Origin of the sequence: Mameliella sp. AT18, assembly GCF_028807275.1 — a bacterium.
GTDB lineage: Bacteria > Pseudomonadota > Alphaproteobacteria > Rhodobacterales > Rhodobacteraceae > Antarctobacter > Antarctobacter albus.
Genome location: NZ_JARAMO010000041.1, coordinates 1 through 41680 on the forward strand (window position 1 = coordinate 1; position 41680 = coordinate 41680).

General features: G+C 67.3%; 38 protein-coding genes and 1 tRNA gene. 26 read left to right on the forward strand and 13 right to left on the reverse strand.

Annotated elements, in window-relative coordinates:
* Positions 1-50: 50 nt before the first annotated feature.
* Positions 51-1103 carry a quinone-dependent dihydroorotate dehydrogenase gene (locus tag PVW46_RS05435; protein ID WP_274575091.1) on the reverse strand — a complete coding sequence of 351 codons (1053 nt, stop codon included), beginning with the start codon at positions 1101-1103 and terminating at the stop codon, positions 51-53.
* Positions 1103-1441, reverse strand: a complete 339-nt coding sequence (locus PVW46_RS05440) for a DUF952 domain-containing protein (RefSeq protein WP_043142010.1) — start codon at positions 1439-1441, stop codon at positions 1103-1105. Before PVW46_RS05440 ends, PVW46_RS05435 begins: the two co-directional genes overlap by 1 nt.
* A gap of 191 nt (positions 1442-1632) precedes the next feature.
* Between PVW46_RS05440 and PVW46_RS05445 the strand changes: the two genes are divergently transcribed.
* Positions 1633-3189 carry a bifunctional metallophosphatase/5'-nucleotidase gene (locus PVW46_RS05445; RefSeq protein WP_069208721.1) on the forward strand — a complete coding sequence of 519 codons (1557 nt, stop codon included), beginning with the start codon at positions 1633-1635 and terminating at the stop codon, positions 3187-3189.
* A gap of 54 nt (positions 3190-3243) precedes the next feature.
* Here the strand turns inward: PVW46_RS05445 and PVW46_RS05450 are convergent, their stop codons facing one another.
* Complete coding sequence (locus tag PVW46_RS05450) at positions 3244-3522, reverse strand: hypothetical protein (protein ID WP_139132270.1); 279 nt, start codon at positions 3520-3522, stop codon at positions 3244-3246.
* Between the two features lie 116 nt (positions 3523-3638).
* Between PVW46_RS05450 and PVW46_RS05455 the strand changes: the two genes are divergently transcribed.
* Positions 3639-4529, forward strand: coding sequence for a LysR substrate-binding domain-containing protein (locus PVW46_RS05455; protein ID WP_069208722.1), 891 nt, complete (start codon positions 3639-3641; stop codon positions 4527-4529).
* Positions 4530-4532: 3 nt separating this feature from the next.
* On the opposite strand, the gene PVW46_RS05460 is transcribed toward PVW46_RS05455, so the two are convergent.
* The 3 genes from PVW46_RS05460 to PVW46_RS05470 form a co-directional block, all read right to left on the reverse strand.
* The gene (locus tag PVW46_RS05460; RefSeq protein WP_274575134.1) at positions 4533-6332 is read right to left on the reverse strand and encodes an ABC transporter transmembrane domain-containing protein; all 1800 of its coding nucleotides are present in this window, start codon (positions 6330-6332) and stop codon (positions 4533-4535) included.
* A gap of 98 nt (positions 6333-6430) precedes the next feature.
* Positions 6431-6504: transfer RNA gene (locus tag PVW46_RS05465), tRNA-Gly, on the reverse strand.
* A gap of 75 nt (positions 6505-6579) precedes the next feature.
* Positions 6580-8352, reverse strand: coding sequence for a SulP family inorganic anion transporter (locus PVW46_RS05470; protein WP_083242221.1), 1773 nt, complete (start codon positions 8350-8352; stop codon positions 6580-6582).
* Between the two features lie 122 nt (positions 8353-8474).
* On the opposite strand from PVW46_RS05470, the gene PVW46_RS05475 reads away from it, so the two are divergent.
* From PVW46_RS05475 to PVW46_RS05505, 7 genes are all read left to right on the forward strand, one after another.
* Positions 8475-9395, forward strand: coding sequence for a LysR family transcriptional regulator (locus PVW46_RS05475; RefSeq protein ID WP_069208724.1), 921 nt, complete (start codon positions 8475-8477; stop codon positions 9393-9395).
* 96 nt (positions 9396-9491) lie between these two features.
* Positions 9492-11165 carry a sulfatase-like hydrolase/transferase gene (locus tag PVW46_RS05480; protein WP_069208725.1) on the forward strand — a complete coding sequence of 558 codons (1674 nt, stop codon included), beginning with the start codon at positions 9492-9494 and terminating at the stop codon, positions 11163-11165.
* Complete coding sequence (locus PVW46_RS05485; RefSeq protein WP_052244495.1) at positions 11155-13269, forward strand: TRAP transporter permease; 2115 nt, start codon at positions 11155-11157, stop codon at positions 13267-13269. The genes PVW46_RS05480 and PVW46_RS05485 overlap by 11 nt, the downstream gene beginning before the upstream one ends.
* Before the next feature lie 35 nt (positions 13270-13304).
* The gene (locus PVW46_RS05490) at positions 13305-14282 is read left to right on the forward strand and encodes a TAXI family TRAP transporter solute-binding subunit (RefSeq protein ID WP_069208726.1); all 978 of its coding nucleotides are present in this window, start codon (positions 13305-13307) and stop codon (positions 14280-14282) included.
* 60 nt (positions 14283-14342) lie between these two features.
* Positions 14343-14630, forward strand: a complete 288-nt coding sequence (locus tag PVW46_RS05495; RefSeq protein WP_069208727.1) for a hypothetical protein — start codon at positions 14343-14345, stop codon at positions 14628-14630.
* Between the two features lie 108 nt (positions 14631-14738).
* A complete protein-coding gene (locus PVW46_RS05500) occupies positions 14739-15953 on the forward strand; it encodes an acyl-CoA dehydrogenase family protein (RefSeq protein ID WP_069208728.1) in 1215 nt (404 codons plus the stop codon).
* Positions 15950-16957 (forward strand): phosphotransferase family protein, encoded by a 1008-nt coding sequence (locus PVW46_RS05505; RefSeq protein WP_069208729.1) that lies wholly within the window; start codon positions 15950-15952, stop codon positions 16955-16957. The genes PVW46_RS05500 and PVW46_RS05505 overlap by 4 nt, the downstream gene beginning before the upstream one ends.
* An 8-nt stretch (positions 16958-16965) precedes the next feature.
* On the opposite strand, the gene PVW46_RS05510 is transcribed toward PVW46_RS05505, so the two are convergent.
* On the reverse strand, positions 16966-18147 hold the full coding sequence (locus tag PVW46_RS05510; RefSeq protein WP_069208730.1) for a GAK system CofD-like protein: 1182 nt from the start codon (positions 18145-18147) through the stop codon (positions 16966-16968).
* Positions 18148-18218: 71 nt separating this feature from the next.
* Between PVW46_RS05510 and PVW46_RS05515 the strand changes: the two genes are divergently transcribed.
* The 16 genes from PVW46_RS05515 to PVW46_RS05590 all read left to right on the forward strand — a co-directional run bounded on the left by PVW46_RS05515 (position 18219) and on the right by PVW46_RS05590 (position 34197).
* Complete coding sequence (locus PVW46_RS05515) at positions 18219-18674, forward strand: NUDIX domain-containing protein (RefSeq protein WP_274575106.1); 456 nt, start codon at positions 18219-18221, stop codon at positions 18672-18674.
* Positions 18661-20292, forward strand: a complete 1632-nt coding sequence (locus PVW46_RS05520) for a phosphotransferase (RefSeq protein ID WP_069208731.1) — start codon at positions 18661-18663, stop codon at positions 20290-20292. Before PVW46_RS05515 ends, PVW46_RS05520 begins: the two co-directional genes overlap by 14 nt.
* A complete protein-coding gene (locus PVW46_RS05525) occupies positions 20285-21166 on the forward strand; it encodes a GAK system ATP-grasp enzyme (protein WP_069208732.1) in 882 nt (293 codons plus the stop codon). Before PVW46_RS05520 ends, PVW46_RS05525 begins: the two co-directional genes overlap by 8 nt.
* A complete protein-coding gene (locus PVW46_RS05530; protein WP_069208733.1) occupies positions 21163-22236 on the forward strand; it encodes an HprK-related kinase B in 1074 nt (357 codons plus the stop codon). The genes PVW46_RS05525 and PVW46_RS05530 overlap by 4 nt, the downstream gene beginning before the upstream one ends.
* Positions 22229-22915 carry a histidine phosphatase family protein gene (locus PVW46_RS05535; protein ID WP_069208734.1) on the forward strand — a complete coding sequence of 229 codons (687 nt, stop codon included), beginning with the start codon at positions 22229-22231 and terminating at the stop codon, positions 22913-22915. Before PVW46_RS05530 ends, PVW46_RS05535 begins: the two co-directional genes overlap by 8 nt.
* 39 nt (positions 22916-22954) lie before the next feature.
* Complete coding sequence (locus tag PVW46_RS05540) at positions 22955-24259, forward strand: metallophosphoesterase (RefSeq protein ID WP_083242224.1); 1305 nt, start codon at positions 22955-22957, stop codon at positions 24257-24259.
* Positions 24260-24277: 18 nt separating this feature from the next.
* Positions 24278-24550, forward strand: a complete 273-nt coding sequence (locus PVW46_RS05545) for an amphi-Trp domain-containing protein (protein ID WP_069208735.1) — start codon at positions 24278-24280, stop codon at positions 24548-24550.
* A gap of 118 nt (positions 24551-24668) precedes the next feature.
* Positions 24669-25934 (forward strand): 3-oxo-tetronate kinase, encoded by a 1266-nt coding sequence (gene otnK / locus PVW46_RS05550; protein ID WP_069208736.1) that lies wholly within the window; start codon positions 24669-24671, stop codon positions 25932-25934.
* A complete protein-coding gene (gene otnC / locus PVW46_RS05555) occupies positions 25931-26581 on the forward strand; it encodes a 3-oxo-tetronate 4-phosphate decarboxylase (protein WP_069208737.1) in 651 nt (216 codons plus the stop codon). Before otnK ends, otnC begins: the two co-directional genes overlap by 4 nt.
* Entirely contained in the window at positions 26578-27342 is a 765-nt protein-coding gene (locus PVW46_RS05560; protein WP_069208738.1) for a hydroxypyruvate isomerase family protein, read from the forward strand. The genes otnC and PVW46_RS05560 overlap by 4 nt, the downstream gene beginning before the upstream one ends.
* Before the next feature lie 29 nt (positions 27343-27371).
* Entirely contained in the window at positions 27372-28304 is a 933-nt protein-coding gene (locus PVW46_RS05565) for a 3-hydroxyacyl-CoA dehydrogenase (RefSeq protein ID WP_069208739.1), read from the forward strand.
* A 15-nt stretch (positions 28305-28319) separates the two neighbouring features.
* Complete coding sequence (kce, locus tag PVW46_RS05570) at positions 28320-29249, forward strand: 3,5-dioxohexanoate:acetyl-CoA acetone transferase (protein WP_069208740.1); 930 nt, start codon at positions 28320-28322, stop codon at positions 29247-29249.
* Between the two features lie 75 nt (positions 29250-29324).
* The gene (locus PVW46_RS05575; protein ID WP_069208741.1) at positions 29325-30020 is read left to right on the forward strand and encodes an SDR family NAD(P)-dependent oxidoreductase; all 696 of its coding nucleotides are present in this window, start codon (positions 29325-29327) and stop codon (positions 30018-30020) included.
* A gap of 7 nt (positions 30021-30027) precedes the next feature.
* A complete protein-coding gene (locus PVW46_RS05580) occupies positions 30028-30828 on the forward strand; it encodes a bifunctional hydroxymethylpyrimidine kinase/phosphomethylpyrimidine kinase (protein ID WP_069208742.1) in 801 nt (266 codons plus the stop codon).
* 3 nt (positions 30829-30831) lie between these two features.
* Positions 30832-31920, forward strand: a complete 1089-nt coding sequence (locus PVW46_RS05585; protein WP_069208743.1) for a methylglyoxal synthase — start codon at positions 30832-30834, stop codon at positions 31918-31920.
* An 81-nt stretch (positions 31921-32001) separates the two neighbouring features.
* Positions 32002-34197, forward strand: coding sequence for a hypothetical protein (locus tag PVW46_RS05590; protein ID WP_069208744.1), 2196 nt, complete (start codon positions 32002-32004; stop codon positions 34195-34197).
* A 9-nt stretch (positions 34198-34206) separates the two neighbouring features.
* Here the strand turns inward: PVW46_RS05590 and PVW46_RS05595 are convergent, their stop codons facing one another.
* The 3 genes from PVW46_RS05595 to PVW46_RS05605 all read right to left on the reverse strand — a co-directional run bounded on the left by PVW46_RS05595 (position 34207) and on the right by PVW46_RS05605 (position 36456).
* Entirely contained in the window at positions 34207-34863 is a 657-nt protein-coding gene (locus tag PVW46_RS05595) for an SOS response-associated peptidase (RefSeq protein WP_069208745.1), read from the reverse strand.
* Between the two features lie 3 nt (positions 34864-34866).
* Positions 34867-36060 carry a class I SAM-dependent methyltransferase gene (locus tag PVW46_RS05600; RefSeq protein ID WP_069208746.1) on the reverse strand — a complete coding sequence of 398 codons (1194 nt, stop codon included), beginning with the start codon at positions 36058-36060 and terminating at the stop codon, positions 34867-34869.
* A 93-nt stretch (positions 36061-36153) separates the two neighbouring features.
* Entirely contained in the window at positions 36154-36456 is a 303-nt protein-coding gene (locus tag PVW46_RS05605; protein ID WP_043141844.1) for a DnaJ family domain-containing protein, read from the reverse strand.
* A 210-nt stretch (positions 36457-36666) separates the two neighbouring features.
* Between PVW46_RS05605 and PVW46_RS05610 the strand changes: the two genes are divergently transcribed.
* The gene (locus PVW46_RS05610) at positions 36667-38568 is read left to right on the forward strand and encodes an acyl-CoA synthetase (RefSeq protein WP_069208747.1); all 1902 of its coding nucleotides are present in this window, start codon (positions 36667-36669) and stop codon (positions 38566-38568) included.
* A gap of 3 nt (positions 38569-38571) precedes the next feature.
* Here PVW46_RS05610 and PVW46_RS05615 read toward each other — a convergent pair whose 3' ends face one another.
* Genes PVW46_RS05615 through PVW46_RS05625 form a run of 3 tightly spaced genes read right to left on the reverse strand, consistent with a single transcriptional unit; the run spans position 38572 to position 41617 of the window.
* Positions 38572-40002, reverse strand: coding sequence for an amidase (locus PVW46_RS05615; protein ID WP_069208748.1), 1431 nt, complete (start codon positions 40000-40002; stop codon positions 38572-38574).
* Positions 39989-40324: an ArsR/SmtB family transcription factor gene (locus PVW46_RS05620; RefSeq protein WP_043141849.1), complete on the reverse strand. Its 336-nt coding sequence runs from the start codon at positions 40322-40324 to the stop codon at positions 39989-39991. The genes PVW46_RS05615 and PVW46_RS05620 overlap by 14 nt, the downstream gene beginning before the upstream one ends.
* Before the next feature lie 57 nt (positions 40325-40381).
* Positions 40382-41617, reverse strand: coding sequence for a mandelate racemase/muconate lactonizing enzyme family protein (locus tag PVW46_RS05625; protein ID WP_069208749.1), 1236 nt, complete (start codon positions 41615-41617; stop codon positions 40382-40384).
* Between the last annotated feature and the right edge of the window lie 63 nt (positions 41618-41680).

A 41680-nucleotide genomic window follows, 5' to 3' on the forward strand; every position in this document is an offset into this window, starting at 1 on the left:
TCGATTCCAGCATTTTGTACAAAGCGGTAAGGCCGCGTTAACCGCGGGTTTCACAGCCAGGCCGCGCGCCCCGTTCCGACCGCCTCGGCCACGGAGGTGAAGCCGTCCCGTTGCAGCAATGCGTCCAGTCCCAAGGCGATCTCCTGCACCAGGCTGAGACCGCCGTAGACCAGCGCGGTGTAGAGCTGCACGGCACTGGCGCCGGCACGGATCTTTTCATAGGCCTGTCCGGCAGAGCCGATGCCGCCGACACCCACCAGTGGCAGCTTGCCCTCTGTCAGGTCCGAGAGGCGGGCCAGCACGCGGGTGGAGCGATCAAAGAGCGGCTGGCCGGAGAGGCCGCCGGTCTCTGACGCGTGGCGAGAGCGCAGCCCGGCGCGGGACAGGGTGGTGTTGGTGGCAATCACCCCTGCGACACCCGAGGAAAGCGCAACCTCGGCCACGTCGGCCAGTTCGGCGTCGTCCAGATCCGGCGCGATCTTGAGAAAGACCGGCACCGGGCGGGTCAGCTCGTCCCGGGCCTGCATCACGCCCGCCAGCAGGGCGGAAAGCGCCGCCTTGCCCTGCAGGTCACGCAGTTTCTCGGTGTTGGGAGAACTGACGTTGACGGTGGCGAAATCCACGTCGGCGCCGCAATGGGTCAGGACGCGGGCGAAATCGCCGGCGCGGTCCTCGCTGTCCTTGTTGGCGCCCAGGTTGAGGCCCAGCACCAGGTCGCGCGGGCGGGATTTCAGCCGGGCGCCGATCGCCTCCATCCCCTCGTTGTTGAAGCCGAAACGGTTGATCGCGGCGCGGTCCTCGGTCAGGCGAAAGAGGCGCGGGTTGCCGGGCTGGGGCCGGGGCGTGGCGGCGCCGACCTCGACAAAGCCGAAGCCCGCGCGGGAGAGCCCCCGCAGCGCAGTGGCGTTCTTGTCGAACCCGGCGGCCAGGCCGACCGGGTTGGGCAGGTCGAGCCCGGCCAGCGAACAGCGCAGCCGGTCGGAGGTGACCACGCCGGGCGCATGAGTCGCCCCGGCCTGCAGCGCCTTGAGCGCAAGCCCGTGGGCGGTTTCCGGGTCGATCCGGTGCAGGGCGGCCAGGCCGATCCATTCCAGCGGGGTCATCAGTGCATCTCCGCCGGAAAGACGTGGCCGTCGGCACCCAGGGGCAGCGGTTTGTGCCATTGCACGTCAGAGAGGCGCAGGGGCGCGTAGAGATGCGGGAACAGCGCGTCGCCGCGCGAGACCTCCCATTTCAGGGCCTCGCCCAGGGTGTCGGCCTCGAGCGCCAGCAGGACCAGCCCCTCTTCGCCCGCGAAATGCTTGGCCGCGGTGCCGCGGGCCTGGTCGGCGGTGGAGAAATGCACATAGCCGTCGGCCACGTCGATGGGCGCACCGGCGGTTTCGCCCTGTGCCCGCAGCGCCGCCCATTCGTCGGCCCGGAGGATCTTGTATATCAGCATGGGCGCAGTGATGCCGCGCCCCCCGGCAAGGGTCAAGCGGCCAGTCGGCAAGGGCCGCGCGGCAATTCAATGCAGGGGCGTCATGCCCCTGTCACCGGGCGCGGGCTACCCATACGTCAGGCTTTGACTCCGGCCTCGCGCCGGGGCAGGCTTTGGGCATTCAACAAAAAAACCTGACGGAGAGGTTTCCCATGACGCGTACACTGATGAGCGGTGCTGCCGCGCTTGCCCTGATGGCAAGTGCCGCGCAGGCCGACTATTCCCTGACCATCCTGCACACCAACGATTTCCACGCCCGGTTCGAGCCGATCAGCAAGTACGATTCGGGCTGTTCGTCCGAGGACAACGACGAGGGCAAGTGCTTTGGTGGCTCGGCCCGGCTGATCACCGCGATCAACGAGGCCAAGGCACGCACCAACAACCATATCCTGGTGGACGGTGGCGACCAGTTCCAGGGCACGCTGTTCTACACCTACTACAAGGGCAAGTTGGCCGCCGAGATGATGAACCTGATGGGCTACGACGCGATGACCGTGGGCAACCACGAATTCGACGACGGCCCCGAGGTACTGCGCGGCTTCATGGATGCGGTCGAGTTCCCGGTGCTGATGTCGAACGCCGATGTCTCGGGCGAGCCGCTGCTGGCGGACGCGCTGATGAAATCCACCGTGATCGAGCGCGGCGGTGAAAAGCTGGGCCTGATCGGGCTGACGCCGCAGGACACGGATGAGCTGGCCAGCCCCGGCGACAACATCATCTTCACCGATCCGTCGGACGCGGTGCAGGGCGAGGTCGACAAGCTGACCGAGATGGGCGTGAACAAGATCATCGTCCTGTCGCACTCGGGCTATGGCGTCGACCAGACGGTCGCCGCGAACACCACCGGCGTCGACGTGATCGTGGGCGGCCATTCCAACACCCTGCTGGGCGAGATGGACGGCGCGGCGGGCGCCTATCCGACCGTGGTGAACGGCGTTCAGATCGTGCAGGCCTATGCCTACGGCAAGTACCTGGGCGAGCTGAACGTGACCTTCAACGACGCGGGCGAGGTGATCTCTGCCTCGGGCGGGCCGCTGTTGATCGACGCCGCCGTGGCCGAGGATGGTGACGTCAAGGCGCGCATCGCCGAGGCGGCCGAGCCGCTGGACGAGATCCGCAACAAGGTGGTGGCCGAGGCTGCCGAGGCCATCGAGGGCAACCGAGACGTCTGCCGGGCGATGGAATGCTCGATGGGCAACCTGGTGGCGGATGCCATGCTGGACCGGGTCAAGGACCAGGGCATCGACGTGGCCATCGCCAACAGCGGCGGGTTGCGCGCCTCGATCGACGCGGGTGAGGTGACGATGGGCGAGGTGCTGACCGTGCTGCCGTTCCAGAACACGCTGTCGACCTTCCAGATCACCGGCGCGACGCTTGTCGAGGCGCTGGAAAACGGTGTCAGCCAGATCGAGGAAGGCGCGGGCCGCTTCCCTCAGGTGGCGGGCATGACCTTTACCGTCGATCCCTCGGCAGAGCCGGGCAGCCGGATTTCCGATGTCATGGTCGGCGGTGCGCCGGTCGAGATGGACAAGCTGTATGGCGCGGTGTCGAACAACTACGTCCGCAATGGCGGCGACGGTTACGCGATGTTCAAGGACGCGCAGAATGCCTATGACTTCGGCCCCGACCTGGCCGATGTGACCGCCGAGTACCTGGCCAAGGAAGGGCCGTACCAGCCCTATACCGATGGCCGCATCACCATGAAGTAAGCGGCGCCTCGCGCCACGTGCAGGGCCGTCCCCGTCCGGGGGCGGCCTTTTTCGTCACTTGGGCGCGTCCGTGGTGACGGTGACCTGCGGGGGCTGCCCCGGTGCCTGGCGGATCGTGATGTGCAGGCCGTCCCTGTGCCAGCTTTTGGGGGTCCTGCCGGGGGCAAATCCCGCGTCCGCCAGAAGGTGCGGGGCGGTTTCCGCGATGCGGGCAAGGTCGCGGCGCATCTGGCGATCCCGGTGCCACTGGGTCAGGAAACGTGCTGCTTTGCTGATCCAGTGGGAGTCCCCAGCGGGCAGGGAAGCGGGGCGGAGGCTGGTCGTGGTCTGCATGATGGAGCCTGCTTCGTGGCCTGTATACTTGATCCCAGTCTGGTGTTTTGCCTGCTTGTGCGCAAACCAGGCTTTCTCTTATCATGAGTCAGGAAAACTGGTCCTGCAGGTCCAAGATGCCAAAACTGCCCCCGCTCAACGCCCTGCGCGCCTTTGAGGCCGCCGCCCGTCACGAGGGGTTCATCGGCGCGGCGGAGGAACTGCATGTCACGCGGGGGGCCGTCAGCCGGCATGTCAAGCTGCTGGAGGATCATCTGGGCGTGCCGCTGTTCCGGCGCCATGCGCAGGGTGTCAGCCTGTCCGAGGCGGGGCGGAGGTTCTTGCCGGTGCTGACCGAGAGCTTTGCCCGTATCGCCGCCGAGGCAGAGCGGCTCGCCTCGGATGCCTCGGACCTGCATATCATCTGTCCGCCCGCCACCTCGATCCGCTGGCTGCTGCCGCGTCTGGACGGGTTCCGCCAGTGTCACCCCGAGATCCGGGTGCGGCTGACCACGGATTTTCACTGTGACATGAAGTTCGACGGGCTGGAGTATGACCTTGGGTTCTCGATCGAGAACCAGCCCACCCGGGCGCCGAACATCGCCGTCCAGAACCTGTTCGACGTGCGCATGTCCCCGGCCTGTTCACCTGCCTACCTGGCCAGCCATCCGCTGGAACGGCCCGAGGACCTTGCGCGGGCAGATCTTCTGCACGAGACACCGCGGCACGGGGACTGGACCGACTGGCTGGCAACCTATCCCGTGGCAGGGGTCGATCCGGCGCAGGGGCATGATTTTGCCAACCTCGACCTCGCCACCCGGGCAGCGGTGATGGGGGCCGGTGTGGTCATGGCGGACATGGTGCTGTGCCGCGACGAGCTGGAGGCCGGAACGCTGGTGCTGCCTTTTCCCGAGATGGTCAGCGGGTCGCCGCTGGGCGGGATCTGCCTGCTGGGCATGGCGGACAAGTGGGACCTGCCAAAGGTGCGGCTGTTCCGCGAGTGGGTGGCAGAGGAGGCGGCGGGGTGAGCCCTATTCCGCCGCCAGGCCGTCGGTGAATTGCAGCCGGGCGAGGCGCGCGTATAGCCCGCCTTCCGAGACCAGAGCATCATGGGTGCCGGTGGCAACGATGCGGCCCTGGTCCATGACGACGATGCGGTCGGCCTTTTTCACGGTGGCCAGACGGTGCGCGACGATGATCGTCGTGCGCCCCTCGGCCAGCAGGTCGACCGCCTGCTGCACCGCGCGTTCGCTTTCGGCATCCAGCGCGCTGGTCGCCTCGTCCAGCAGCAGCACCGGCGCGTCGCGCAGGATGGCGCGGGCGATGGCGACGCGCTGTTTCTGGCCGCCCGAAAGCATCACGCCGCGTTCGCCCAGCCAGGTATTGTAACCGTCCGGCAGGGCGGAGAGGAACTCATGCGCCGCCGCCGCCTTGGCTGCGGCGACGACCTCGGCATCGCTGGCATCGGGGCGGCCAAATCGGATGTTGTCCTTGGCCGAGGCGGCAAAGATCACCGGGTCCTGTGGCACCAGCGCCAGCTGGCGGCGGAAATCGTGGCGGGCCATGTCGGTCAGCGCCACGCCGTCCAGCAGGATGCGCCCCTCTGCCGGGTCGTAGAACCGCTGCAAGAGCTGAATGATGGTGGTCTTGCCCGCGCCCGAGGGGCCGACAAGCGCCACGGTTTCGCCCGGCGCGATGGTCAGGTCGACCGCGTCCAGCGCCGAGACGCCGGGGCGCGCGGGATAGGCGAAACTGACGTGATCGAAGGTGATCTCTCCGCGTGCGGGATCGGGCGCGGGCAGGGGGCTGGCGGGATCGCTGACCGTGTCCTCTGCCTGCAGAAGTTCGACAAGGCGTTCGGTGGCGCCCGCGGCGCGCTGGAGCTCTCCGAAGACCTCGGACAGGGCGCCGACGGCGCCGGCCACCATGACCGAGTAGATCACAAACTGGATCAGCGTGCCCGCGCTCATGCCCCCGGCGCGCACGTCCCAGGCGCCGATCCAGAGCACGCCGACGATGCCGGTGAAGACGAGGAAGATGACGATCATCGTCATCGCGGCGCGGGTGGTGATGCGCTTGCGCGCTGCGTCAAAGCTTTTCTCTGTCACGTCGGCAAAGGCGCCGCGCGACTGGACCTCGTGGGTATAGGCCTGCACTGTCTGCACCGCGCCCAGCGATTCCGAGGCATTGCCGGAGGAGGCGGCGATCCAGTCCTGGTTTTCGCGGCTCAGCTTGCGCACGCGACGGCCCAGCACCAGGATCGGCACCACGATCACCGGCACGATCAGCAGGACTAGCCCGGTCAGCTTGGCCGAGGTGAACAGCATCAGCACCAGCCCGCCCAGGAACAGCAGCGTGTTGCGCAGGGCGATGGAAATGGACGAGCCGATCACGGAAAGGATCAGCGTGGTATCGGTGGTGATCCGTGACAGGACCTCTCCGGTCATGATCTTTTCATAGAAGGTGGGCGAGAGGCCGATCACCTTGTCGAAGACCGCCTTGCGGATGTCGGCCACCACCCGTTCGCCCAACCGCGTGACCAGCGCGTAGCGCAGCGCCGTGCCGACGGCGAGGGCCGCGGCGATCCCCAGCGCGGCGCCGAAATACTTGTCCAGCAGGGCGCCGTCCTGGGTGTTGAAATTGTCCACCACGCGGCGCACGGCCAGCGGCAGGATCAGCGAGATGGTCGCGGTGGCGACCAGCGCCGCCAGCGCGGCCAGCATCAGCACCCGATAGGGCCGCATGAAGGGCCAGAGCGCGCGGAGAGACCCCAGCTTGCGAGACTTCTCGCGCTCCTGCTCGCCGGTGCCCGGCTTGGTCTTGGCCGCCATGAGGTCTCCTTCCGTGTCGCGCAGGGGGCGTTTTGCCATGCGGGGCGCGCGCGTCAAGCGCCGTCTTGACGCGGGGCGGGCTGCGAAAGGGGAAGAATTGGAGCGGGCGACGGGAATCGAACCCGTATCATCAGCTTGGAAGGCTGAGGTCTTACCATTACACAACGCCCGCTCGGCGGGGGCCTTGGTATGCGATCCCGCGCGGGCGGTCAAGATCGTGCCGGCATGGAAAACGCGTCTTGCGGGGCTATTCCGCCACGTCCGGCGCGCGCGGGCATTCGGCAAAGATCCGGACGGGGCAGGTGGCGCAGACCTGCGGGTCGAGCAGGGGAAAGACCTCGGCGATGGCATCGCGTTTCGACAGGTGGATGCGTTCGCGGGTCAGTGCCTTCATCACCTTGAACCGCGCCAGTTTCGAGATCGTGCGCGGGGTCTTGGTCTGCAGGTGGAACGAGCCGCCGTTGCGGTGGCGGCGGGCGGCCTCCTCGATCAGCAGGTCGGCGCCGGGCATGTCGATCTCTCCGATGCCCTTGACGATGAAGATCATGTGTTTCTGGCCCGGGCGGTCGATCTCGAACCGGCGAAAGGCGCGGCGGACATGTTCGACCGAGCCGAAGTAGAGCGGCCCGTCGAGCCGCGAGATCAGCAGTTGCGGGCATTCCGCAAGGTTGTTCTCGGCGGCGTTCTTGAACATGCGGGTGGGGGTGTCGGGATCGGGGGCGCCGACGCCGACAAAGGGCTGCGAGGTCTTTTTCAGGAACAGGGCCAGCGACAGCAGCACCCCGGCGTAGATGGCGAATTCGAGGTCGATGAGCAGCGCCGCCCCGAAGGTGACGGCGGCGATGGCGGTTTCCTCGGGCGAGGTGGTCAGGATGTGGCGGATCTCGGCCAGGTTCAACAGCCGGATGGCGACCAGCAGGATCACACCCGCCATCGCGGGGATGGGCACATAGGCGAACCACGGCGCCACCAGCAGCAGGATCAGGAACAGGAACAGCGCGGCGAAGATTGCCGACAAGGGCGTCTGCGCGCCGCTATCATAGTTCACGCCCGAGCGGGTGAAGGAGGCCGAGCCGGGGTAGCAGCGAAACAGGCTGCCGGCGATGTTGGACAGGCCCTGCGCCACGAACTCGCGGTTGCCGTCGATGGCCTGGCCGGATTTCAGCGCGATGGCGCGTGAAACGGACATCGCCTCCAACAAGCCGACAAGCGCGATGGCGAAGGCGGCGGAGCCGTGGTCGCGGAGGGTCTGCAAGGTGACGTCGGGCAGGGCGAAGCCGGGCAGGACACCCTCGATGGTGCCGATGGTGGCGAGGCCCGCCGCCTCTCCGCCCAGCAGGAGACCGAGGATCGTGGCGGCAAAGAGCGCGATCAGGTAGTTCGGCAGCGCCGGGTTCAGTTTCCGCACGCCCAGCCCGATGCCAAGTGCTGTGCCCGCGACCAGCAGCGCGCGCCAGTCGGTCTCGGGCAGGCGTTCGGCCAGGGCCAGGGTGAATTCCCCCAGCGCCTCGGGGCGGGGCAGGTCGATCCCCAGCGCCTTGTCGAGCTGGCTGAGCGCAATCAGGATCGCGGCCCCGGTGACAAAGCCGGTCATCACCGAATGCGAGACGAAATCGACCAGAACGCCCATCCGCGCCAGCCCCAGGGCCAGCTGGATCACGCCGACCATCAGCGCCAGCGCGATGGCGGCCGAGATGAACTGCGGCGATCCCGGCGCCAGGCTGCCCGCCAGCGCCCCGAAGACCAGCGCCGAGATGGCGGTGGTGGGGCCGGAGACCGCGTGCCAGCTGGACCCGGTCAGCGCGGCGACGACAGGGGTGATCATGGCGGTATAGAACCCGTATTCCGGCGGCAGGCCCGCAATGGCGGCAAAGGCCACCCCCTGCGGCAGTACCAGCGTCGCGCCGGTCAGCCCGGCAAAGGCATCGGCGCGCAGGCTGGCGGGGGTGATCCGTGCCGTCCAATCCGGGCGCAGCGCGGAGAATGCCGCCGAAATGGCCCGTTCCGTCGCCGCCCTCATGCCGTCCCCTCCTGTGCGTGATGCCCGGCGGCTACCGGGAAACCTGGCTTTGGGCTAGTTATCGAAAATTTCAGGGTATAAGTTTCGGGAATAGGGTGAGGCAGCCGGGGGGAGGGGGCCGCATGATCAAGATCCAGCATATCGAGATGCTGCTGGCGGTCGAACGTGCGGGCAGCATTCGCGCCGCGTCCAAGATGCTGGGCAAGACCCAGCCCGCGGTGACGAAGGCGCTGCGCCAGGCCGAGGCGGAACTGGGCGCCGCGATCTTCAAGCGGGCGCCCAGCGGGGTTGTGGTGACCGAGGACGGCAAGCCGATCCTGCGCCGGGCGCGGGTGATCCAGTCGGAATTGCGCAAGATGCAGGAAGAGGTGGATCAGCGGCGCGGGCTGGGCACCGGGCGGCTGAACGTGACCGTCTCGCCGCTGGCGGCGACGCGGCTGATCAGCGGGACGTTGAAACGGTTTCAGCGGCGGTTTCCGAACGTACATGTGCAGATCAGCGGCGGGCACGAACCGATCGCCTTCGGCCCGGTGCGCGACGGGCAGGTGGACATCGTGATCGGCCCCGAACCGCAAGCCGCGGACGTGGCGGGGCTGAGCACGAGTTTCCTGATCGAAACGCCGATCTCGGTGATCACCGGGCGCAATTCGCGCTGGGTGGGGGAGACACGGCTGTCGGAACTGGCCAAGGGCGACTGGCTGATGATCGGAACGCGTGCGCGGCTGCCCTATCTGCGGCGCCACTTCACCAAGCTGGGGCTGGAGCCTCCGGACCCCAAGGTGACGTCGGATTCGATCTTCAGTGTGCTGTCCCTGATCGAGGAAAGCGACTACCTCTGCACCTACCCCGGCCGCATCCTGGAACAGACCGCCGCGCGCTGGCGCATCGCGGCGCTGGAGGTGGACCCGCCGCTGGTCTCGGCCCGGATCGCCGTCATCACTTCTTCCGAGCGTCCGCCGACACCCGCGCTGCAATATTTCGTGGACTGCGTGCAGCAGGTCTCCAGCAACCTCTTCGGCCCAGGGGATGCCAAAAAGTTATAGCCATCAACATTCAGGGTCTCCCTGACTTGCCGTGGCGGCTGTACTCCGCTCTTGTCCGGGGTGTGCCTTTGTCCCCGGCAAGGGAGGAGGGGCACGATGAATATCCTTTTCATCATGTATGACCAGTTGCGGTTCGATTACCTGAGCTGCGCCGGGCATCCGCATCTGCATACGCCGAATTTCGACCGTGTCGCCGAACGCGGCGTGCGGTTCACCAATGCCTATGTGCAATCGCCGATCTGCGGCGCCTCCCGGATGAGTTTCTACACCGGGCGCTATGTCTCGTCCCACGGGGCGCAGTGGAACGGCTTTCCGCTGCGGGTGGGCGAGGTGACGCTGGGCGATCATCTGCGGGCGCTGGGCATGGACTGCTGGCTGCTGGGCAAGACCCACATGAAGGCGGATGCCAAGGGCATGGAACGGCTGGGTCTTGCGCCCGACAGCCTGATCGGCGCACGGCAGGCCGATTGCGGGTTCGACGCCTGGGCGCGGGATGACGGGCTTTGGGGATCGGGGCCGGACGGGGACTATGACCAGAAACGCTCTCCCTACAACGAGTACCTGAAGGCGCGGGGCTATGACGGGGACAACCCTTGGGCGGATTACGCGAACGCAGGGGTCAGCGACGGAGAGATCGCCAGCGGCTGGATGTTCATGAACGCCGACAAGCCGGCCAACATCCGCGAAGAGGACAGCGAGACGCCCTGGCTGACCTCGGAAACCATCCGCTTTGTCGACCAGGCCAAGGGGCCGTGGTGCGCGCATGTGAGCTTCATCAAGCCGCACTGGCCCTACATCGTGCCCGCGCCCTATCACGACATGTACGGTCACAACCAGATCCAGCCGCCCCTGCGCCACCCGGTCGAGCTGGACGATCCGCACCCGGTTCTGGGCGCCTATCATGACGCCCGCGTGGCGCAGGCGTTCCAGCGCGACGAGGTGCGAGACAAGGTGATCCCGGCCTACATGGGGCTGATCAAGCAATGCGACGACCAGTTGGGCCGGTTGCTGGACCACCTCGAGGCGACGGGTCAGTTGGATGACACGATGATCGTCCTGACCTCGGACCACGGCGATTACCTGGGCGATCACTGGCTGGGGGAAAAGGATTTCTTCCACGAGGCCTCGGTCAAGATCCCGATGATCATCTGCGATCCGCGCACCAGCGCCGATGCGACGCGCGGGACGACCTGCGATGCGCTGGTCGAGGGCATCGACCTGGCCGCCACCTTTGTCGAGGCGGCGGGCGGCGCGGTGCCGGATCACATCATCGAGGGGCGGTCGCTGATGCCCTGGCTGCGCGGCGAGGCGCCAAAGGACTGGCGCCAATTCGTCATCAGCGAGTATGATTATTCCGCTACGCCACGGGCCGAGGCCCTGGGCGTCCAGCCCCGCGATGCGCGCATGATGATGGTCTTTGACGGGCGCTGGAAGCTGATCCACTTCGAGGGCGGTTTCCGCCCGATGCTGTTCGACCTTGAAACCGATCCGCACGAGTTCGCCGACCTGGGCGATGATCCCGCGTATCAGGCACAGGTCGACCGGCTGTATGACTGCCTCGGGCAATGGGGGCGCCGCATGGCGCAGCGCGTGACCATGTCGGATGACGACGTGCGCGCGGCGCGCGGCCGGTCCATGCGGCGGGGCATCCTGCCCTTCCTGGCCGATGGCAGCGAGGTTCCGGAGGAGCTGACCGTGAAATACCGCGGTCCCGCCCGCCAGGTCCACGCAAAGACACCTATGGCGAAGGAGGAGAGCCATGACGTCTGAAGATACAGAAGCGCCCGCGCCCGATCGCGGCGGCGCCCTGTTCGACAAGCACCTAGCCGACGTGGTTGCGGTGGCCTTTGCCCTTGTCATCGTTCTCTACTCGGCCTCCGGTCCGATCAGCGAGTTTGTCCGCTGGTTCATCGAGACGACGACACCGGCCTTCGACGAGATGAGCCGCCGCGACCAGCGGGTGTTCCTGCGCGAACACTGGCTGGGGGCGGCCTATCGCAGCTTTGAACAGTCGTTCCTGCTGCCGACCGGGCTGATCATCGGTCTGCCCATCGTGATGAGCTTTGCCATCACCCTGCTGACGCTGCACCGCAAGCCGGGGCAGCGGGGGATCAACTGGGGGCTGACGGTGCTGGCGGTTGTCGCTTTCAGCAGCTGGATCATCGCCATCTTCGCTTCGGACGCGGGTGCCTTGCCGGTGGCGCGGCCCATCGACTTCGTCATGTTCCCGCTGGCCACGGCGATCACGCTTTACCTGACATGGCGGCTGTTCGGAGGGTTCATCGTCGCCTTCTGCCTGTTCTGGGTGATCTATTTCTTTGCCAAGGGCTGGCTGCCGGAATGGACCGGCATCCTGGCCGGGTCGGAATCGACGATGGCGCAGAACCTGCGCCAGATGGTGCTGCAGTTCTGGGCCCAGACGGGCGGCATGTTCGGTCAGCCGATCCAGGTGGTGACGGGCAACGTGCTGATCTTCATCGTCTTTGGCGCCGTGCTCATGGCCTCGGGCGCGGGGGACCTGCTGATGAAGATCGCCAACCGGCTGACCGGGGGCATGATCGGCGGGGCAGCCCATGCCTCTGTCGCCTCTTCGGCGCTGTTCGGCACGTTGAGCGGTGCGGCGATTTCCAACGTGGTATCCACGGGGGTGATGACGATCCCGGTGATCCGCCGGGCCGGGTTCAAACCCGCCTTTGCCGGCGCGGTCGAGGCCGCCGCCTCGACCGGGGGGCAGATCATGCCGCCGGTCATGGGCGTCGTCGCCTTCTTCGTCGCCGGACAGATCGGGCTGGAGTACCGCTATATCGTGGTCGCCGCGATCCTGCCGGCCGCCTTCTTCTACCTGGGCACCTTCCTTGCCGTCTATTTCGAGGCCCGCAAGCGGGGTGTCGGCGCTCTGCCCCCCGAGGCGCGGCCGAAACTGACACGCGGGGAATGGGTGCAATGCCTTGTCTTCGTGCTGCCGCTGGGGACGCTGTCCTACTTCCTTTTCGCGCAGCCCTCGGTGCCCAAGGCCGGGTTTTACGGGCTGGTCGTTGCGGTGGTGGCTGCGGCGGTGCTGTTCCGCGAGTTCCGGTCCGCCAGCCGCATCTGGCATGCCTTTGTCGACGCGGGTCGCATGGCCGGGTCGATCGTGGTGATCGTGACCGCCATCGGGCTGATCGTCGGGCTGATCCAGACCTCGGGATTTTCCGGGCGGCTGTCGCAGTTGCTGGCCGAAGCCGCAAGCGGGCCGCTGCCGCTGGTGCTGATCGTGGTGGCCTTTGGCGCCATCGTCCTGGGCATGGGGCTGCCGCCGGGGGCGACCTATTTCATCATCGTGATCGCGCTCAGCTCGGGCATCGACACGGTGGGTATCGCGCCGCTGACGCTGCACCTCTTCGTGGTCTTCTTCGCCATGATGTCGACGGTGACGCCACCTGTGGCCCTGGCCGCCTTTGCCGCCGCGCCCATTGCCGGGGCCGACCCGATCAAGACGGGGTTCGAGGCGGCCAAGATCGCCCTGGCCGGTTTCCTGATCCCCTTCGTCTTCGTCTATCACCCCGCGGTCCTGTATAAACTGCAGGTGGTGTTCGAATGGTTCGGCGAGGATCGGGTCGACTCGCGCGCGATGATCGACATTGCCACGGTCACATGGTTCGAGTTCTTCTGGATCATTGCCGCCTTCACCCTTGCGATGTGGCTGATCGCCTCGGCGTTGGCGGGCTATGACCGGACACGGATCGCACCCGTGGAACGCCTGCTGCGCGTTGCCTTGGGCGGCGCGGTCCTGCTGCCGCAGATGATCCTTGCCGGTCCGGCGGCGGTGCTGGGGCTTGCGCTTCTCTTCATCAGTCCGCGCCTGGCCGGTCGGCCCGGCGCGGCCACCACATGACTTTCGACATTCGCACCGAACAGGGAGGAAATCCGATGCGACACCTGACACTTGCAGCCGCTGCTGCCCTGACCGTCTCTGCCACCGCGGGCCTGGCGCAGGAGACACTGAAAATGGCCACGATCGAACCCAGCCTGGGCCAGGCGATCACGATGGCGACCTTTGCCAACGTGGTGAACGGCAAACTGTCCGACATCCAGATCGAGGTCGCCGGGGGCGGGGCCGCCACCCTGCACCAGATCGAGACCGCGCGCGGCAACCTGGACATGTACATGGTATCGCCGACGATCTACAACTTCATGTCGACCGGCAAGGCGATGTACGCCAACCAGCCCGACGCCGCCGAAGTGTCGGAAAACCTGGCGCTGCTGATGTGGTTCCCCTACGGCCAGTACCACTATGCCGTGCGCGGCGACAGCGACATCGAGTATCTCGACGACATCGAGGGCGCGACCGTCTTCCTTGGTCCTGCCGGGGGCGGCGCCTTCAACGCGGCCAAGGGCTGGATCGAGGCCACCACGGGGCTGGTCGCGGGTGAGGATTACGAGGCGATCACCGCCAACTGGGCGACCGGCTTTCAGTCCTTCCTGGACGGCAAGATCGACATGTATGTCAACGGCTGCATCGACCCCTGCCAGCAGTTCATCCAGTTCACCGAGACCGAGAGCCTGCGGTTCATCGGGCCGGAAGATCACACCGGCGAGGCCGTCGACAAGTTCCTTGGCAACTTCCGCTACCTGGCCGAGGTGCCCGCCGGCATCTACGGCAACCAGGTCAACGACGGCCCGGTGATGTCGAATGACACCGCCGTGGGCATCGGGCTGCGCGCGGACCTGGACGAGGAAACCGTCTACCAGGTGACCAAGGCCTTTTGGGACAACGTGGACAGCATCACCTCTGACGCGCCCTGGGCCAAGGCGCTGAGCATCGAGTTCGCGGTGCAATCTCTGGCCGGGATGCCGCTGCACCCGGGGGCAGAGCGGTACTACCGCGAGGTCGGCGCGCTGAAATGAGGATCGGGGCCGGGGCGCTGTGCCCCGGCCTTTCGTTCGCAAGCACTCTGGAGACCGGCCATGTTCATCCGCCGCACCACCTATCGCCTGACGCCCGGAACCGATCAGGCGGCGTTCGAGCGCGACATGCGCGACAGCATCCGCCCTCATGAGATCGAGGGGCTGATCAGCACCGCGCATGTGCCCAACGACGATGGCAGCTGGACCGTCGTCGCGCTGTGGGAAACCAAGGTCGAGGCGATGGCCGCCGCGCCGCGCCTCCGCGCCGAATGGGATCGCCGCGCCGGGCAGATGACCGCGCCGCCGGTGGTCGAGACCGCCGGGGTCAGCTTCTGGGAAGGCGCCTGAACGTCCCTTCGGACGACGGACACTTGCCTCTGGCCCGTGCTCCTGCATGACTGTGACCGTGCCGGCCCCATATGAGGGTGGCGGATACGTTTGCGGAGGAGCCTTGCCATGAATTTCAGCATCTCGCCGGAGCTGGAGGACCTGAGACGCCACGTCGCGCGGTTTGTCGAGGACAGGCTGCTGCCGCTGGAGGCGGACCGCGCCAATTACGACGATCATGAGAACATCACCCTGGAGGTGCTGGACCGCGAACGCGCCGCCGCGCGCGAGGCGGGTTTGTGGTGCCTGCAGATGCCGCGCGAGCTGGGGGGCGGCGGGCTGGGCAAGGCCGGGATGGCCGTTGTCTACGAGGAAATGAACCGCTCGATCTTTGGCCCGGTGGTGTTCAATTCCGCCGCGCCGGACGATGGAAACATGATGGTGCTGGGCGCGCTGGGGACCGAGGCGCAGCGCGAGCGCTGGCTGATGCCGATCATGTCGGGCGCGGTGCGGTCGGCCTTTGCCATGACGGAACCGCACCCCGGAGGCGGGTCCGATCCGGGCATGATGCAGACAAGGGCCGAAAAACGTGGCGACCGTTACATCGTGACCGGGCGCAAGTGGTTCATCACCGGCGCGGCGGAGGCGGCGCATTTCATCCTGGTGGCGCGGACCTCCGACGATGCGCGGCGCGGGCACACGGCTTTCCTGTTCCACCGCGACGATCCCGGCTGGCGGATCGAACGCCGCATCCCGATCATGGGACCGGAGGAACACGGCGGCCATTGCGAGCTGATCTTTGACGGGCTGGAAATCCCGGCCGAGAATGTGCTGCTGGAGGAAGGGCGCGGCATGAAGGTCACGCAGACGCGGCTTGGCCCCGCGCGGCTGACCCATTGCATGCGCTGGCTGGGACTGGCCAAGCGTTGCATGGAGATCGCGACGGATTACGCCGAGGTGCGCGAGGGGTTCGGCCAGCGGCTGATCGAACGTGAGAGCGTGGCGCAGATGCTGGGCGACATCGCCATGCGGATCGAGGTGGGCCGCCTGCTGGTGATGAAGGCGGCGCAAGAGATCGACCGGGGCGGGTTCGCGCGCAAGGAAATCTCGATGGCCAAGATCCAGGTGGCGAACGTGCTGCACGATGCCGCCGACGTGGCAATCCAGGTCAACGGCGCGCGGGGCTATTCCAAGGACACGGTGCTGGAATGGATCTATCGCTATGCCCGTCAGGCTCGGCTGGTCGATGGCGCGGACGAGGTGCACCGCATGGTCCTGAGCCGCGAGCTGCGCAGCGAGGGGCGCGACTTCTGGCGCTGGGACGTCGCTGCGGAGGCGGGATGAGCGAGGCGGATTTCGATCCCGCCCGCCTGCAGGCGGTGCTGGACGCGCACCTGGGGGCGGCACCGGTCACGGAGCTGACGCGCATTTCGGGAGGGCAATCGAACCCGACCTATTTCGTTACCCACGGCGGGCGCCGCATGGTGCTGCGCAAGCAGCCCAACGGCGAGATCCTGAAAGGCGCCCATGCCATCGATCGGGAATACCGGGTCATGCAGGCGCTGGGCCCGGCCGGGGTGCCGGTGCCCAAGGCCGTACTGTTCCACGATGACCCGGCGGCGCTGGGCACGCCCTTTTACCTGATGGAGCGGCTGGAGGGCCGGGTGTTCGAGGACTGCAGCCTGCCTGGTATCGACCCCGAGGAGCGGCGGCAGATCTACCTCGGTATGGCTGATGCGCTGGCAAGGTTGCATTCGGTCGATCCCGAAGGCATCGGGCTGGGCGATTACGGCAAGCCGGGGAATTATTTTGCCCGGCAGGTCGGGCGTTGGACGAAACAGCTGCACGGGTCCACCGGCGCGCCGATCCCAGAATTGCACCGCCTGTCCGAGTGGTTGAACGCGAACCTGCCTGAGGATGACGGCCAGAGCCGCATCGCGCACGGCGATTTCCGGCTGGGCAACCTGATGTTCCACCCGACCGAGCCGCGCGTGATCGCGATCCTGGACTGGGAGTTGTCGACGCTGGGGCATCCGCTGGCCGACCTGGGCTATTGCTGCATGACCTGGCACACCACGCCGCAGGAATACGGCGGCATCCGGGGGCTGGACCTGGCGGCGTTGAACATCCCCACCAAGCAAGAGTTCGTGCGCCACTACGAGGGGCGGGCGCAGACCGGCCGCCCGACGGATTTCCACGTCATCTTTTCGCTGTTCCGTTTCGGCGTGATCTTTGTCGGCATCGCCGACCGCGCCCGCGCGGGCACGGCGGCGGGCAGCAATGCCGATCAACTGGCGCCGCTGGCGCAGGCGCTGGGGCGGCGGGGACTGGAGCTGTTGCCGGACTAGGCGGTCAGTCAGTCCAGCGAAACCAGCAGGCGGGCCACCCCGTCCTCGTCATAGCGGGCCGAGGACGAGGCGCCCCGTGGCAGGCGGTGGCAGGGGATGCCGTGGCGCGCGGTCACGGAACGGCAGGCCGCCTCGGGCCAGCTTTCGTCGCAGATCACATGGGTCATCAGCGCGGTCGGCGGCGTGTCCGGCCCGGCATCGCGCAGGAGCGGCGCGAGGATCGCCGCCACCTGGTCGGCAAGGTCGTGGCCCAGGGCCTCGGGATCGGTGCCGAGACTGGGCAGGTAGACCTTGGGCACGCGGCGCGCGGCAACGGCGCGGCCCACGCCGGCAGGCAGCAGGTTGGCCACGACGCTGGAATAGAGGCTGCCGGGGGGATAGCAGATCACGTCGGCCTGCTCGATCAGCTTGCGGTTCCGCTTGGGCAGGGGCACTTGCGCGGGGTCCAGTTCGGCCTTGCCGTCGCTGAGAAAGCAATGGGTGATGCGCGCGTCGACCGGGGCGACCTCCTTACCGCTGATCCGGCGCTGGCCGATGATCCGGCGTCCGTCCGCCAGGTCGACACCCAGGTGCAGGTTCTCGTCGACGATGGCGCGGACGGTGCCGCGCACGTCCACCATCTTGGACATCAGGAACAGCACCGGTTCCAGAGCGCGGCCATTGCCAAGATAGCCGCCCGCCAGGATCAGGTTGCCAATGCTGGCGTTGCGATAGTCGAAATCCTCGGGCACCTGGTCGGCGAAGCGGCGCAGCTGGATGCGGATCAACTGGCGCATAGGCTTGGCAATGGCGGTGATCAGCGGGTGCTTGCCCTGCACCATCCGCCCGATCTCGGCGCGCAGCGCATCTTGCGGGGCATCCTTGGGCAGGCGGTGGCTGAACAGCGCGTAGACATCCGGTTGCCCCAGCACCGATTCGTCCGCCAGGGCCATCAGGCGCGACCGCAGATCGCCCACGGCGGGCATGTCGAAGGCCCGGCGCAGCACCTGCGAACTGCCGCCGCTGTCGAAGGGCGTGATCAGGTGCATCGAGTTGAAACTATAGCGCTTCAGCCGTCGCGAAATGCCGTTCAGCGCGCTGCCGCCGCTGAAGAACAGGATGCGCGGGCCAAGGTGCGGTGCGCTTTCGGCGCGGGCGACGCGCAGGTCGTCGGGCAGGCGGGCCTCTCTTTCGACGTTGATCGCGGTCATTTCCTGTCCGTCTCTCCGATCCTGCCCGATTCCGGCTTTGCATCCATGCCTCTGGCGGCCCATATGTCCGCATGGACAACGACGACCTCATACGTCCGACGGTGCGCGCTGTCATCCGCAAGGGAGACCTTGTGCTGGTGCAGGTCAAGCAAGCGGCCTCGGGGCAACGCTACCTGACCCTGCCGGGCGGCCGGCAGGAGGTGGGAGAGACCATGCAGCACTGCCTGATGCGCGAATGCCTCGAAGAGATCGGGGTGGCACCGGAGGTCGGCGATGTGCGCCATGTCGCGGATGTCTTTCGCAAGCGCGCCGGCGGTGTGCGGCAATTGATCGAGGTGCTGTTCGACTGCGCGGTGCCCGATGCCTATGTGCCTGTCCTTGGCGCGCGTCCGGACAAGCGCCAGGTGGCCACGATCTGGGCCGATCCGACCCGGCCGGAGGCACCCTTTCTGCCGCGCTACGACCTGGCGCTGATGCGCGGGGACGCGCCGGTTCACCTAGGGAGGCTGGACTGTGCCACGCCCTGACCCGATCGCCGAGAACATGTCGTTCCTGCTGGCCGAACTGGACGGCCAGCTGACCCGGCTGATTGCCTATTTCGACGATCCCCGGACCGAAACGGCGCTGCAACTGGTGCAGCGGGCGGGCTATTCGCACAACCTGTCGATGCGCGTGCGCAAGGCCTGCCTTGCGGGCATGATGCGGGGCAAGAAGTCCGAGGCGACACAGCTGCGCCTGCAGGGGATCGACACCATCGCGCGCAACCTCGACCTGATTTCGCGCCTCGGGCGCCGGGCGGTTGAACAGGCGGAACGGGTCGACCGGCAGAAACTCTTGCGGGCCGACACTTATGGTGCGCCGCTGAAACGCGTGCGCAGGACCGTGGCCCGCATCAACGATGCGCTGGAGGCGCGCGACAGCAAGCTGGCGGTGCAGATCGGGCAGGCCCGCACGGAGATGGGCAGCTTTCACGATCAGCTGTTCCGGACCTACACCCGCGACATGCAGGGCGCCAAGCACACCGAGGACCTGGCCTATGGGCTGCTGTGCCTGAACGAGGTCACGCGCATGGGCGAGGCGCTGCAGACGATTTCCGAGGCGATCCTGTCGATCAACATCGGCCAGTCGGTGCAGTTCGAACGCTATTTCACCCTGCGCAGCGTGCTGGCGGGCGTGGCGCGGGACGAGGAGATCAGCCTGCAGCCACTGGCCGAGACCCGCTCCGGCTCTGCCATTTCCAGCGTCAACCTGCGCGGCGCCAAGGGCGAGACCGTGGCCGCCGTCTTCAAGGACGGGGACCGTCGCAAGGTCAAGGAAGAGCGCGTCGGCGTGAAAAGCTGGAACTCGGTCTATCCCGGCCTTGCGCCCGAAATCCTGTCCTACGAGAAAAGCGGCAAGTCCGCCGCCCTGCTGATCGAGCACCTGGAGGGCGAGACCTTCGAGGACATCGTTCTGGGCGCCACCGACGAGGCGCTGGCCGAGGCCCAGAAGGCGCTGCACAAGACCGTGCGCGACATCTGGCGCCAGACCCGCACCGACGACCCCGCCGAGATGAAGGCGATGGAACAGCTGGCCAAGCGGATGAAGGATGTTCATCGGCTGCACAGTCGCTTTGTGCGCGGGCCGCAAAGCGTGAATGGCTTGGCCGTGATGGGCTTTGACGGTCTGGTTTCCGCTGCGGCAGCGCGCGAGGCGCGGATCGCGGCGCCGTTTTCCGTCTATATCCACGGGGATTTCAACCTCGACAACGTGATTTACGACGCGGTGGGCCGCAAGATCCGTTTCATCGACCTGCACCGCTCGCGCTACATGGACTACGTGCAGGACGTGTCGGTCTTCATGGTGTCCAACTATCGCCTGCAGGTGCTGGACGCGGGCACGCGGGCGCGCATCGCTGCGGTGGCCACCGACATGCACGCGATGGCGGCAAAGTTCGCCCGGCAGCAAAAGGATCCGACATTCGAGTACCGTCTGGCGCTGGGGCTGGCGCGGTCTTTTGCCAGTTCGACCCGCTTTGTCGTCGACGAGAAACACGCCCGGCGGATGCTGGTCCGGGCGCGCTACATCCTGGAATCCGCGCTGGCCGTGCCCGAGGGCAAGGAGGCGCGGTTCAGATTGCCCATGAAGGAATTGTTCAGTGACTAAGAGGATCGGGGTGATCGGGACCCCCGGAAAATGGTCGACCGAGTCGCTTGCGGATGCTTTCGGGGAGCGGACCGGGTTTCGGCAAGTGATCGACATGGCCCGCGCGGTTCTGGATCTGGATGCTGGGACACTGGTCTGCGACGGGGTGGACCTGACAGCGCTGGACGGGCTGGTGCTGAAGAAGGTCGCCGAGGATTACAGCCCCGACGCGCTGGACCGGCTGGAACTGCTGCGCGTGGCCGAGGCCCGTGGCGTGCGCATCTTCAGCCCGGCCGAACGGGTGATCCGCCTGATGGACCGGCTGGCCTGCACCGTGACGCTGCGTGGGGCCGATATTCCCATGCCGCCGACCACCATCACCGAGGACGTGACAGCCGCCCGTGCCGCGCTGGACCGCTATGGCGCAGCGGTGTTCAAGCCGCTGTTTTCCACCAAGGCGCGCGGCATGGTCCTGCTGGACTCGGATGCACCGGATGCCGAGGCGCAGATCGCGGCCTTCAAGGCCGCCAACCCGGTGATGTATATCCAGCAGAAGGCCGACCTGTCGGGGCATGACCTGGGCATGGTCTTTCTGAACGGCGCCTATGTCTGCACCTATGCCCGTGTCAGCCAGACAGACAGCTGGAACACGACGATCCACTCGGGCGGGAAATACGCCCCCTATGACCCTTCGCCCGAACTGATCGAACTGGGCCGGCGCGCGCAGGCGCCCTTTGGCCTGACCTTCACAACGGTCGACATCGCGCTGACGCCCGATGGCCCCATCGTCTTCGAGGTCTCGGCCTTTGGCGGCTACAGCGGGGCGTTGAAGGGCTGCGGCATCGACGCCGCCGCTCTGGTGGCCGATCACGTCCTGCAAGAGGTGTCCGCATGAGAACCGCCGAGGATGTGCTGGCTCAGCTGGACCTGGGGGCTGCCGGGACGCAGCCCTTTCACCTGGGGGTGGGTCATGTCGGGGTCACCGTGCAGGCACCCGCGTCTTTGCGCGCGTCCCTGATGGCCTATTTCGTGGGGGCACTGACGCAAACGCCGGGTGAGATCACGGTGCACCTGCTGCCGGGGCAGGTGTTGACGCCCGAGCCGGAGTGGACGGACTGGCAGCGCGAACCCGGCAAGGCAGGGCGCAAGGATGCAATCCGCGACCTGGCCGGTGCGCGGCTGATCCGCAAGGTCCGAAGCGGCGTGACCTTTCTGCAGGCGCCGGGAGTGGCGGTGGCGTTTGGGCCGCTGGCCGAGAACGAAAGCACGGTCATCAACTTCATCAACACGCAGATCCTGAACACCGGCCTGCGCGAGGGCTGGCAGCTGTGTCACGCGGCGGCGGTGACACGGGGGCCGCGCACGCTGGCGATCTCCGGTCTGTCGGGTGGCGGCAAGTCGACCTCGATCCTGCGGATGATGGACATGGAGGGGATGTGTTTCCTCAGCAATGACCGGGTGCTGGTGCGCGCGGGCCGCCCGCCGCGTGCGCTCGGCATCCCCAAGCAGCCGCGCATCAACCCGGGCACGATCCTTGGCAACCCGCGCCTGCGGGACATGCTGACCCCGGACCGGCGGGCCGAGCTGGAGGCGATGCCCGCCGCCGATCTCTGGGCGCTGGAGGACAAGCACGACCTGATCATCGGAGATGTCTATGGCGCCGATCGCTTGCGGTTCGAAGGCGCCCTGACCGATTTCTGGGTGCTGAACTGGGAACATGGCACCGATGCGCCGACGCAGGTGGCGGAGGTCACCCTGGCCGACCGCCCCGACCTGCTGGGGGCGATCATGAAAAGTCCCGGCCCGTTCTACCAGCGCCCTGATGGCCGTTTCGAACTGAATGGCACCGCGCCCGATCCCGCCCCCTATCTTGAGGCGCTGCGCGGGGTTCGGGTCTGCGAGGTTTCGGGCCGGGTGGATTTCGACGCGCTGGCGGCAGAGGGGCGGCGGCTCTTCGATGGCTGAGCGCGCCTATGTTGCCATCCTGCGCCACGGGGCCTATCACCAGCGCAAGGGCGTGCCTTCGGCCCGGCAGCCCTGGCCGCTGACCGATGAGGGCAGGGCGCAGGCCCGCGCCGGGGCGGATCTGCTGGCGGCGATGATTGCCGAACACGGGCTGCGCCTGTCCCCCGTCATCCATGCCTCGCACCAATTGCGGGCCTGGCAAACGGCGCAGGAGGTGGCGGTGCGGCTGGGTGAGCTGGGACATGCAACAGACGCGGTCGAGGAAACCCCCGCGCTGGCCGAGCGCGGGCTTGGCAGCGCCGCCAACCTGACGGTTTCAGAAATCGAGGCGGCGTTGCGGGACGATCCGCGCCATGACGCGCCGCCGCCGGGCTGGAAATCCGACAGCGATTACCGCCTGCCTCTGGAAGGGGCCGAAAGCCTGATGATGGCGGGGCGGAGGGTGGCCGATCACCTGGCGGCCACGGCGCGGCCCGGCTGGCTGACCGTCCATGTCGGGCACGGGGCGTCCTTTCGCCATGCCTGTCATCACCTTGGCATCCTCGATCGGGCGGAAATTGCCCGCCTGTCGATGTTTCATGCCCGCCCGTCACTGATCTGTCATGATGCGGATGGTAGGTGGTCCCACTTGGCCGGAGCGTGGAAGATCAGGGAACCCGGGGGCGACCCCAAGGATTGAGCCCCTGAGTGCCCGGCCGTGGCAAGGGGGGACCGAAACGTGGCGCAAATCCAGGACAGTATCGGCAGCGAGTCCATCCTGTTGCCGCAGGTCTTTGACGGGGATGCCTGCCTGCCGGACCTGCCGCGCAGTGTCATCCCCTGGCCCGGGGCCGGGACACAACCACAGATCGCCCGCTGTCTGGATCGGGCGCGGGCGCATGGTGGCTGGCGCTGGCCGGACCGGCCCGTCGTCTTCGTTTCTGATCCACATGCGGATGCCGAGGGGTTCCTGCGCTCGCTGACTGCCGCCGGGGTGATCCATCGCGCCGGTGGGCGCATCGGGCTGACAGGCTTCGGCCAGCGGGCGCGGATCGTGCTGGGCGGCGATAGTCTGGACAAGGGGCCGAGCAACCTGGCCCTGCTGGATGCGATTGCCGCCCTGCGCGCCACGCGGGCGGATGTTCATATCCTCGCGGGCAACCATGACCTGCGGATGCGCATGGCCGTGGCCGCCCTGCGCGGGCCTCGGTCCGCCCTGCGCGAACACCTGTTCGTTCGCATGGGCCGCAAGATCCTGCCCGCCCTGCGCGAGGTGCTGGAACGGTTCGTCACCAAGGCCGACCTGGATGCCCTGCCGGACGAGGCCGCCTGCAAGGCCCGGCTCTTGCCGCGTGCGGACTGGGCGGCGCGGTTCGAAAGCGCGGCCCGTGCCGAGCTGCGCCCCAAGGTCATCGCCAAGGAGACCGCCAAGCTGGGCGCCAAGCTGGAGAAATTCGATGCGGAATGCGCGCGGTCGGGGATGACCTGCCGCGAGATCCTGGCCGCGGCGCTGAAATGTCACCAGGTCTTTTTTGAACCGGGAGGCGCCTATGCCTGGTTCTATGACGGCATGGACGTGGTGGCGCGCAGCGGGTCCTTGCTGTTCGTGCATGCGGGCCTTTGCGACAGCATGTGCGATGTGCTGGTAAACGAGGGGCCGGAGGCGGTCAACGCGCGCTATCGCGCGGCGGCAGAGGATGCCTCTCTGGGGTTCTATTTCGGCCCGCTGGCGAACCTTGTGCGGACGAAATACCGCGCCTCGGACTGTGCGCTGACGGATCGCGGGGTTGGGGCGCTGCACCGCGCGGGCATTCACATGGTCGTCCAGGGACATGTCAACAACCACGCCGGCCAGCGCCTGCTGGCCAAGCGCGGGCTGTTGCACCTCGAAGGCGACATCACGCTGGACCGGGCCTCTCGCGCGCTGGAGGGGCTGGAAGGCATCGGCGCGGGCGCGACCTTGATCTTTCCCTCCGGAGATGTGATCGGGCTGAGCCGTGACTATCCGTCGGCAAAGCACTTTGCCCCGGAACGCATGAGCTGAGACAGCGAAAGGGTCGGCATGAGCGACGAAAAAGGCCGTTTCTCGCATGAATCCCTGCAGGATACGAAGACGATCAAGACCCTTCTGACCGCGCTGGCCAAGGGGTTTTCCAAGGGCGAGATGACGCTGGGCGACGAGGACGACGAACTGATCCTGAAGACCGCCGGGTTGATGAATGTCCGCATCAAGGGCGAACGCCAGGACGGCCAGTGCGAGGTCAGCCTGCGGGTGACCTGGGCCGATCCGGCTGAACCCGCGACGCGCAAGGAAAAGCCCCGGATCGACAGCTGAGGCCCCCGCACAGCCGGGACGTCGGTCATTCACCTTGAATGGACAGGGGACCTCGTGAAGGATGGCGTCGGAGGTGCGACGCCGTCGCCAAGGGCGCGCGCGAGGGGAGGAACGACAGGTGACCACAGTGCTCGGCGCGATTGCCGATGATTTTACCGGTGCGACGGACCTGGCCGGGTTGCTGGCGCGATCCGGTGTCCGGGTGTCGCTGCGCATGGGCGTGCCGGAGGGGCCGCCTGCCGATCCGGCGCCCTTCGAGGTGATCGCGCTCAAGATTCGGACCGCGCCGGTTGATGACGCCGTGGCCGAGGCGCGTGCCGCGCTGGACTGGCTGCGGCGGGCCGGGGCAGAGCGGTTCTTCTGGAAATACTGCTCGACCTTCGATTCCACGCCCGAGGGCAATATCGGCCCGGTGGCCGAGGCGCTGATGCGGGACCTTGGCGCGGAACAGACCATCTATTGCCCGGCTTTTCCCGAAAACGGCCGGTCGATCTTCATGGGCACTCTCTTTGTCGGGGAACAGCCGCTGGGCGAAAGCCCGATGAAGGATCATCCGCTGACACCGATGCGGGATTCGAACCTGATGCGCCTGCTGGCGCCGCAGGTCACGCAGCCGGTAGGGCTGGCCAACCGGCTGACCGTCGCGCGCGGTGCCAGGGCGCTGACCGCGCGGCTGGCAGAGTTGCGGGCCGAGGGCGTGGCGCATGTGGTCGTGGACGCGGTGGCGAACGAGGATCTGCAGATCATCGCCGAGGCCTGCCGCGACATGCCGCTGATGACCGGCGGCAGCGCCGTGGCCATGCCCTTGCCCGGTCTCTGGCAGGCTGACGGGCTGCTGTCACAGGCAGAGGCGGAGTCACCGCCCGAGGTCGGTCCGGGGGCGGTGGTCCTGTCGGGCAGTTGTTCGGCGATGACCAACGCGCAGGTGGCCGCCTATCGCGCAACGGGCGCCCCCGCTTTGCAGCTGGATCCGCTGGAACTGGCGGACCGTGGCGCGGCGCCTGCGATTGACTGGCTGCGTGAGGTGCCCGCCGAGGCCGCGCCGCTGATCTATGCCACTGCCGATCCGGCCTCTGTCAGGGCCACCCAGGAACGGCTGGGCGCCGCCCGTGCGGGCGCGATCGTCGAAGAGGCGTTGGCGGCTTGCGCCATCGCCGCGCGCGACATGGGGCGGCGCCGGTTTGTCGTCGCGGGCGGAGAGAGCTCCGGCGCGGTGACGCAGGCGCTGGGCGTCACCCGGCTGGACGTGGGCCGGGAGATCGCGCCGGGCGTGCCCTGGTGTTTTGCCGAAAGCGGGGGCAAGCGCATCGCGCTGACGTTGAAATCGGGCAATTTCGGCGCCGAGAGCTTTTTCACCGACGCGCTGGACATGCTGGACCGATGACCGAGGAAACCCGCCTCCGAGAGCAGATCTGCACGCTGGCAAAGTCGATGTTCGACCGGGGGCTGACCGGCGGATCGACGGGCAACATATCGTCGCGTACGCCGGACGGGGGGCTGCTGGTCTCGCCCACCGGAACCAGTTTCGGGCGTCTGGACCCGGCGCGGCTCAGCCGGTTCGACGCCGAGGGGCGTCATGTGGATGGCGACCGTCCGACCAAGGAAATGCCCCTGCATTCGGCCTTTTACGACACGCGCAGCCAGGCCGGGGCGGTGGTGCACCTGCATTCCTGTCACGCGGTCGCCCTGTCCATGATGCCGGATGTGGACGCGGAGGATTTCCTGCCGCCGCTCACGCCCTACGGGATCATGCAGCTTGGCCGGGTCAGGCTGCTGCCCTTCTTTCGCCCCGGCGACCCGGCGATGGGTGAAGCGGTGCGCGGGCTGGCGGGCAAACGCTCGGCGGTCATGCTGGCGAACCACGGACCGGTGGTGGCGGGAAAGGATGTCGAGGCCGCCTGCAACGCCATCGAGGAATTGGAGGCCACCGCGCGGCTGGCGATGCTGACGCGGGGCCTGTCGCCGCGCGCGCTGTCAGAGGCGCAGGTGCAAGACGTCGTCACGCATTTCAACATCGAGTGGGACACATGAAGTTCTCGGCAAACCTGGGTTTTCTCTGGACGGACCTGACCTTGCCGGACGCGATCCGGGCGGCAGGGGCGGCGGGGTTCGACGCGGTCGAATGCCACTGGCCCTATGATGTGCCGCCGGCGGATGTTCGCGCCGCGCTGGAGGAAACCGGGCTGGAGATGCTGGGCCTGAACGCCCGGCGCGGCAACGTGGCGGCGGGGGACAACGGGCTGACCGCGATCCCGGGCCGCGAGGACGAGGCGCGCGCCGCCATCGACGAGGCGCTGGCCTATGCGCGCGCGATCGGAACACTGTCGGTGCATGTCATGTCGGGCTTTTCCGGTGGCCCAAGGGCGCAAGCGACCTATTGCGAAAACCTGGCCTATGCCTGCGATGCGGCGGCGGCCGAGGGGATCACCATCCTGATCGAGCCGATCAACCACTACGATGCGCCGGGCTATTTCCTGTCGACCTCGGCGCAGGCCGCTGCCATCATCCGCGAGGTCGGGAGGCCCAACCTCAAGATGATGTTCGACTGCTACCACGTCCAGATCATGGAGGGGGATGTCTGTCGGCGGCTGGAGGCGCTGCTGCCGCTGGTCGGTCATATCCAGATCGCCGCCGTTCCCGACCGGGGGCCGCCGGATCATGGAGAGCTTGACTATGATCACGTGCTGGATCGGATCGGGCAACTGGGATGGACCCGGCCCATCGGGGCCGAATACCGGCCCCAGGGACCGACGGATGACAGCCTGGGCTGGATGGCCCGGTATCGCGGGTGACAGGGGCCGCTGGCCGGGGAGGGGATGAGATGACAGAGACAATCGCCATCATCGGCGCGGGCCTGATCGGGCGGTCATGGAGCGTGCTGTTCGCGCGCGCCGGATACGACGTGCAGGTCTGGGATGTCGATCCCGCCGTGCTTGAACGATTTCCGCGGGACCTTGCGACGTTCTGTGACACGCTGCAGGCCGAGGAGCTGCTGGAAGACCGGGCGGGGACACTGGCCCGCGTCCGCACTTGCCCGACGCTGGAAGAGGCGGTTTCGGGCGTCAGTTTCGTGCAGGAAAACGGGCCGGAGCGGATCGAGGTCAAAGAGGCGCTCTTTGCCCGGCTGGACGCGGCCGCGCCGCCGGAGGCGGTCCTGGCCTCGTCGACCTCTGCCATCGTGCCGTCACGCTTTACCGAGGGGTTGAACCACCGGGGGCGTTGTCTGGTGGGCCATCCGGTGAACCCGCCGCACCTGGTGCCGGTGGTCGAATTGTGCCCCGCCCCCTGGACCACGGCAGAGACGATGGACCGGGCCGAGGCGATCTACACGCGGATCGGCCAGGTGCCCGTCCGGATGAGCGCGGAACGCGACGGCTTTGTGCTGAACCGCCTGCAAGGGGCGCTCCTCGCCGAGGCGCTGCGCCTGCTGGGGGAAGGTGTGGTCAGCGTCGAGGGGCTGGACGCCACGATCAAGCACGGGCTGGGCCTGCGCTGGGCGCTGATGGGACCGGTCGAGACCATCGACCTGAACGCCCCGGGCGGTCTGATCGACTATGCGACGCGCTATGGCCCCTTTTTCGCCGCGCTGGCAGAGACACCGCCGGGGCCAGAGGTGTTTTCGGTCGAGACCGCCGAAAAGATCGCCGCAACCTGGCCGCAGGACCGCAGCCCCGACAGCATCCGCGCGCGGCAGGACCGCCGCGACCGCCGCCTGGCCGGCCTGCGCCGTCACCTGATGTCCGACACCGACTGATCCAAGGAGATCCTCATGGCCAAACCCCGCAAGGTGATCGTCACCTGTGCCGTCACCGGCGCCATTCACACGCCGTCCATGTCGGAACACCTTCCGGTCACGTCTTCCGAAATCGCCGAGGCCGCCATTGGCGCGGCCAAGGCCGGTGCCGCCATCGTCCACCTGCACGCCCGCGACCCGCAGGATGGGCGCCCGGACCAGACGCCAGAGGCCTTCACGCCCTTCCTGGGCGTCATCAAGCAGGCCTCCGACTGCGTCGTGAACATCACCACCGGCGGCGCGCCCACAATGAGCGTGCAGGAGCGCGTGCGCCCAGCGGAAACCCATCGCCCCGAGGTCGCCTCGTTGAACATGGGCAGCATGAATTTCGGCCTCTTCCCCATGCTGAAACGCTTTCCGGATCTCTCCCACCAGTGGGAGCGCGACTACGTCGGCAACAAGGACATCATTTTCAACAACAGTTACGACCAGATCGAATACATCCTGACCACGCTGGGCGCCTCGGGCACGCGGTTCGAGTTCGAGTGTTACGATACCTCGCACCTGTATAACCTGCGGTATTTCCTGGACGAGGGGCTGGTGAAACCGCCGCTGTTCATCCAGACGGTGTTCGGCCTGATGGGGGGCATCGGTGCGCATCCCGAGGACGTGCAGCACATGAAACGCACCGCCGACCGGCTGTTCGGTGATCAATACCGCTGGTCGGTGCTGGGCGCGGGCAAGAACCAGTTGCCGATTGCCGCGATGGCCGCGGCGATGGGGGGCAATATCCGCGTGGGGCTGGAGGATTCGCTCTGGCTTGGCCCCGGGGTGCTGGCGAAGACCAACGCCGAGCAGGTCGGCAAGGCGCGCCAGATCGTCGAGGGACTGGGCCTGGACCTGGCCAGCCCGGACGAGGCGCGCGAGATGCTGGCCCTGAAAGGGGCCGACAAGGTGGGGTTCTGAAGGCGCGCCCGCCGCTTGGAGCGCCGGGGAAATGGCACTAGGCTGGTTTCGCCGGGACGGCGTGAGGGAAATGGAATGACCAAGGCACATGCGGTGATCATCGGCGCGGGCGAGGGGCTGTCGGCGGCACTGGCGCGGGAACTGGCGCGGGATCACGCGCTGACGCTGGCCGCCCGTGGCGGCGAGAAAATGCGCGCCGTGGCCGAAGAGACCGGCGCCCGCCGCGTCCTGCTGGACGCCACGGACGAACATGACGTCGCGCGGCTGTTCGACGATCTGCCGGCGGTGCCCCGGGTCGTGATCTACAACCCCTCTGCCCGGGTGCGCGGCCCGGTGGCGGAATTGGACGCCGACGAGGTGCGCGCGGCGGTCGAGGTGACGGCCATCGGTGCCTTCCTGACCGGCAAACACGCGGCGCGCCGGATGCTGGGGGCCGACCCGGTGGCAGGCACGCGTGGCACGATCCTCTTCACCGGCGCCTCGGCGGGGGTAAAGGGGTTTCCCAATTCGGCGCCATTCGCGATGGGCAAGTTCGCCCAGCGGGGCCTGGCCGAAAGCATGGCGCGCGAGCTGCATCCGCAGGGCATCCATGTCGCCTGGGTCAACATCGACGGCGCGATCCTGAACCCAGGCCGCAGCGAGCCGGACGAGGCGCCTTCGTCCATGCTGCGCCCCGAGGCGATCGCCCGCAGCTATCGCCACCTGATCGAACAGGACCGCAGCGCCTGGTCGCATGAACTGAGCCTGCGTCCCTGGGTCGAACGGTTCTGAAAGGGCCATGACGCGCGTCCTGATCCTGTCCAGCTGGGTCGCGCATGGCCATGTGGGCCTGTCGGCGGCGGTGCCCGCACTTCAGGCGCTGGGCCACGAGGTCACGCAATTGCCGACCACGGTCCTGTCCAATCATCCGGGCTGGCCACATGCGGCCGGGGCGCCTGTGCCGGTCGACCAGATCCGGGGCATGATCGAGGCGCTGGACGCAAACGGCTGGCTGATGGCGCAGGACGCCTTGCTGCTGGGCTATATGCCTTCGTCCGATCATGTCGCGCTTGCCGCTGATCTTGCGCGGCGGATGCGCGAGGCCGGGGGGCGCGTGGTCGTCGATCCGGTGCTGGGTGACCTGCCCGGCGGGCTCTATGTATCGCAGGAGGTGGCATGTGCGCTGCGCGACGACCTAGTGCCACTGGCCGATGTGCTGACGCCCAACCTGTTCGAACTGGGCTGGCTGACGGGCGCCCGGATGGCGACATTGGCAGAGGCATGCACCGCCGCATCGGGCCTGTTGGACACGGCGGACGAGGTTCTGGTGACATCCGCGCCCGTGGGGCCGGGGACCACCGGGCTGTTGCGGGTTTCACCGGAGGGGACGCAGGTCTTTCCGGTGGCGCTGCGCAGGGGCGTGCCGCATGGTGTGGGGGACGTGTTCTCGGCCCTGGTGGCGGGCGGGCTGTCGCCCGGCCAAGCCTTGGGGCATTTGTCGGCCCTGATCGACGCCAGCCTGCACGCGCCGCACCTGCGCATCGCCCCGGCGGCCCCGAACTGGACCCGGGCCGCCGCCCTGACCCCGACGGAGATCTGACCGATGGCCTTTGACTTCATCCTGATGCTGACCGCCAATGACCGCACCATCCCCGACGCCCGCGCGCGACTGGAAGAGGCGCTGGAAGGGGGCGTGCGGCACATCGGTTTCAAGGACATCGGCCTGCCGCTGTCCGAGCTCAAGGGGCTGGCGGCGGCGATCCGCAGCGCCGGGGGACGGTCCTACCTGGAGGTCGTCAGCCTGGATGCGGAAAGCGAGCTGGCCTCGGCCCGGGCGGCGGTGGAAATCGACGTGGACTGCCTGCTGGGCGGAACGCGGGCGCAGGATGTGACCGAGGTCACGCGCAACCATCCGCTGCGCTACTATCCCTTTCCGGGCCGGATCACCGGCCACCCCAGCGTGCTGGAGGGCCGGGCAGAGGAGATCGTGACCTCCGCCCGGCGGCTGGCGGATCATGAGCATGTGCATGGGCTGGACTTGCTGGCCTATCGCTTTGACGGTGACGTCTCGGGGTTGATGACCTCTGTCTGCGCCGCAGTGGGCAAGCCGGTGATCATGGCGGGCAGCATCGACAGCGAAGAGCGCGTGGCCGCCTGTGCGCAGGCCGGCGCGGCGGGGTTCACCGTGGGTACGGCGGCGCTGTCCGGCGTGTTCCCGGCGGAAAGCCAGGGTTTCGCGGCCCAGGTCCGGTCGATCCTGGCGATCACCGCGCGGGCGCGGGCCGTGTCCACGGCGCCGCGCCGGCTGGCACTGGTGGCGCATGACACGCGCAAGGCGCAGCTGCGCGCCTGGGTGCTGCGACACCGGGCGGCGCTGTCGGGGCACCGGCTGATCTGTACCGGCGGGACGGGCCGGATGCTGCATGAACTGGCACCCGAACTGGACATCCGTCGCCTGCAGCGCGGCGACCGGGGGGGTGATCAGCAACTGGGCGCCCTGGTGGCGACCGGAGAGCTGGACGCGGCGATCTTTTTCGCCGATCCGACGGTGCCGCATGGCGGGGACGCCGACCTGCAGGCGCTGACCCGGCTGGCGATGCTGCATGACGTGCCGCTGGCGCTCAGCACCTCGGCGGCGGACATGCTGGCCGCCGCATTGCTGTCGGCGGCCCGAGAGCCCTTACAACTGTAATCAATCTCCCGGAGGCGTAGACACTTCGTTTCCGTTTCGGCGCCAATCTGACCTTGCGTTCTTCCCGAGGCAGAGGCGATCATGCCCATCCTTCCCATGCCCCTCGCCAGTGCCGGCGAGGCTGCGACTGCTTGGCTGTTCGGCGGCAACATCCTTGCGCCCCGCGCGCCCATGACCGGCCCGGGCAGCTATGCCGAGGCGGTCGAGGCACTGGGCGTCACCGGCCTGCGCTATCCCGGCGGGTCACTGACCGAAAGCTACTTCGACCTCTCCGATCCCGATGCGACCACGGTCGTGCACAATGAGACCGGCGAACGGCAGGCGTTCATGCCGCTCTCGGACGTGATGGCCTATGCAGAGGAGACGGGCAGGGCGGTGACCATCGTGCTGCCCACGCGGGAACAGGTTTCCGCCCGGTTCGACGACAATGGCGACCGCTATGCCGACGTGGACGAGGCGGAACTGCGTGGCTTCGTGCGCGACGTCGTCACCGGGGAATACGGCGACGCCCCGGTGGCGGGCTTCGAGATCGGCAATGAATATTGGGGTTCGGGCCGGATGAACGCGGTGGAATACGGCCGCGTCGCGGCCGAGATGACCCGCATCATCGACGCCGAGCTGCAGGCGCTGGCGCCGCTGTATCCCGACGCGGCAGAGATCGACATCCTGGTACAGATGGGCACGAACTTCGGGGAATCCTCATTGGACGAGGCCTATGACGGCATGTCCAACCTCGAGATTATCGCCGATCTGAACGCCACCTACGGGCTGGACCTGCCGCCGGGGCGTGGCGTCGACTGGACCGAGTTCAACAACCTGCTGGTGATCGAGCAATTCGATCCGCAGGAGCTGGCGGCGGTGGACGGGGTGATCGCGCATGTCTATTCGCGCGGCGCCGACATGCCGCATACCCGCTATTTCGCGCTGGACCAGATCCAGGACACCTGGTTCGAGGAAAACCCCGACCTGGAAATCCACGTGACCGAGTGGAACCTGCGCTCGAACTCGGACAGCCTGATCGATGACCGGGATTATGGGCTGTTCCAGGCGCAGGAAATGCTGGAGCAGGTCGAGGCCTTCCTGTCCGCAGGCGTGGATGCGGCGCAGGTCTGGCCGCTGATCCAGAACACGCCCTCGGCGCTGGGCCTGGGACAGGCGTGGTCCGGCAGCACCCCGCCGGGAGAGATGTTCGCCCTGATGTCGGCCAACATCCCCGGCATGACCATGCTGGATTTCGCGCCCTCCGATCCGCGGGAAACTGAATTCGAAGGCGCGGGGCTGGAGGTGCATGGTTTTGCCGACGGATCGGACATGCTGCTTTACATCATGGCGCCGCAGGGCGGTGGTTTCGTCCAGAGCAGCGTCGACCTGAGCGGGCTTGTCGCGGATGTGGGCAGGGTAGAGGCGGTGGTTCTTGGCGTGGCGCCGGGACAGGCGCCGGGCGACAATGCCTCGGATGCGGTTCTTGAACGGATGGAGCCGGAAGATGTCTGGGACGAGGGCGAGGTGGATGTCCTTCTGGCAGAGGGGGAAATCCTTCAGGTTCGCCTGATCGACGTGACCCCAACGGCGGGTTTTGCCCCGATCTTCGCCAGCACCGCTCCGGGGGCGGGGGACATCGAGGACGTGTTGCTGGACGAAGAGGAGATCGAGGTCGGTAACAGCGCGACCGATCTGCCCGACCCGGCCGGGCGGTCTTCCGCGCCTGCGCCGGCGGAAGCCCCGGCGCCAGAAGCACCGGAGGAACTGTCCCTGGTCCTGGGGTTTTCCGAGTCCGCACGCGAGCCCCAGCCGGAGGTGCCCGACACGACGCAGGATTGGGGGGCAGTCTTGCCCCGGTTCGAGCCGTCCAGAGATCAGGGGGCGATGCCCGACGATACGCCAGAGGTGCCGGTTCCCTCCTGGGGTGTCGGGTTTCCGGCCCGTCCCGCCGCTGCGGGGCCTGATACGGGGCGGGCCGAGGTGGACCAGCTGTTTGCAGGTGTGCCGGAGCGGTTCCTGTCCCCGGAGCGCGGCGATGGCGCGGATGGTCCAAGTGGCCATGCGGGGCCGACCGCGGCCGATCCCGGCGAAGCGGCCCAGGAATTGCTACGCCTCATGGGCTTTGCCCCCTCCGGCGGTGATACCGGCGGACCGGACCCGTTGGGCGACGGGCTGTTCCCGGATCTGCCCGACCCGGAAGACCCGCCTGAGGATCATGGCGGACCGGCGGACGACATGGGGCTTGGCTGGGCCTTGTCGGTCATGCCGCTGCTGGCGGCGGCCGGATTGGGCTGAACCGGGCGCTCAGATCGGCTCGATCAGTTCTGGCCCGCTGGCGCGGTTCGAATTCACCGTCGTGCCGACCCGGTAGAACGCCAGCGCGTCCTCTGGCGCGGGCTGCATCAGGGTGGCCGCGCCATGCCCCTCTTCGCCCAGCCACTTGGCCCAATCCTGCGGATCCAGCACCACGGGCATCCGGTGATGAATCCGTGACATGGCCGTGTTGGCGCTGCAGGTGACAACGGCGCAGGTCCGATAGGCCAACCCGTCGCGTTCCCAGTCCTGCCAGACACCGGCAAAGACCAGCGGGCCATCGTCAGCGGGGCGGATGTACCAGGGCAGACGGTTGCCCTCGGCGTCCTTGGTCCATTCGTAGAAGCCGGTGCAGGGGATCAGGCAGCGGCGCTCGCGGCAGGCCGCCTTGAAGGCGGGTTTCTCGGCAATCGTCTCGGCCCGGGCGTTGATCAGCAGCGGGCCGCCGTTTGGCGCCTTGTACCAATGCGGCAGGAACCCCCAGCGCATCGAGACCAGCCGCCGCCCGGCATCCTCCATCACCACGTGAATGTCGTTGGTCGGGCAGACGTTGTAGTTGGGCACATCGGGCAGGTCGTTGGCAGGCACCGCGTCGAACAGCTGTGCCATCGCGTCCGGGGGCAGGGTGACCGCGAACCGCCCGCACATGGCCTAGAGCCCGAAGCGCGAATAATGCAGCAGTCCCCAGGCGGTCAGCTCTCGTTCCAGCCGGCCCCAGAGGTCGGCAAAGCGCAGCGGGTCGAGCTTTGAAACCTGCTGGATCTGGGCGATGCTGCGGCGGTTGTCGATGGCGGCCATGAGCGGCGCGCATTCACGGGGCAGGCGGATCTGCACGTCCGCCTCCTTCAGCGTGATCGGCAGCGGGCGGCCCTGGGCAATCGCCTGCGCCGGGCGGCGCATGTCGCTGGTGGGGGAACGGGGGATCAGGCTCTGGCGTGAGCCGCGGGCGATGGGGCGGTCCTCATCCGCGGGAACGAGGTAGCCCAGGTGTTTCTTCATGGTGCCGCGCAGTTTCTCGGCCAGGGCCATCGCGGTCGCGTCGTCCATGCCCTTGGGGCGCTCGGTGATGCGGGCCAGGTCATACAGCCCGGGTTGCAGCAGCGCCTGCAGTTTCCAGCCGGTGGTGTCCAGGGTCCGCATCAGGCGGGGAACGTCGAAAGGCGTGTCCTGCCCGTGTAGCAGCAGGTCGTAAAAGCCCGCGTCGCTTTGTTCGTGGTCGGTGACGTTGTTGTTGGCGGCAAAGGGGTGCCCCTTGTGCAGCCCGGCCACGATCTTTTTCGCCTTTGCCAGACGTGCCTGCGGGGCCATGCCGTCGAAAAGCGCGCCAAAGGCCTCTTGCAGCTGGTAGATGCCTGAGCGGCCATAGGGGGCATAGACCATGAACCCCATCCCGCCCCCCGGCGCCACGGCAGCCCGCAACGCGGCAAAACCTGCGTCGGGGTCAGGCAGGTGGTGCAGCACGCCGCAGCAGTCGATGTAGTCGAACTGGCCCAGCTCGGCCGCGTCCAGCAGGCTGTCGGTGACGAAGGTGATGCCGGTCAGTCCGCGCGCCTTGGCCCGTGCCTCGGCGATCTCGCGCGATGCTGTGGAAAGGTCGACATAGGTGATCTCGTAGGGCGCGCGGGCGCTGGTCATCATCTGGGCGATCTGGATCAGCGCATCGCCGGTGCCGCCCCCGGCCACCAGCACGCGAAGAGGCTGCGACCAGTCCCGCTGGCCGCCGAAAAGATAGTGGTCGATTTCAAGCGGGTGCGAGGGTGAACCGGTGATCAGCCGCTTTTTTTCATCCTCCGGGCGCCTTTCCGGGTAGGGATAGCTTTCGTACTGTTCCTTGACCGATACCATGCGCGCCTCCGTGACCTCGGGACAAGGGTTTGCCCAAAAGGCGCGCGGGGAACAAGCCCGGATATGCCGGGGCGTATAGCGGCGGAACCTGCCTCAGCCGCGCCGCCGGGCGATTTCCAGCCGGGTTTCCAGCAGCGCGATTTCGCGGATCAGCAGGGCCCGCGCGTCACGGTCGGCGGTGTCGCGCAATGTCTCGCGCAGCTGGGCCAGGTCGCGGGTCAGCGAGACCGCCTCCGGCACCGCGCCGTTTTCCTTGAGGATACGGGTCATCACCGCGCCGTCGGGATCGTCGCAGCGGGGCAGAGGGCGCCCCGCGCCTTCGAGGTTGTCAAACGCGCCGTCGCGTTCCGCCGCGGCGATGCGGGAATTGATGAGGTCGATCAGCGGGTGGTCCATGTGAGGATGATACCCCCAAACGGAGGTCCGGCAAAGTGGCAGGGGCCGGCAGGGCGCCGGATTATCGCGGCAATTCTAACCATCCGTTAACCATTGTCCCGGAACGCGGCGTCATCGAGGAACTGCCGCTGCGTCGGTGACTCTTGCGCGGGGCGTGAAAGCCTCACACACTGTGCGGCAACGAAAACGCTTTGGGGAGGAGTGGCGGAGATGACCTATGCGGGCGTGGAGGATCGCAACGCAATCGAGGCGGAGATGCCCTGGGCGGACCGGGATATTCCGCCGACGCTCTGGGGGCAGCTGTCGCGCACGGCCGACCGTTTCCCGTCGCGGCCCGCGGTCAGCTACCAGCTGCTGTCCGGCCCGCAGGACAAGGCGGAAACGCTGAGTTGGTCGCAGCTGCGCGACCAGACGGCCCAGGCCGCCAACCTCTTCCGCAGCTTGGGCGTGGGCGAAAACGATGTGGTCGCCTACGTGCTGCCGAACTGCAACGAGACCATCTCGACCCTGCTGGGTGGCGCCGTTGCGGGGATTGTGAACCCGATCAATCCGCTGCTGGAGGCTGAACAGATCGCCGCCATCCTGCGGGAAACCGATGCCAAGGTGGTGGTCACGCTCAAGGCCTTTCCAAAGACCGACATCGCCCAGAAGATGGCCGAGGCCGTGCGCAACGCGCCGCATGTGCACACGGTGCTTGAGGTCGATTTGAACCGCTACCTGACCCCGCCCAAAAGCTGGATCGTCCCGCTGGTGCGGCCCAAGAACCCGGGCAATCATCACGCCGACGTCAAGGATTTCCGCAAGGAAATGGCCAAGCAGCCCAGGACGCTGAACTTTGCCGACAGCGCGGGTGACCGGGTCGCGGCCTATTTCCATACCGGCGGCACCACGGGCATGCCCAAGGTGGCGCAGCACACCTACGAGGGGATGCTGTACAACGGCTGGCTGGGGGACAGGCTGCTGTTCACCGAGGAAGACAGCGTGATGTGCCCGCTGCCCCTGTTCCACGTCTTTGCCTGCCACGTGATCCTGATGGCGATGGTCTTTTCCGGCGCGCATGTGGTGTTCCCGACGCCTGCGGGCTATCGCGGCGACGGCGTGATGGACAATTTCTGGAAGCTCTGCGAGCGCTGGAAGACGACCTTTGTCATCACAGTGCCCACCGCCGTTTCGGCGCTGATGCAGCGCAAGGTGGATGCCGACATCACCAGCATCAAGACCGCCTTTTCCGGGTCTGCCCCGATGCCGATGGAGCTGTTCAAGCGGTTCGAAAGCGCCTGTGGCGTCACGGTCTGCGAGGGGTACGGCCTGACCGAGGCCACCTGCCTCGTGGCGGTGAACCCGCCCGACGGGGCCAAGAAGGTGGGATCGGTCGGGATTCCCTTTCCCTATACGGATGTGCGGATCATCAAGGTGGCGCATGGCGAACCGGTGGAATGCGGCGTCGACGAGATCGGAGAGATCTGCGTGTCCAACCCCGGCGTCTACGCCGGCAAGACCTATACCGAAGAGCCCAAGAACGTCGACCTGTTCCATTATGGCACCCATCTGCGCACCGGCGACCTGGGCCGCATGGATGCCGATGGCTACCTGTGGATCACCGGGCGGGCCAAGGACCTGATCATTCGCGGCGGCCACAACATCGACCCGGCCGAGATCGAAGAGGCGCTGCTGGCGCATCCGGCGGTGGCCTTTGCGGGCGCCATCGGCCAGCCGGACTCGCATTCCGGCGAGCTGCCCTGTGCCTTTGTCGAACTGGTGGACGGGGCCAAGGTGACGGAGGCGGAATTGCTGGAACACGCGCGGGTGCATGTGCATGAACGCGCCGCCCATCCCAAGCACATGACGATCCTGCCGGAACTGCCCAAGACCGCCGTGGGCAAGGTGTTCAAACCCGACCTGCGCAAACACGCGATCACGCGGGTCTACAACGGCGCGCTGGAAGAGGCGGGCTGTGCTGCGCGCGTCGTCTCGGTGATCGACGACAAGAGCCGCGGTCTGGTGGCGCAGGTCGACCCCAATGGCGCCGACGAGGCGCAGATCGGCGAGGTTCTGGGCGGGTTCACCCGGCCCTGGGAAAAGGCCGGACAGGGCACGGCAGCCGCTGTCTGACCGTCAGGCGGTGTGGGTCACGACGGGGTCGATCGGCGTGCGGCTGACCCCGGTGGCCTGCTCTAGCCGCCGGGCGATCTGCAAAAGCCGCGCCTCGCCCCGGGGCGGGCCGATCAGTTGCAGGCCCACCGGCAACCCGCGCGCATCGCGGCCCACGGGCAGCGACAGCGCGGGCAACCCGCAAAGCGTGGCGAGGAAGGCAAAACGCAGCCAGTCGAGGTAATCGGTGCTGGCGATGCCTGCGATCTCTGGCGGATACTCGATCTCGACCGGAAGCGGCCCTATGCCGGTCACCGGGCAGGCCAGAACGTCGACCCGTTCCAGGTACTGGCGCATCGTCTCGTACAGGCGCGCGCGGGCAAGGTTGGCATCTGCGATCTGATCCACCGTCAGCTTGCCGCCCTGGGCGATGTTCGCCTGCAGGGTGGGTTTATAGCGCGAGGTGATCGCCTCGGGCGTGGCGCGAAAGCCGGTCCACATGCCAAGCGCGCGAAAGGTGCGGAAGGTGCTGTCGATCCCCGGCAGGTCGGGCGTGTCCTCCACGACATCGACATCGGGCGCCTGCACCCTGGCAAGCGCGGCGGAAAGGATCTGCGCCATCTCCGGTTCGACCGGGGCCAGTCCGCCAAGATCGGGCGCAAAGCCGATGCGGACCGGGCTGGGATCGCGGCGGCAGCTGTCCAGGTAGCCCCCGGCGGCGGGCGGGAAGGAAATTGGCGAAACCGGGTCAAAGCCGCTCATGGCATCAAGGAACAGCGCGCAATCCTCGACCGTGCGGGCCATCGGCCCCTCGACGCCGAAAGGGTTGAACCCGTCGCCGCCCGGGCTGGCGACGATGCCGGGGGAGGGGCGCAGGCCGACGACACCGCAAAAGCTGGCGGGTGTGCGCAGGCTGCCGCCCAGGTCGGACCCCTGGCTGAGCCAGACCTCGCCAGCCGCCAGTCCGGCGGCGGCCCCGCCCGAGGAGCCGCCTGCGTTCATCGTCGTGTTCCAGGGGTTCCGGGTGGCGCCGAAGACCGGGTTGAAGGTATTGGCACCGGCGCCCATCTCGGGCGTGTTCGTCTTGCCGACCACAACGGCGCCGCGGGATTCCAACCGCGTGACCATCGGGTCCGAGACGTCGGGCACGAAATCCGCAAGGCCGGGCGTGCCATAGGTGGTGCGCACCTCGGCGACCGGTGTCAGATCCTTGATTCCGATGGGCAGGCCAGCCAGCAGGCTGGTCGTCGAGGCCTTGCCCACGGCGTCGCGGGCGCGGTCGGGGCAGGGTGTCACCAGGGCATTGATGACCGGGGAAGTCTGTTCGATCCGGGCCAGGCTGGCATCCAGCAGCTCGCCCGGGCTGACCTTGCCGCGTTTCAGCAGGTCGACCGCTTCGCAGGCGGTCAGACGGCAGAGGTCGGGGCCGGAAAAGCCGGGATCAGCAGCCGCCATCGGGCTGTGCGCAGAATATGTCGTAGAGTAGCCCGATCACCCGGCTCGTGTTTTCGTTGGCAAGGCTGTAGTAGATCGTCTTGCCGTCACGCCGGGTCTTCACCAGATCTTCCTCGCGCAGCCGCGCCAGCATCTGGCTGACCGCTGCCTGCCGGATGCCCAGCAGCTCTTCCAGCTCACCCACGGATTTCTCGCTCGACCCGAGGTGACAGAGGATCATCAGCCGCCCCTCATGCGCCAGCGTCTTGAGAAAGGCCGCGGCGTGCTGCGCGTTGGTTTGCATTTCCTCCGGCGGAGGCGGCAGTTTTGTCTGGTCTTCCATGTGACTCGCGTCTTGATCAGTTGAGTTAATATAGCCCTCCGTTCGGGAAAGACCAGATCATGATTCGGTCAGGGGCGGCGCGCCACCCTGGAAGGCGTTGCCAAGGGAGTAATCGCAGGGCGCGTCCTGCATCTGCAGGTGCAGATCGCCCCCGGTGTAGGGGTGCGCGCGGGCCAGATCCTCGTCCACTTCGATGCCCAGACCGGGGGCGGTGGGCGCGGGGATGAAACCGTTGTCAAGCGATATCGTGTTCTTGATGAGCGCCGCGTGGAAAGGCGTCTCGATCGTTTCGGCAAGCAACAGGTTGGGGATCGAGACCGCAAGCTGGATGTTGGCCGCCCATTCGATCGGACCGGCATAGAGATGCGGCGCCATTTCCGCGTTGAAACTCTCGGCCATCGCGGCCAGCTTGCGCATCTCCCAGATGCCGCCTGCCCGACCCAGCGCCGGTTGCAGGATCTTTGCCCCGCCGCTGCGCAGAAGCGTGGCGAATTCGGCGCGGGTGGTCAGGCGTTCGCCGGTGGCGACGGGTACGCGCACCGCGCGGGCCACCTCGGCGAATTCAAGCTGGTTGTCCGGCGGCACCGGTTCCTCGAACCAGAGCGGCAGGTAGGGTTCGATCGCCTGTCCCAGGCGGATGGCGCCTGCGGTGGTGAACTGTCCGTGGGTGCCGAACAGCAGGTCGGCCCGGTCGCCCACCGCCTCGCGGATGGCCTTGCAGAAGGCGACGGACATGGCGATGTCGCGCATGCCCGGCTGGTGTCCGCCACGCATCGTGTAGGGGCCGGCAGGATCGAATTTCACCGCCGTATAGCCGCGCTCGACACAGTCGATGGCCGATTCAGCCGCCAGTTCGGGCGAGGTCCAGAAGTCGTCCATCCGGTGCTGCGGAAGCGGGTAGAGATAGGTATAGGCGCGCACCCGTTCGTTCATCATGCCGCCGATCAACGCCCAGACCGGGCGGTTGCGCGCCTTGCCCAGGATGTCCCAGCAGGCGATTTCCAGGCTGGAAAAGGCCCCCATGACCGTCAGGTCCGGGCGCTGGGTAAAGCCAGAGGAATAGGTGCGTCGGAACATGCGTTCGATGTTCTCGGGGTTTTCGCCCTGGAAATAGCGGGCAAAGACATCTTCGATGACGGCGCGCATCGCCTCCGGCCCGACCGAGGCGGCATAGCATTCGCCCCAGCCGGTGATGCCGTCATCGGTGGTCAGCTTGACGAGGATCCAGTAGCGCCCGCCCCAGCCCGGTGCGGGCGGCGCGGTGACGATCACGTCGAGGTCCTGGAGTTTCATGGCCTGTTCCTGTGGCTTGCGGGGGATGGGGGCTCTGCCCCCGTCTCCCTTTGGTCGACTCCC

Excerpts from the sequence above, each read along its gene's own strand:
- PVW46_RS05435 (WP_274575091.1), bottom strand. The coding sequence starts at position 1,103 with ATGACCCCGCTGGAATGGATCGGCCTGGCCGCCCTGCACCGGATCGAC.
- PVW46_RS05440 (WP_043142010.1), bottom strand. The coding sequence starts at position 1,441 with ATGCTGATATACAAGATCCTCCGGGCCGACGAATGGGCGGCGCTGCGG.
- PVW46_RS05445 (WP_069208721.1), top strand. The coding sequence starts at position 1,633 with ATGACGCGTACACTGATGAGCGGTGCTGCCGCGCTTGCCCTGATGGCA.
- PVW46_RS05450 (WP_139132270.1), bottom strand. The coding sequence starts at position 3,522 with ATGCAGACCACGACCAGCCTCCGCCCCGCTTCCCTGCCCGCTGGGGAC.
- PVW46_RS05455 (WP_069208722.1), top strand. The coding sequence starts at position 3,639 with ATGCCAAAACTGCCCCCGCTCAACGCCCTGCGCGCCTTTGAGGCCGCC.
- PVW46_RS05460 (WP_274575134.1), bottom strand. The coding sequence starts at position 6,332 with ATGGCGGCCAAGACCAAGCCGGGCACCGGCGAGCAGGAGCGCGAGAAG.
- PVW46_RS05470 (WP_083242221.1), bottom strand. The coding sequence starts at position 8,352 with ATGAGGGCGGCGACGGAACGGGCCATTTCGGCGGCATTCTCCGCGCTG.
- PVW46_RS05475 (WP_069208724.1), top strand. The coding sequence starts at position 8,475 with ATGATCAAGATCCAGCATATCGAGATGCTGCTGGCGGTCGAACGTGCG.
- PVW46_RS05480 (WP_069208725.1), top strand. The coding sequence starts at position 9,492 with ATGAATATCCTTTTCATCATGTATGACCAGTTGCGGTTCGATTACCTG.
- PVW46_RS05485 (WP_052244495.1), top strand. The coding sequence starts at position 11,155 with ATGACGTCTGAAGATACAGAAGCGCCCGCGCCCGATCGCGGCGGCGCC.
- PVW46_RS05490 (WP_069208726.1), top strand. The coding sequence starts at position 13,305 with ATGCGACACCTGACACTTGCAGCCGCTGCTGCCCTGACCGTCTCTGCC.
- PVW46_RS05495 (WP_069208727.1), top strand. The coding sequence starts at position 14,343 with ATGTTCATCCGCCGCACCACCTATCGCCTGACGCCCGGAACCGATCAG.
- PVW46_RS05500 (WP_069208728.1), top strand. The coding sequence starts at position 14,739 with ATGAATTTCAGCATCTCGCCGGAGCTGGAGGACCTGAGACGCCACGTC.
- PVW46_RS05505 (WP_069208729.1), top strand. The coding sequence starts at position 15,950 with ATGAGCGAGGCGGATTTCGATCCCGCCCGCCTGCAGGCGGTGCTGGAC.
- PVW46_RS05510 (WP_069208730.1), bottom strand. The coding sequence starts at position 18,147 with ATGACCGCGATCAACGTCGAAAGAGAGGCCCGCCTGCCCGACGACCTG.
- PVW46_RS05515 (WP_274575106.1), top strand. The coding sequence starts at position 18,219 with ATGGACAACGACGACCTCATACGTCCGACGGTGCGCGCTGTCATCCGC.
- PVW46_RS05530 (WP_069208733.1), top strand. The coding sequence starts at position 21,163 with ATGAGAACCGCCGAGGATGTGCTGGCTCAGCTGGACCTGGGGGCTGCC.
- PVW46_RS05535 (WP_069208734.1), top strand. The coding sequence starts at position 22,229 with ATGGCTGAGCGCGCCTATGTTGCCATCCTGCGCCACGGGGCCTATCAC.
- PVW46_RS05545 (WP_069208735.1), top strand. The coding sequence starts at position 24,278 with ATGAGCGACGAAAAAGGCCGTTTCTCGCATGAATCCCTGCAGGATACG.
- otnC (WP_069208737.1), top strand. The coding sequence starts at position 25,931 with ATGACCGAGGAAACCCGCCTCCGAGAGCAGATCTGCACGCTGGCAAAG.
- PVW46_RS05560 (WP_069208738.1), top strand. The coding sequence starts at position 26,578 with ATGAAGTTCTCGGCAAACCTGGGTTTTCTCTGGACGGACCTGACCTTG.
- PVW46_RS05565 (WP_069208739.1), top strand. The coding sequence starts at position 27,372 with ATGACAGAGACAATCGCCATCATCGGCGCGGGCCTGATCGGGCGGTCA.
- kce (WP_069208740.1), top strand. The coding sequence starts at position 28,320 with ATGGCCAAACCCCGCAAGGTGATCGTCACCTGTGCCGTCACCGGCGCC.
- PVW46_RS05575 (WP_069208741.1), top strand. The coding sequence starts at position 29,325 with ATGACCAAGGCACATGCGGTGATCATCGGCGCGGGCGAGGGGCTGTCG.
- PVW46_RS05580 (WP_069208742.1), top strand. The coding sequence starts at position 30,028 with ATGACGCGCGTCCTGATCCTGTCCAGCTGGGTCGCGCATGGCCATGTG.
- PVW46_RS05585 (WP_069208743.1), top strand. The coding sequence starts at position 30,832 with ATGGCCTTTGACTTCATCCTGATGCTGACCGCCAATGACCGCACCATC.
- PVW46_RS05590 (WP_069208744.1), top strand. The coding sequence starts at position 32,002 with ATGCCCATCCTTCCCATGCCCCTCGCCAGTGCCGGCGAGGCTGCGACT.
- PVW46_RS05595 (WP_069208745.1), bottom strand. The coding sequence starts at position 34,863 with ATGTGCGGGCGGTTCGCGGTCACCCTGCCCCCGGACGCGATGGCACAG.
- PVW46_RS05600 (WP_069208746.1), bottom strand. The coding sequence starts at position 36,060 with ATGGTATCGGTCAAGGAACAGTACGAAAGCTATCCCTACCCGGAAAGG.
- PVW46_RS05605 (WP_043141844.1), bottom strand. The coding sequence starts at position 36,456 with ATGGACCACCCGCTGATCGACCTCATCAATTCCCGCATCGCCGCGGCG.
- PVW46_RS05610 (WP_069208747.1), top strand. The coding sequence starts at position 36,667 with ATGACCTATGCGGGCGTGGAGGATCGCAACGCAATCGAGGCGGAGATG.
- PVW46_RS05615 (WP_069208748.1), bottom strand. The coding sequence starts at position 40,002 with ATGGCGGCTGCTGATCCCGGCTTTTCCGGCCCCGACCTCTGCCGTCTG.
- PVW46_RS05620 (WP_043141849.1), bottom strand. The coding sequence starts at position 40,324 with ATGGAAGACCAGACAAAACTGCCGCCTCCGCCGGAGGAAATGCAAACC.
- PVW46_RS05625 (WP_069208749.1), bottom strand. The coding sequence starts at position 41,617 with ATGAAACTCCAGGACCTCGACGTGATCGTCACCGCGCCGCCCGCACCG.